Below are 57,671 nucleotides of genomic sequence, written 5' to 3' on the forward strand. Positions count from 1 at the left end.
GCTGCCTGTGCACTGTGAAATCCAGTTACTCATCACACAATTGGAAAGTCTTCCAAAGTAGTAGTCTTCAACTATCCTACAGATGAGGAGACATCATGATTCATCATGTAAAAAGCGTAGAAACTTCCAATGTAATAGCCATCCAACAGCTATGATACGCTGCTGGATGGCTATTTTTTCTGTTTCTCCATTCATCCAATGACGGTGCAGTAGGAATTGTATCCAGCTCCTGATTCTTCCGGTCTTTCACATCCCAGATCGCAGTCAGTGAGATGCATGTGGTGAAGATGATATAGAGAGCAACGGGTACATAGGAATCATTGAATTTTAACAGCAGTGTGGCGGCGATTAGGGGTGCCGAGCCTCCGGCTAAGGCTGCACCGAACTGATAGCCGAGGAAGATTCCTGTATTTTAAATTGGGGTCTTAGGTATAGTAAATCTGAAACAGACAGGGACAGCTGATGCTGACTCTTTCTATTATTTGGTAATTTCCTACCTAACTTACACCAGCTATCTCGTTACGGTTCTGCTTAGCAATTTAGAGCTATAACCGTACTTCACGAGAAGGGCATTACACTGCGTCCATGCTGAATAGTATGGTAAACTAAAGATATATTTTACGGATGAAAAAGGCATGTTATAAATCAGATGACTGTATCTTTTACAGTGTTTTTTTATGCCTGCACTTTACATGCAACCAGGTGAAAAATATACCTGAACTAACAAAACGAATCCAAAGAAAGGAGGAAAGACACGTGGCGATCATTAAGGTTTCTAAGAGTTCTGATTCAAACTATCCTACAATTGATTCTGCAATTCAGGCAGCTCTGCCAGGAGATACAGTAGAAATTGAGGATGGCATCTACCCTGAATATTTGACTATTAACAAGCCACTCGTTCTTCGAAGTTCAGGGGAGGAAGCGCGTTCAGTCTGTATAACAGGCGGTGTTCATATCTCTGCAATCGATGACGTTTGTATTGAATCGATAACCATCGGGAAAAACACTGCGGCTATTGAATATGGCCTTCATATAGAGTCAGGACAGGTAACTCTTCGTCACTGTCTTTTCTCTGAGATTCAAGGGATAGCTATGAGAGTAGATGCGACGGCAAAGGTGTCGGCAGAGCATACGATATTCAAAAATAATATTCAAGGCATTGAAGTTTCTGGACGACTATCTCTGTTCGATTGTATCGTAGAAGAAACAACCGAGAACGCACAGCTTACTGTACAGGGTGGCGGGGAACTCTTAGTAACTGATTGTGGAATTTTAAGCGGTCAGGAAGAAGGAATCAACCTAACAGGCAGCAGTCGATGCACGATTACCAAAAGTTCAATCATCGGGAATAGTGGAGCACAAATCTATATGGAGAAAGACAGCTTTTTAGATTTGGAACAGACGAATTTCTATTTTGGGAAGGCACAAGGGATATCTTGTGACCATTCTAAAGGGATCATGAAAAATTGTATCTTTAATAGGCAAGATCTCGCTCATGTAAACCTTACGAATGGGTCGCATTTTCAAATAGAGTCCAGTAGGTTCGAAAACGGTGAATGCGAGGGAATGACTATCAGCAACTCCTCTACTGAGATCAAGGACTCGCTATTCAAAGGTCAAAAAAGCGACCAATTAACCTGTATGGAACAAAGCACTGTGTCGATGAAACGAACGCGGTTGATCTCAGGGAAAGACAGAGGAATTGTATGCGTGAATTCTACGTGTACGATCATTGAATCCGCCGTGAAGTACAATCAGATGACACAATTGTCTGCATTTAACGAAAGTGTTTTAACGATTCTAGATTGTGACATTGAGAAAGGGAAAAACAAAGGAATATACGCTGCAGACAGTCAAGTGAAAATTTCCGATTCCCGAGTGAGCCATCACAAAAGCGCTCAGGTTTTTGCTTCAGAACACTCTGAACTAACGGTGTCTGCGACTGAAGTGAAAAGTGGAAAAAGCGTGGGTGTGTCAGCTAAAGAATCGACGTTGAACGTATATAACTGTATTATCTCTGATCATAAAGGGTCGAACATCTCACTAGGTTCCGATGTACATGCAGAAATTGCAGATTGCAGAATTTCAAATGGAGAAAAAAATGGGATACTCATAGGTCCAGGGACAGTTATGTCACTGGAACGGACGGTTCTGTTCAATCATAAAAGACCGCAAGTGAGCGCATCGAAGTCTGCTGCAGTTTCCTTGACAGAGTGCGAGCTTTACGAAGGCAACTCGTCTGGAGTGTCGTTCAGTCAGGTGGAACGTGTGGAAGTGACGAATACTAAAGTGCACGGGCATCGTGAAGACCAAATCATTCTGAAGGATTGCCCTTCGGCTTTCTTTAAATCAACGCATGTGATGAACGGAAAAAAGGCCGGATTACGTGTAGAAAAATCTGCTCCTCTACTAGAAGATTGTCATTTCGACAACAACCGTGCGGGAGATTTAAATAGACTAGATGACAGCAATCCGTTGCTGAAAAACACTAACTTGTCGGTACCTGCGGTTTCAGTAGCACACGGTGAACGAGTTAAAATTGGCACACTGTCAAAACTAACTAAAACAAAAGATTCCCCTGTTAATGAAGAGATGATGAATGTCTTAATGAATGCGCTGGACGAGTACATCGGACTTGAAGCGGTTAAAGATAAAATCCGAGATATGAAAAACTTAGTGGAAATCAATCAATTCAAAGCAGAACGAGGGTTGAAAATCATTGAACTGGTAGCACCTCATATGATATTTCAAGGGAATCCAGGCACAGGGAAGACAACAATTGCACGACTCATGGGTGGGGTTTTTAAGTGGCTCGGTCTATTGGAGAAAGGGCATCTTGTTGAAGTGAAGCGGGAAGACCTTATTGGAACCCATGTAGGGAAATCTGAAGAACTTACGAAGTTGAAGATTGAAGAAGCTATGGGCGGAGTGCTTTTCATCGACGAAGCCTATTCTCTTACAGGCGGAAAAGACACGAGTAACGATTACGGAAAAAAGGTAATTGAAACCTTGCTTCCCGCAATGGAGAATTATCGCGGCGAATTTGTCGTGATTGCAGCAGGATATACTAGGGATATGGACAGTTTCTTAACATCCAATCCAGGATTAAAAGATCGATTTACTGAAAAGCTTCTCTTCGAGGACTATACGCCCGATGAGTTGATGCAAATATTTTTATCGAACTGTGAAGGAAGTTATTTGGTAACAGAAGCTGCTAAGCGTGCGATCCAGAATGAGTTTATTGAACGATATCGCAAGCGCGACGAGACATTTAGTAATGCCCGAATGGTACGGACGTTTTACGATCAAATCGGACTAGCCCAGTCCTTAAGGATTTCGAAGTTCCCGCGGGATGAATGGACAGAAAAGTTATTGACGACTTTTGAAGAAAAAGACGTTCTTCAAGTAATAGAAGAACGTGATGTGAAGAGTTATGACGTTCCGATTGATGAGGAATTGCTTGAAAAGAAACGGGCAGAACTCCATCAATTTATCGGTCTAGAGACGGTGAAGGCTGAAATTAATGAAATGATTGAACTGATGAGGTATTACAAAAGAGAAAATCATTCATCCGAAAAGCTAATGAACCACACACTGCTAATCGGAAAGCCCGGGACAGGCAAAACGGAGATTGCCCGCGTGCTTGCAGGCATTTACCAGGCGCTCGGATTACTTGAAAGAGGCGAACTAATTGAAGTGGATCGCAGCGATTTAGTTGGTACGCATATTGGTGAAACGGAAAAGCGAACAGCCGACCAAATTATGCGTGCAATGGGCAGTGCGTTGTTCATCGATGAAGCGTATACACTTGCGGGTAGTGGGGAAAATGATTACGGAAAAAAAGCCATGGAAGTATTGCTGAAGCAAATGTCCGATCGACAAGGAGAGTTCTTGCTGATCGCGGCAGGTTATGAAAAAGAAATGAACAGCTTCCTCGATAGCAACGCAGGGCTACGCCGCCGCTTCGGACTCACCTTACAATTTGAAGATTATACGCCAGAAGAACTAATGGAAATTACTAATCTCTACATTCAAGGATATGGTATAACCGATGAAGCAAAAGATGCGTTGTTTCGACACTACCAAGACATTTATGATAGAAGAACAGACTCCTTCGGAAACGCAGGTTTGGCTAAAAAAATCGCTAAAGAAATGTCCCGTAAAGTCGATTACCGATTGGCAGTGGCTAGTAGTAGCCAGTTGGATAAAGCTCTGAAAAAGGAAATTACAATGGGTGATTTGGTTTTATTGGAGAGCTGATTGGAATTGGTTAAAAGGTGTATCTGTGTAATTAAATACTCATGATTGTTACTTACATCGGCATCACTTTTCAAACATGCTGTAGACATGACTGAATAAGAAAAATCCCAATCTAACTGACTAAACTCAGCAGGATTGGGATTTTTATAGTGTGGTAGTCAGGAATGTTTGTACAAACTATTAAAAATAGTTTGACTACATACCTTAAGTTAGTTATTATTAACTAACAAAATGAATACGCTTACAATGCGACTTGAAAAGGGGGAATACTAACTTGAAAAAGCTGTTTAAAAAGACGTGGGCTTATCGTTATGTAATTTTGTTTGTTGTGTGGTTACTGTACATTATCAATTACTTGGATCGTTTTGCGGTCATAGTTTTCATGCCCTATATTCAGGACGATTTGAACTTGTCGCCTGAACAGGCAGGACTTATTTTGTCTATCTTCTTTATTCCTTATGCGTTATCACAAGTCACTTCTGGATTCTTGGCAGATAAATTCGGTCCTAAAAAAGTGATGGGTGTTGCTATTACAGTATTCACAGTTGCTACTGCATTGACTGGCTTTGTGAAAGGCTTTGGACAGATGATTGCTCTCCGACTGGGATTGGCATTGGGAGAAGGACATCACTTTCCACCTGGTACAAAAGCTATCAGTAACTGGTTTCCAAGAAAAAGCAGAGGGAGTGCGTTATCCTTCTTTTCTACAACATACGTAGTTGCACCGGCTATTGCACCCATTCTTTTAACAGCAGCATCATTTTACTTTTTCGGCGGTGCATGGAGACCCGTTTTCTTCCTTCTAGTTATTCCCGGGTTAATCGGTATGTTTTTACTTTGGTACTTCGTAGCAGATACTCCTGAGCAAATGCAGAAAAAAGGTCGAGTATCTCAAGATGAGGTAGATTTTATAAATGACGATGTGGAAGAAGGGGCCGTGGAGGTAGACCCACGTTTGAAGAGTCCGAAAATCTTCCTGACAGACAAAGTATTTTACTTCGGCGTTTTCGTTTGTGTATTCCAAGTTGCCCTTTCATGGGGAATTGCCTCTTGGTTACCTACAATCTTAGTAAAACAATACGGTCTGGATATTAAGAATATGGGGATATTGGTTGCATTACCTTACATCACAGGAATTATCTCTATTTTACTTGGTGGATGGCTGATGGATAAGTTTAAGAGTATGAAAATGGTTGCGTTAATTGCATATGGCGGCTGTATTCCAATCATGTTCTTATTCTCAACAGTAGAAAAAGGAGACAATACGATGTTGGTCATCTTATTGCTTCTAGCAGGATTTTTCGTGAATCTGAATTATGGTCCTTTACTAGCATTTCTTCAGAACCGATATCCAAAGGAAGTGGCTGGTAGCGCTGTAGGGACGGGGAATGGGATTGGACAATTTGGAGCGTTCTTTGCGCCATTCATTGCTGGGTACCTAGTTAAGGTTTCCGCTACTGGCGAGTATGATTTCAGTACAGTGTTCTTGTTCTTCATGATTGTTGCGATCCTAGCATTCATAGGCGCTGTCTTGCTGAATGAGAAGCCAATTCACATTCAGTTGGAAGAAACGGAATAAATGTCTAGTTTGTTAGAACAAAATGATAAACTAGCAGTAACAATGTAAAAAGGTGGTTGGCTATTATGGCGCGTATGACGGGTGAAGAACGTAAAAAGGTATTGATTAAATCCGCGATAAAAGTATTCGCAGAAGAAAATTACCGTGCAGCAAAAGTAGCGGATATTGCGACAAATGCTGATGTGACAGAACCAATTGTCTATAAGCATTTCTCATCAAAGAAGAATCTGTATTTAGAAGTGTTGACACTAATTATGGAGAAAACGATGAAACGATTTCAAAATGTCATTGCTAAAAGTATGAATCCACTTGAAAAACTGGAACTGATCATTAAGGAATACAACTTGATGATTCATGTGTTTCGTCAAGAACTAAAGTTGGAATTCCAAGCTGTTTCAGAAATAGACGATCCCGATGTGAAAGAAATTATCGCTACAGGGTATTTATCAAGTTTTAAACTAGTCGAGAATTTACTGCAAGAAGGAATGGACCAAGGGTACTTTCGTGAAGATATAGATCCTGCATTCCAGGCAAAACTCTTTGTTGGTCATTTTATTCACGTAAGTTCTTACTATTTATCTGAAGTGTTAGAAGATGACTATTCTGAACAATTGTTTTCCTATTATTTGAATGGGATCGTACATGATTCATGAACCAAATAGACTGGGGGAATCACTTTGCTACATTTTACATTGGCACTTAATGATGCGTTCCGTGATGCATTCTACAAGTACAAAAACGATATTGCGCTTCACTTTGGTGACGCGCAGGTCACGTACGAACAATTACGACTGCGCAGTAATCGATTCGCACATGCTCTGAATGACTTGCAGTTACCGAGTAATTCAAGAGTGGCGTTGTTCATGTCGAATCGTTTGGAATTTGTCTATGCCCAAATGGGTGGCTATCAGGCGGGGGTGGCTAATATTCCGCTGAACGATATGCTAGGGGAAAATGAAATTAAGTATATTTTGAAAGACTGTCATGCAAAAGTGTTGATTGTGGAAGAACAGTTTTTTGAAAAGGTTCAACATATCCGTAGTGAACTTCCGAATCTAACAACGATTGTAGGGATTAGTGAACATCAAGTCCCTGAAGGATTTATCTCTTGGGAAGAGTTCCAAGGGAGTCAATCGGAAGAAGATTTAACTTTGACTATCCCTCAAGAAGATATTGCTCAAAGCGTTTACACGGGTGGCACGACAGGGAATCCAAAAGGGGTTTTGCATAGTTACCAGACGACGATCACGATTCTTTTTGCTGTCATATTGGAGAATGAAATTGCACCGGAAGAGAAGATTCTTCTGACGTCCCCGTTACCCCATGCAGCAGGAATTTCATTGCAAGCGGGACTGTTACGAGGATCCGAAATTTATATTGAAAAGAAATTCAGTGAAGAGCTGATTTTAAATCATGTGGAAACAAATAAGGTCACATACATTATGGCCGTTCCTACAATGATTTATCGAATCATCGACTTTATGGAAGGCAAGGAATACGATATTTCCTCTATCCGAACAATCGTATATGGAACGGCACCGATTGCGAGAGAACGCTTGAAGCAGGCACTCGATATTTTTGGACCCGTGTTCATTCAAACATATGGTTTGACGGAGTCTCCTGGTGTTGCGACAAAACTCTCTAAAAAAGATCACCATATTGAAGGGGCGAATTTAAAACACCTTACGAGCTGTGGTCGACCAACAATGTTCACACGAGTGAAAATTGTGGATGAACAAGGTGACGAATTGGAGCGTGGGATGGAAGGTGAAATCATCATCTCATCTCCTGCAAACATGGTTGGCTATTACAATTTGCCGGAAATGACGGCTGAAAGTCTGAAAGACGGCTGGATGCATACAGGAGATATTGGCTACATGGATGAGGAGAACTATGTGTATGTGCTTGATAGAAAGAAAGATATGATTATAAGTGGCGGGATGAACGTGTATTCTTCTGAAGTGGAAAATGAATTACAAAAGCATCCTGGAATTCGTCAAGTGGCGGTCATAGGGGTCCCTGATCCAGACTGGGGAGAAGCTGTAAATGCGTTTATCATTCCGAAGGATACAAGTCTGACAGCCGATCAATTAAAGGTCTGGAGTAAAGATAAGTTGTCGGCATACAAACGTCCGAAAAACTATGAGATTGTAGGAACCCTTCCGCTCACTCCATATGGAAAGATAGACAAGAAGAAATTGCGAGAGCCGTACTGGGATACGGTGGATAGAAGAATATAATTGTGTAAGGAAGGAATGTTGCATCTATGAAAACGTCATATGAAACTCTGGAAGTTGAATACGAGAAACCGACTTTAATTGTAAAGTTAAATCGACCGGACAAAGCAAATGCTATGAATTCGAAAATGTCAGCAGAACTGGATGAAGTTCTTATGGATCTGCGTCAAAGTTTAGATTGTAAATATGTTATTTTTACAGGGAACGGAAAGCATTTCTCAGCAGGGGCCGATATGGCGGAGGCTGGAGAGCAATTGAAAAATGATCCTAACTTCATTTCAACAATCCGCAATGATCAATTAGGAAGAATCGATTTCATGCGTAAGTTCGATGAGATGGACCAAGTATCCATTGCGGCCATCAACGGGCCGATGTATGGTGCTGGATTTGCTACAGCTATGGCGTGTGATTTCAGAATAATGGCAAAGACAGCTACAGCGTGTCTACCTGAAGCACAAAGAGGAATGTTTTTCACTGCTGGCTGTACGGGACGTCTTGTAAACTTAGTGGGCCCTGCGAAGACAAAAGAGTTGATCATGCTTTGTGAGGCAATCGATGCTGACGAATCCAAACACATTGGATTGGTGAACAAAGTAGCAGAAGACTCAGAGCTGATGGAAGAAGCAAATAAGATGATTCAGCAACTAGAAAAAAGTCCATTCCTTCCATTGAAAATGACGAAGAAAATTGTAAATGCCTCGACACCTATTTCAGGAAATACAGTGATGTACGAATCAGATTTACTAGAGCTTATATTTATGAAAAGTGATATGCAGCGAAGTATGGCCAGTTTTTCTAGTAAGAAATAGATAGATCAAAACCACTCAAGCCATGGACTGGAGTGGTTTTTGTGTATTTAAGATTGTCACATGGATCTTTTTAGGCATCTGCGTAATACAAAAACTAAATCTGGTAAGTTATATTGGGAGCTGTACCATAATCATTATTTACACGGCTTTTAATGTGAAAAAGTATCTGAATGTAAACTTTCTAGTCGTTTTAACATTCACAGTTGCTCAATGAATAGGTACTTACTACCTTTTTAATTTAAGTATTCTGAATCATTTATAATTCATTCCTCTTTATCTATTCATCATGTGTTATATTGCTAATTAGAACTGGTATATACCAGCTGTATATACCAGTTAATAACTACAAAAATGAAACGGGGGAATGGAGCTTGAAGAAAAGTAAAAAGTCGTTCGTAAGTTTGGCTGCAGCTTTACTTATGTTGATAAGTACAGTTGCTGGATCTATTGGTTTAACTGGGGTCCAAGTTGTCCACGCTGCTGAACCAACGGGAGAAATGAAACCGTATACAATTTATCCGAATCCACATGAAATTACGTATAGTGGACAGCAATTTGATGTGAGCGACTCAGTTAATGTTGTTTATGAAACACACGTAGATCAGTATACGAAAGATCGAGTGGAAGAACTGTTGAATTCGAAAGACCTCACTTTCACGGAATCTACAGAAATCGTTGCGGATCGAACGAACTTCTTGGTGGGTATTCATCAATCAGGTGAAATTGTCGACAGCTATTTTAAGGACAATCAGTTGACGGACGAAACGGTTTTGGCGAAGTTGGATGCTAACATTATCTCCGTTCAAGATAATATCATTGCTATTTTAGGGAAAGATGTCGACTCCGCGTTCTACGGAGTTACTACTGTGAAGCATATTTTTAAGCAAATGCAAAACCGTTCGATTGAAGAGTTAACAATAAAAGACTATGCAGATGTTAAAGGCAGAGGATTTATCGAAGGGTATTATGGTGAACCGTGGTCAAATGAAGACCGTGCTGACCTTATGACTTTTGGCGGCGACTTCAAGATGAATTCATATATCTATGCACCAAAAGATGATCCTAAACATAATGGGAAATGGAGAGAGTTGTATACACCAGAAGAGCTGGTGAAAATCAGTAAGCTTGCGGAAGCAGGGAATGCAAGTAAAACAAGATTTGTGTATACGTTACATCCATTCATGAATAATGCAATTCGTTTTAATACAGAAGAAAATTATCAACAAGATTTAGCAATCATTAAAGAGAAATTTACACAATTAATGGATTCAGGAGTAAGGAAGTTCGGTATTTTAGCCGATGACGCAGGCGTTCCTCCTCAAGGAGCGGAAACTTACGTACGACTGATGAAGGACTTGACGAATTGGCTAGTGGAGAAACAGGCTGATTATGACGGTCTGGTCACTGATATGATTTTCTGTCCAAATGATTACATGGGTTGGGGAGAAAGCGGACAAATCCAAACGCTAAGAGATTTGCCGAAGTCTGTAAGCTTGATCCAAACAGGTGGTAAGGTTTGGGGAGAGGTATCGAATAATTTCACTTCATCGTTCACTAAGAATGCCGGAAGAGGCCCCTATCTTTGGATTAACTGGCCGTGTACGGATAACTCGAAGCAACATTTAATCATGGGTGGGCAGGAAACATTCCTTCAGCCTAACGTAAATCCAGATAACATTGAAGGCATTGTGCTCAATCCAATGCAACAAGCGGAGCCAAGTAAAATCGCAATTTTTGCGAATGCAGATTATGCTTGGAACATCTGGGATAGTTCTAAACAGGCAGACCAAAACTGGAATGATTCGTTTGCATATGTGGATCATGCGAACAATAACGAAACAACGGCATCGAATGCGTTGAAAGAGTTATCGAAACATATGATCAATCAAAACATGGATACGCGTGTTGCGAAGCTAGAAGAGTCAGTTGAATTAGCACCGAAATTGAATGCTTTTAAAGCAGCACTTGGAAAAGAACCTATCGCAGGTCAAGCAACAGAGCTGATTACAGAATTTGAAACGATTCTTAATGCAGCAGAGACGTATAAAGAAAACCCTGGGAATGCAAGAACGAGAGATCAAATCATTTATTGGTTGGATAGTGCGATTGATACAGCGAATGCAGCGATCTCTTTATTGAAAGCGGAGATAGCGCATGAAGCAGGGGACAAGCCCGCGGTATGGGAAAACTACAGCCAAGGTCAGGCTGCATTTGATGCTTCAAAAAATCACCCATTCCGATACATTGACCACTATCAATATGCGGAAGTAGGCGTGCAGCATATCGTGCCGTTTGTGAAAACACTACTGAACGATGTGTCATCGAAAGTTCAATCCATTGTCAATCCAGACTTGAACAGTGCGAGTGTCATTACAAATCGTACGGACACACCAACCGGGGACTTAAAAAACCTGCTAGATAACAATACGAACACGGATGTTGTCTATAAAACACCGAGTTCAATTGCGGTTGGGACGTATATTGGTGTTCTTTATGAAAAGCCATTTACATTGAATTCAGCTCGCTTTGAACTGGGAAGGGTTGGAAACGATAACGATACATTTAACGCAAGTAAGCTGCAAGTTACCGTTGACGGGACAACATGGACTGACGTCGAAGGACAAGTGTTTGGTCACGTCACGCAAGCTGTTGCGGAAAACTTGAATTTAAAAGTTAAAGGTGTTCGATTGATTGCGACAGAAAATCGAGAAGGCACTTGGTTAGGTATCAAAGACATTGTCATTAATGAACAACAACAAGAAGAAGTTGAAGAATTAGAATCGAAGTTGATGGTGCCAGATCACTTCAAGCTCTATCAAGGAACAGAAGCGAATCTATTTGATGGAAACGACACGACGTTTGCTTGGTACAATCCGTCAGGTACAGTAAAAGATACGTCGGTTGTAGGTGATTATATTGGCGTGGATTTATTGAAAGTGAAAAATCTTGGCAAGGTTTCTTTCGCTATCGGGAGAGATAGCGTCGATAAATGGACAGATTATCAGCTGGAGTATTCCACGGATAATGTAACCTATACAAAGTTCAAAGAGTATAAAGGGAAAGCTTCAGGAATGGATAAAATCGATGAAGATTTAACAGGTGTACTAGCGCGATATGTACGCGTTAAAAATCTTAAGAACGTACCTGTTTGGCTGAAATTCAGCGAAATTAAAGTGGAATCTGCAAAGTCGAATTCAGAGTTCACGTATACGAACAATGAATTGTATAAAGGCATTGCTTCTCAACATTCACTTGAAAAGACAAGCTTGGGTAAAACAACAGACATCACACTTCAACCAACAGAATATATTGGTTTGAAATTAGAACGTATTAAGGAATTGAACGTTGTAAACGCATCTGAAACGAGTGGGAAATTGACGTTGGAAGCTTCAGCGAATGCAGTTGAATGGAAAACGCCACAAGAAGGAACGAATGCCCGTTACGTACGCTTTGTGAATCATACGAATGAAGCCATTACTTTTAACTTGGATGAATTCAGTGTTTCATCAAAGGAAGTTTACGGACCTGAGTTTGTGGAAACGACGATGGGCATTGCACCAAACTGGTCGGAAAATGACTCTAGAAAGAAAGATACACTTCTGAACTTGTTTGATAAAAAGCTTGAGACGAAGACCATTTTCGCGGACTACCAAAGAAAAGGTGAATACATTACTTATTCTGTAGGAGAGCCAAGAATCTTTAACAGTCTTCGTATTTATAACGATGAAAATGAGAGTAACTATATTCGGGATGCAGTTGTACTATTGTCGATGGATAACAAAACATGGACGGATATCGCAACATTAGGTGATGGCCAAGATAACATGGCGGGTGGCAAACCGGATTATTCCGACAAGATTAAAGATGGCTACACTCATGATTCAGTGAATCCTGGAAACTACTATTTCGGGAACGAAAAGATTGGCGGCATTGAAGCGAAATATATTCGAATTCTTTTCACAGCTAATTATCCAGCACGATTTGCTCATATGAACGAAATTCTGATTAATGGTGGAGAGTTTGTAAAGACAGAGAACAATCCAACCTTTGCAGCAGATCCAATTGAAGAAGAAGGATTTGGTCCGGGGCAGTTATTTGATGGTGATTTGACGACAGCGTTCAAGCCGAACATGAGCGACCGAATTGATGGAACTTTGACATATCGTTTATCAGAAAAAACAGATGCGACAGCGATTACAATCGTTCAAGGCTCAAAAAATATATCCAACGCTACTGTAAGTGCAAGAGTTGGTGCGGACGAGTGGGTTGAATTAGGGACATTGGATAGCAGTCTAAATACGTTCTACAATTCATCGTATGACAATATTTTTGAAATTAAATTGTCGTGGGGAGATGTCCAGCCTCTTATCTATGAAATGAATATTTCATCGAACAAAGATCTAGTTGAGAAAGTTAACAAAGCAGCACTTGTTACAGCAATCGCAGAAGCGGAGAAGAATGAGCAGGCGGACTATACTGCTGAAAGCTGGAAAGGGTTAAGTGAAGCATTGCTTAAAGCCAAAGAAGTGAATAAGAAAACATCAGCAACTCAATCAGAAGTGGATCAAGCGACAACTAACCTAACGACAGCATTGGGTAAACTAGTAGTCAATCCCATATCACTTGAATTAGAAGTTGAAAACGCAACGATTACAGCTGGAGAAGAGTTGGATTTACGATCACTAATTACACTTGCGTTGGATTCTAAGGGGAATGATGCGGCTCAATCTGTCGTAATCAATGCGGGTGGATTTGATCACAACGCACCTGGTACTTACGAAGTCACATTCACGTTGGCTGAAGATGGAGTAGAAACAATAGTGAAAACAGCAATCGTCACTGTTGAAAAAGTACCATCTCAACCAATTACGGAAATCGCCGATCTTTATACGCTAGTTGCACACTATAAAGAATCAGGTGACATTTTAGATAAGAAAGCTGTGAAAGATTTAGAAAAGCAAATCAAGAAGATAGAGAAGGAAGCAAACAAAGGAAAAGGCAAAGATAAGCTGATAGACATAGATCAGTTGAAAGACAAGAACCAAGATAAAGATAAAGCGAAACAAAAGAAAGAAGAAGAGAAACAAAAGAAAAAAGAGGAGAAGGAAAAGAAAAAAGAAGAGAAAAAAGCAGAGAAACAAAAGAAAGAAGAGGAAAAACAAAATAAGAAAGTCGTGAAGGAATTAAACAAATTCAAGTCTTTGTTGGATAAGCAATTACAAAAGAAACAAATTACTGGAGTAGCTTATCAAGGTCTTACTGAAGGTGCAAATGTACTGATTGAAAAACGTTTAAATTGAGTGAATGAAGTTGGGTTACTCATTTGTTGTAAATCTTTATCGAGCTGATGACAGTCAGCTCGATAAGGATTTTTTTCGTTCATATTACTAAAGTGATATGAAGTGTGTGTACTATATGTAGTGAACTATACATAAAACTGCTAAGAGACTGTTAACTAGTTTAAAAAGTCTCAGAAAGAATGTGAATCTATAATGTGACAATTAATAACACTTAATTTACATGAAGAGGGGTAATTTATGCTATCATATGCTAGTATAATAAAAACTTATATAGTATGAAAGACTACATAACTCAAGTTATTAAAGATTTAGAAAACACTATATTGTGAGTGTTGAATAGCTATATTTTGTTACATGTCTAAAAAGAATAGAAGGGAGAACTTAAAAATGCGATTAAACAATAAAGGGAGAGTTCTGTCTGCTATTCTATTAGTAGCAGTGGTTGTTCTAATATTTGAATTAGTTATTGCGAATAAGAGCGACAAAGCTGCAGCGACTATACATACAACTTCAGTGGAAACATTACCGGTTTCGTTTGAACCGATTAAAGGTTTTGAAGAATCTCCATTGAGGCAGTCAATTCTCTTAAAAGAGAGAGCCGAGAAAGAAGTTGCGAGAAAAGAAGCAGTTGCCAAGCAAAATAAAATCGATCAACGTGAGAAAGCGATTTATCTAACATTTGATGATGGTCCTTCAGCTGTAGCTGACCAATTGCTAGATACATTGGATGCCTATCAAATGAAAGCAACATTCTTCATGTTAGGTCCGAATATAAAGGAACATTCGAAGACCGTTATTCGCATGAAGAATGAAGGCTTTGGACTGGGCTTACATGGAGTTACGCATGAAGCAGGCAAAATCTATAGTAGTGCATCTGCACCAGCGGATGAAATGATTAAGGATCGCAAAATACTTGAAGATGTGACAGGCGTTCATTCCAACATGGTCCGACTTCCGTATGGGAGTATTCCGTACTTAACGGAAGACATGCGATATTTGCTGGACCAAAACGATTTCAATGTATGGGATTGGAATGTGGATAGTCGCGACTGGGAATTGAAAGACAGAAGGTATGTGCAGCAAACGAAGCAGGCAATTGATCGGTTTATACAAGCGGGTGTTACACCGGTCGTGTTACTGCATGATAAGCCACATACAATCCAATACTTGCCGGAGCTGCTATCTTATATTAAAAAGCAGGGCTATAAAACAAAAGTGTTGACCAATGAAACACCACCCGAAACCTTTCAATGTAACGGGCGCTGTCATTCTATCAGCTAATTTATGAGGTGGAGCAAGGAGGGATTAAGTTGAACCGAATCGTTGGTTTTGTCATGATTATAGGTTTGTTTTCACTGCTTACTGGCTGTCAATCAGATAAGAAACAAGCAGCTGAAATACATACGAAGATAGAGGAGTCGGCAACATTTGAAAAGGAATTCGTTGCGGACCAAAAGGATTTGGTTAAAAGCAGGGAAAAGGTCCAAGCAGTTTATCAAGATATAATAGCTCTAAACAGCACTGACACAAATGCCATCAAACAAACGTTAAGTGATCATGAGATGTCCACGGAAAAACAGCAACTGAACGAAGCGGAAAAGAATTTCCAAAGCGCTTATCAGAAGCTCATGTCTATTGATGAAAATATTGAGCTGATCAAAGATAAGGATCAAAAGAAAAAAGCAACAAAACTCACGACACTCATGAACACTCGCAAAAAGTCGATGGAGACCTTTTTCAACACCTATCGCGATCAAATGAAAACACAAAACACATTCTTTCAGAATCTAGAACAAGGTAATTTTGAACTGGACACACTTGAGGATGAGATCCATCATATAAACGAAGATAGTGAAAAGATGGAAAAAGTGATTAAGCAATTTAATCAGGATACGAAGCGATATAATGAGGTGGAGAATGATTATTTCGGGATGGCTGGTTTGAGTTGAGATACGAGTCAAGTAATCTTTCCTAATATAGAATGAATGAGAAAACCTTCTGGCCAATAATGCTAGAAGGTTATTTTTTACTACTTATTTCGTCTCGAAACTCTTTAGCAAAACACTTTTGCACAATGAATTGTTCAGCGTATACGTAATTTGATAATTTTCCAGACGTATATCTAACTATCCAAATGAATCGTAGTGAATGGATTTAGTATAACGCTGTTCTATAACAATATAAGGGGTTCAAAATAGACTGTAAAAACCCTCGTATATGAGTATTCTAAATACTTAATCTTGACATATGAAAATGTTGTAAATATACTACTATTAATAACTGGTCCAACCAGTATACCAGTAGAGGGGGATTAGTATGGGGATAGCTACCATCGCACTTGCTGTCTATGTGCTCTTAATTATTGCATGGGTAGTAATTGTGAAGAGAAACATTGGAGAGGCTATGATTTTAGGTTTTATTGTAACCGCTTTATTTGGGGGGGGAAATGCTTTCACACTTATGAAAGATGGGATTGTGTTTGGAGCAACGCACCAAGTGCTCTTTGCTGCGATGTCTTTTGTGTTCATGGCATTTCTAATTGAACAGACAGGGTTAATAAAGAAATTGATTAATATATTGAATTCCGTTTTTGGTAGATTGCCAGGTGGTGCGGCATATGTGGATACGATCGCTTCCGCAATATTTGGGACAATTTCAGGATCGGGTTCAGGGAATACAGCAACTGTTGGTGCTATAACGATTCCATGGATGAATAAATCAGGTTGGTCAAAAGATCAATCTGCAATGATTGCAGCCGGTAACGCTGGTATGGGAATCTCATTCCCACCAAATGGTTCAATGTTCATTCTACTAGGCGCAGCATCTGTGAGTGCTGTAGTGACGGAAGGACAGTTATATGTTTCACTATTTTTAGCAGGTGCTTATACATTAATTTATAGACTTCTGATTGTCTTTTGGTTTGTAAAGAAAAACAAAATTAAAAAGGCTGTTCAGGAAAGTGAAGATACATTTTTGACCACGTTAAAAAAAGGTTGGGCTTCTTTACTAATATTTTTAGGGATTCTAATCCCTGTATTAGTAACGATAGGACCTGTATCTGAGTTTATAGAAAAACATATTATCACGGCTGACGCTTTAAATTCTATATCCATAATTGTGTGGGTACCGATGCTGATTATTTTGATCACTTTAATTGTTGGATGGAGAACGATTCCGAAAAAGCCTAAAGATCTTATGAGCTTTTTGGAGAAATCCATTCCAAGTTTTAGTCTAATAGGAGTTATTCTATTATTTTCTTTTGCAGCTAGTGATGTATTGAAAAACATTGGTCTTGCCGACGAACTTGGTTCAATGATGGGCTCCCTGGATCTCTCAGCAGGGTTAATGGCACTTATAGTTGGAATCCTTATCATACTTGTGGCGACTCCATTAACCGCGACGGCAACGGTTACAGCTATTGGCGCGGTTGCTTTCACTGCGCTAGTTTCATCAGGTATAAATCCGGTTGTTGCTGCTGTTGCAATCTTAGTTTTTGCATCTACGGAAGGCGCTTCACCTCCGGGAGGTGCCCCTATTTTCATTGCCAGTGGAATATCAGGCGTGGATCCGGTGAAAACATTTGTTCCGCTAATTGTATATTATGTAATTCCTATAGCTGCAATTGCTTGGCTGATTGCAGTAGGGTGGTTGCCGGTTTTAGTTTGAAGACTATGTAGGGGGTGTGACTATGAAAACAGTATTTGGAGTGGTTTTGGTCTTATTTATCGGGATTGGACTATTAATGGTCGGTGGACAAGCAATTGGATTACTTACACAAAACTCCGAGTTGGTTATAAGAAGTGTCGAAGTATTGGAAGTGCCAGCATACATTTTCAGTTCAATAGCAGCAATTCTTGGGTTCGTATTCATATACACCAAGGAAAAGGTATCCTAATGAATTCTTGAATGTGTTATTTTTGATATACTATTACTAAAAATAGTACTGGAGAGAATGTCGTGCAAATTGAATACACCAGGCTCTATGAACAGGTTATTACAATTTTTAAAAAGAAAATAGAAATGGGCGAGTACGCCTTAAATGACAAATTACCTTCTGAGCGTGTATTGATCAAAGAACTTGGTATTTCCAGGGGGACATTAAGAGATGCACTAAGAATCCTGGAGTCCCAAGGAATCATTGAAACGATACCAGGCGGAGGAAGAATTCTCAGAAGGCAAATAGAAAATATCAGTTCGACTGAGAAGAACTTTCTTAGCGCTTATAAAAAGTCAAAAGTATTTGAACTGATAGAAGCACGCGAAATTGTGGAATTAGGGATCATTGATATCATTTGCAAGAATGACACGGTCCCACAACTGATTGCATTGAAAGAGAATTTAATCTTAATGAGTCAGAAAAAGATTGAGTATGATTTCCATTTGTCCTTGGCAAAAATAACGGGGAATACGGCTTTGATAACCTTTATGGAATTCAACATCGATTTGATTGATGAAGTAAGGGAACACAGCTTTAGTAAGAAAAACCAATCTACTGAAGTACACGAGGAACATCTGGAAATACTAGATGATTTAATAAAAAAGAATTGTACACATGCTAAAAAGAGCATGCAGCTACACTTTGAGAATATTAAATACAGAATAGAAAAGTAGGGATTGTATGACGACAGGACTTTATCGCTCCAGATTAGTGATTCCTATAAATGAATCTAAGTACATTGAAAAAGCACACCAAAGAAACGCGGATCTATATGTACTGGACATGGAAGATAGCGTGCCGCTATCCGAAAAGAATCATGCAAGAAAATTGGTCAAAGAATCCGTAGAAACAATGAAATTGAACAGACTCATAGTCTACATTCGTGTGAACAACGATAAGAATCTTTACGATGATTTAAGTTCGGTGATTGACTCTGATGCGGATGGTATTCTTATCCCTAAAGTTGAAAACCCTGAAGAAATTTTGGAGATCGAATCATTTCTTAGGAAGCAAATGGATAAGGAACGTTTTTCAGCGTTTAAAATCAGTATTTTAATTGAAAGTGTGAAGGGATATATGGCCCTGGAAGAAATTTTAAGTTGCTCGGACAAAATAGATACAGCATCCTATGGGATGGAAGACTTAACTAAGGAAATTGGTTTTCAGTATATCTCGGAAAATGAAAAATACTTGGACTATCTTAGATTGAAGTTAATAATGCTATGTAAATTACATGGCATTCAACCACTAGGTCTGATCGGATCCATCACAAATTACACGGATATTGAAGGATTCAAGCAAAGTGCGAAACAAGCATATAGCATTGGTTACGAAGGCAGTAGCTGCATACATCCTAATCAAGTCGCTGTTTTAAACGATTTTTTCAAACCTTCAGAAGAAGTCCTTCAAGAAATGAACGAGTTAGTTTCCGTCTTTGAGGATGCCATACGTAAGGGTAGAGCCTCTACAACTTTTCAAGGGAAAATGATTGATTATCCACATTATGAGTCTGCAAAAAAAATATTGGGGAACTTCAATTTTAGTAAGGGAAGTGAATCACATGAATGAGCAATTGCCTTTACAAGGATTGAAAATCTTGGATATTTCGACAATGTTGGCAGCCCCTTGGGTGAGTACACATCTTGCGGATTTTGGAGCTGAAGTTTTGAAAATTGAGCATCCTGAATATGGGGATCATGCTAGGAAGTATGGTGCCCAAAAAGATGGGAAATCGGTATTGTGGAAGAGCTTAAATAGGAATAAAAAATCAATTACTTTAAACTTTAGTAAAATGGAAGGTCAAGAACTACTAAAAGAAATCATTAAAGACTACGATGTAATGATTGAAAACTTCAGACCAGGAACATTGGAGAAATGGAATTTGTCATGGGAAGAGATTGAGAAAGTGAACCCTAATTTGATACTCTTGAGAGTCTCTGGATTTGGTCAAAAAGGACCTTACTCTGAAAGAAGGGGCTTTGGAACAGTTGCAGAAGGCATGAGTGGCTTCACATCTATTAATGGTGATCCAACTGGTCCACCAATTCTACCGGGTATTCCCCTTGCAGATGGTTTGAGTGGAATCGCGGGAGCGCTAATGGTGATGATAGCAACGTATTCAAAACAAAATCATCAAACCAAAGGACAAGTGATCGACCTGTCCTTATATGAACCCTTAATGAGATTACTTGAACCCCACTTGTTGGCATATGATCAATTAGGGATTATCGCAAACAGGGTAGGGAATGGGAGCTCACAAACTGCACCAAGAAATGCATACCCAACAAAAGATGGGAATTGGGTGGCATTATCTGCTAGTGCACAATCAATCTTTGAAAATCTATGTATTGCTATTGACCGAGAAGACTTGATAATAAATGAAAAGTTTAATACAAATAAAAATCGATTGAATAACGTTGCAGAACTAGATGAAATCATTTCAGGATGGATAGTCAAAAGGGATTTAGATCAAGTAGTGGAAATTCTGAACGAAAGTGGTGCAGTTGTCGGGCCGATGTATAATGTTAAGCAACTATATCAAGACCCACATTATACCTATAGAGAATCATTTGTAAGTGTTACTGATGACGAGTTTGGAGAAATGAGAGTACCTAATGTTCTAGCTAAGTTATCTAAGACACCAGGGAAAATTAGCACACTGGGCCCGAAACACTCAGAACATACAATTGAATTTTTAAAGGAAAGTTTAAAGATGGGTGACAAGGAAATTTCTGAGCTAAAACGCGGAGGAATTATTTAAAATTATTACACCACACAATTATTTAGATATAAGACGTTCAAAAAACCATCATTCAGTATGGATTAAAATCACATTTACTTGTGAGGATATGATTACAGCATATAAACTAATGTGGGGCAGCGTAATCATTGCGATGACAAGCACAAATGGAGTTTTGGTTAGTGCCAGTAAAGGGAAGAAGAGTTGGAAGGTAGCAGGATTGGTTTTAGGTGTACTCGTTATTTTATTTATTAGTTTTACTGTAGGTGCTAAGGGAGCAGAGGTTACGCTAAAAGAGAAGAAGATGAATGCAATCGAAATGGATAAGGAAATTGTATCATTGCAAAAAGAAAAGAAGGATATAATCTCAGAAGTTAAATCGGTTGAAAAAGAAAAGAACGAAGTAACGGCTTTAATAGAAAGCAAGAGTGATGTTGAAAATGAGTTGAAAACTGTTAAAGGACAACTAGAAGATACAAAAGGAACACTAGCAAAAGAATTAGAAGCGGGTCGAAAAGAAATTGATAAGAAGTTGGACCAAGCGAAAACAGAACTATCTGATGCTTAAGCAAATGTGATGGATACAAATGCGTCAATAGAAGCAAAGAACTCAGAGCTAGCCTTGCTGGAAGGAAAAGTTCAAAAAGCGAAAGGACAGCCTAAAATGCTGAATGCGGGTAAATATACTGTTGGTCGTGATCTCCCTGAGGGAAGATATATAGCAACGCCGATTGGTAGAGGTAGTAATTTCATTGTGTACAGCTCAGGAGGTTCACTGGATGTCAATACAATTCTAGGAAGCTATGGAGAAGCATCCTATACATTCTTTGCGGATGAAGGAAGCTCGATAGAGACAGAATCACAGGTTAAACTAACGCCAATAGAGTAAATTTCACTGTGTTGCCTTTACATTGAACAAATAAACCATCGTTCATATAAATTAAGAATGATTGAAAAATAGACTTTTAGCCGAACTTCTTGCTAAAAGTCTATTTTATTTCTAACATATTACGATTAGGTGGTCTTTTATTAGAAATTTTTATAGTGATCAAATTCGAGAATTGAACTAATTGGAACTTTAACCATCTAAGCAGGATTAACCAACAACACCAAACCAAGCAATACAATAAGAACAAACACATAATGTTCAAAACGATTAGCAGGAATCCGTCTATGTAAAAATGCTCCTAAAAACGTTGCAATCACAAGCAAAGGAATAGATAACCCAAACAAAACAACTAAATCCTTTGTCCATAATCCACCAACTGCTTGACCGAAAACAATCAATGCTCCAGAAATGAGGAAATGGGCTTGCAATGTCCCTCTAAATCGATCAGGCCCCCATCTCTGCATAGTTCCGTAAATAACAACAGGCACACCAGTAAAATTATAAGCGCTACCGAGTGCCCCTGCTGCAAATCCAAAGGGTAATGCCCAAGCAGGGTTATTTAACAAAGGACGTTGTGACGTTTTAAACAATAACGGCTTTGCCAAAGAATAGGAACCATAGGAAAGTAAAAAAGTTCCGAGTGCTATGGTAATAACAATAGCTGGAGCAAACTTTACTAAGATCAATCCAGCTGGAATCCCGATAAGTGATGCAATGGATAATCGAATAAGTGCAGGGCGGTCAATGTAGCGCCAACTAGTAGACACAGATAGACAAGCCACTGTAAGTCCGGATAGACCAATTAGAGAGATGGACGTATATAAATCGATTGGCAATAACGCGAGTAAAGGCATACTCACAATGGCTTCACCAAAACCGAACGTTGCACGCACGAGCGCTCCGACGAAGACTGCTAATAGTACTAGTGCAATAAGTGAGGCAGACATATATTGTTTAACACTCCAATGCTTGAAAATAAGCTTCAAGTATATCAACTGTATATGCCACAATGGTAACATACTTGCTCGAACCCTAAGGTAGGGCATTTTTTATACCTCTAATAATTACAATGATAGATTGGGATTAAGAGACAAAGGGTCTTCTACCGGTGTGGCTAGAAGACCCTTTTTAATGTGTATTCGTATTCGCTAGATATCTCGATTTTTCATAGAATTATTGACTAGTTTGCATCTATCCCATAAAGATGGGATTGAATGAACGCATTGGCCTGGGATGATCAATCCTCTTGGTCGCTTCCTGGATCCCAACTTTGTATATGCCGCCATTGAGTTTGTTCGCAATCGCAAGCCCCTCAGTAATCCCTTGTCGTATCGCCACTTTAGCCCCTTCGATTACAGTGATGTTTCCTGGGACATAGATTCCGTCCAATACTGATTCCAATCGCCCGTAATGAAAGGGGTCTCTTCAATCATTTCTTTGAAAACATATTCAATCCTTTATAAAGGAACGTATAAATATCAGTATGTTCTTCAATGAGCTTAACTGTAGGTTTCCCTAATCCGTGGCCAGCGTCTTTCTCAATTCTCAGTAATATAGGCGCTTCACCAGCTTGAGCTTCTTGTAAGGTCGCCGCATATTTTTTGGAGTGAAGCGGTACGACACGATCATCCGTATCCCCAGTCGTGATCAATGTCGAGGGATACCTTTGACCCTTCTTGATATTATGAAGTGGTGAATAGGCGTAAATCGTTTTGAAGTGCTCTGCATTCTTTTCCGCATTCCCGAACTCTGAAGTCCAAAAGCGACCTACAGTGAAGTGTTGATATCTAAGCATATCCGTTACAGGCACTTGACAAATGACGACAATGAATAAGTCAGGGCGTTGGTTCATACATGCTGAAACCAAAAGTCCACCATTACTTCCTCCCATGATTGCTAACTTAGAAGGATTTGTATAGTCATTGCTGATCAACCATTCAGCCGCAGCGATGAAATCATCGAATACTTGTTGTTTCCTCTCGAATGTCCCTGCCTGATGCCAATCTTCTCCATACTCTCCGCCACCCCTGATATTAGCCACGGCATATATACCACCATCTTCAATGAACATCGCGATGGATGCCGAGTAAGCGGTCGTCATGCTGATATTGAAACCACCATATCCGTATAGCAACACTGGATGGTCTCCCTTGAACTGTAGATCTTTTTTATGGGTGATGAACATGGGGATTTCCGTCCCGTCAGTAGAAGGATAGAAAACTTGCTTGGTTTCATAAACTGAACTGTCCAGGGCCCCGTTCGGAGATAAGACAGTCTCCAGACTACCTGTTTCGAAATCATAACGGGCAACAATAGTTGGACTCAAGAAAGAAGTGTAACTGATGAACATCTCTTTCTGTTCTTTATTTGTAGAGATATTTGTAACTGTTATTACGTCGGGGAGGTCCAGTTTCCTAATGACCGATCCGAACAATGAGTATAACTTGATATGATCTTTAACATCTTGCAAATACGTAATTGCCAATTGGTCATTTATCAGTTTAATGAATGACATAACGCCTTCCTGTTCAGGGATGACATCCCTCCAATTCTCTTCATTAGGTTGGTTGATATCGATAGCTACTATTTTTCCGTTGGCCGCGTCTTTGTTCGTATAGATATAGAAAGTGTTGTCCTTATTCCCGATGAATGAGTAATAAGCATCTACTGCAACAGCTAGGGGATTAAAATCGCCTTCGCTTTCAATAGGTCGATAATAAAGCTGGCTTTTATTTTCAGTCCCTTTCCATGATTGTAGGACAAGGTATTTATAATCATCTGAAAGTATTGCCCCGAACGCGATCTCTTTATCACCTGGATTCTCGTAAATCAGTTTATCTTCAGTTTGGGGAGTACCTAAGACATGGAAATAGAGCTTATTGTAGTTGCTTTCATCGACAGGATCTACACTTCCGAAATCCGGATAACGACTGTAATAGAAGCCAGTCCCATTTTTAATCCAAGCTAGGCTACTGAATTTACAACGTGAAATCGTTTCTGGAAATTCCACACCAGTCTTCATGTTGCGGATTTTTATATCTTGCCAGTCACTCCCATTTACTGAAAGTGCGTATGCCAGTAGGGTACCTTCCTTGTTAAAAGAAATATGTGTGATAGCTGTCGTTCCATCTGGATTCAATTTGTTTGGATCAATCACGACTTCAGGAGAGGGATCCGATAATGACTTAGCGCGATAGAAAACCGGTTGATTTTGCAAGCCGTCATTTTTTTGAAAGTAGTAATAGTCTCCAGCTTTTTGAGGGACGAAATACTTTTCAAAATTCCAATGCGTTGATAGCTTTTCTTTTATCTCTTTTCTTTCAGAGATTGTTTCCAAATAAGCTTGTGTCTTAGTGGTTTGTAGCGCATCCCATGTTTTTGTTTCGATGCTCTTATCGTCTTACAACCATCTGAAAGGATCTTCGACGATTGTTCCATGATAGTTATCCGTAACCAGTTGCTTTTCTTTTTCAATTTTCATCTTGTAAACGCTCCCTTTTGTAAATTTTTCAGGATGTGGAAACACTTAACATATGTGAATATATGCAAGTTGTATGCCGACTCTCCGAAAGGTGTAAGAAACTTTCATGGTTGTTTAATCATTCGCGTTTATTTCACACGCAGGGACCTATCTCCTTAAATTAGTAGTACTTCTTTTTGCAGTTCCTTAAAAAATTCATTACTCGCATTGGAACGAAGTGATTTTAATTTGATGAAGTGGTACCAGATTTCGCCGAGGACGTCATCCGTAATTTCTAACGGAATAATTTTACCTGTATGGATGTAAGGATCACTTTTTAAATTGATTTGAGTGAAAAAGCCTATCGCCATCCCTTCAGCAATAATATTTTTCACAGCTTCCATATGACCCGTCTTTACAAGGAAATTGGGAGTACCGAGTTTATGGAGAATGCTTCGTAATCCAGGAGATGAGCAAATGAGTGGATAGTCAAGTGCCTCAGTTAGTGAAATTCCGGTTCTATGAGCAAGCGGGGAATGGTGACCCACGCAAATCATTAGCTTCGATTGGACAATCGGTTTATACAATAAGGATGGAGGAAGGTCCAGCTCCTTACTCGCCTCCGCGATGATTCCCACATCCAATTCCCCGTTCACTATTTGTTCTTTTATATCAAACGAATCTCCCTCAGCTAATTCAAGTTGTATACCAGGATACTTTTGGGTGAAGGAAGACAGAACACGTGGTAACACACTTTGCCAAATCGCGGGAGTGGAGCTAATTGATAGCCTTCCTTTCAATAAAGTGTGATGAATATTGCCGAAACGTTTCATCTCTTCAATCGCGTTTAGGATTTCCTCGGATTTTGTAATGACGGCTTGGCCGCGTTCAGTAGGGAATGTGCCTGCTTTGGAGCGATTGAAAACTTTCAATCCAATCTCATCTTCAAAAGCCGCAAGAGCCTGGCTCATGCTAGGTTGGGAAATACTAAGTCTTTTAGATGCTACTGATATTGACTTTGTCTTAGAGACTTCAACAATGTATTCAAATTGTTCAATCCTCATGTTCATCACCATCCATAGGAATTCTCAATACTAACATTCACTATCGCTATTTTACATCATAGCACTGAATATGATGTAATGAAATTAATAATTCAGCTTAATTAGAAAATAATTTTGTGTTAGGGGGGACACTTGGAAAGGTGATGGTAGATTCACAGCTTGTGATGAAAATCTAGAGGGGGCTCATAACATGATTTATAACTTCGACAACGTCATTGATAGAAGGAACACGGGATCTGTGAAGTGGGATAAAAAAGATGAAGTGTTTCAAGAACGTGATGTACTACCGATGTGGGTTGCGGATATGGACTTCCCATCCCCCCAGCCGATTATAGAGGCCATCAAGCAACGAGCAGATCATGGGATTTTTGGCTATTCAACGATGCATGATGGGTATTATGATGCGATTATCGAATGGAATCAAAGAAGGCATCAATGGTCGATTGAAAAGGATTGGATCACCATCAGTCCCGGTGTAGTCCCAGCGTTGAATACAATCGTCAAAACGTTTACAGAACCTGGGGATAAAATTATTATACAATCTCCTGTGTATTATCCTTTCACAAATGCCATCGTAGAAAATGGTAGAGAAGTGGTGTTGAACAGACTCCAATTGGAAAATGGCCGTTATTACATGGACTTTGAAGATTTACGTAATCAGTTGGATCCAAGTGTGAAGATGATTATTTTGTGCAATCCTCATAACCCAGGCGGAAGTGTATGGACTAAAGGAGAACTCCAAGAACTTGGAGAAATCTGTTTAGCTCATAACATTTTAGTCGTATCGGATGAAATCCACTGTGATTTGGTATATACAGATTACAAATATACTCCTTTCGCTAGTATTAGTGAGGCATTTGAACAAAACACCATCTGCTGCACAGCTCCTAGTAAAACGTTCAATCTGGCGGGATTACAACTTTCAAATATTATCATTCCGAATGAAGACTTAAGACAAAAGTTCTTAGATGCGGTCTCAAGAACACCGTTGCAGCTCACGAATCCATTTGCTATAGCTGCAACTGAAAGCGGTTACAAAAGGGGAGATGAATGGCTGGAACAACTGATAGCGTATTTACAGCAAAATGTTGCCTACTTAACGGATTATATTACCACCCATCTGAAAGCGATAACCGTAATTCAACCGGAGTCAACGTATCTAGTCTGGCTGGACTGTAGGGGTCTTGGTTTGGAACCGGAACAACTGGAAGAACTGTTGATCAAAAAAGCTAAAGTAGGATTTAACCAAGGATATACGTTTGGTCCAGGGGGTGAAGGATTTGTTCGTGTAAATATTGCATGCCCACAATCCGTGCTAAAAGAAGGGTTAACTAGAATGGACAAAGCCTTTCAAGAATTGGAACACACATCTCAGAGTCTATCAGGCACACAAAATAACTGAAGGTACACCTTTTTGTGAACGGTATTCATTCTAAGGAGATGATAGAGATGGGTAGCCAAGAAGCGAAATTAAAGAAAGTACTAGGGTTAGGCGACTTGATGGGGATTGCGGTCGGGCAAGTAATTGGAGTTGGAATTATGGCATTGATGGGTGTCGCCATTGGCATGACAGGTAAAGCGGTTGTGCTAGCTTTTGTCGTCTCTTCTGTATTTACGTGTATCACGATCATTCCGTTAACTATAATGGCCACAACGATGCCGACGACAGGTGCGCAGTATCGGTATTCAAGTCTTCTGCTTTCACCAAAGATCGGTTTCTTCTGGATGCTATTATTTATCTTTTCAAAAGTTACTATTGCCGTTTATGCCATTTCTTTTGCTCAATATTTACAAGGATTAGTTCCCGGCATTCCAATCATGCCGGCAGCATTTGTTATCCTGACCGTCCTTTACATTACTAATATGATTGGCGTGAAAACTGCCGCTGTAGTGGAAAAAATAATGGTTCTTGTCCTTTTACTAGCGTTGGGGATCTTTCTCGCTTATGGCCTGCCAGCAACTAACTTTGCTGAAGTCTTTAATCCGAAAGACATGTTCCCAAGTGGATTTATCGGATTCTTCACAGCAGTGGGTCTACTAGCTTTTGCGACAGGCGGAGCTACCAGTATTGCGGAGCTCGGTGGTGAAATGAAAAACCCTGGAAGAGATATTCCGATTACCATTTTCGGGACCACTTTAGGAGTAGGGGTTCTATACGCCTTGATGGCAATTGTGGCAGTAGGTATTTTACCCATTGCTGATGTTGCGAACAAACCTTTAACGGACGTAGCGAGAACAATCTTGCCGGGACCGTTATTCCTGTTCTTCATCATTGGCGGAGCATTATTCGCACTCGCTACTACGTTGAATGCGCTGTTAACGTGGGTGACTAAAGGGATGATCATTGCGTGTGAAGATGGATGGTTACCGAAATCACTTGGTGTGGTCAATAAGAAATATGGGACACCTCATCGTTTGCTCACTCTTTTCTATATTATCGGTGTGATTCCAATCCTAGGTGGCGTATCTCTAGATACAATTTCGAAGTTAGGACTTGGTGTATTACTATTTGCAGCTATCATCCCGGTAATTGCGGTCACTCAATTGCCTAAAAAGTATCCGGAGCTCTATGCTAAGTCGAAATTCAAACTACCACCCAAAGTGCTGATGGCTGTCGTTGTTGTTTCGATTTTGTTGCTTGCTTTCCAATCCACGTTAATGATTATGACGTTGCCGGTCAAAATCATGTTAGGTGCAATCCTTTATATGATTGCGGCGGGTATCTATGTCACATTCGCTAAAAGGAAGAATCCTGTATTGGAAATGGAAGAAGTGTTAGCGGTCGTCCCACTGGCGGCTGAGGTGGAGGAATCGACCACGTTCAATTGACTAATTGAACGTGAGTGGCACTTAAAAGAATAGAGGTAGTCCATAAATTCCAGGGGACTAGTAATTTACTTGTCCCCAGTAGCGTAAAATGAATGGAAATAGAAACTAGGAGGAAGATGATAGAATGACAAAACTTCAAAATGGAGCAAAAGCCGTAGATTTTACATTTGATACACCCTGGTCAGAATCGAATGACTTGTATGAGACTTTAGAGGGTAAAAAAACGATTTTACTCTTTTTAAGATACTATGGTTGCAGTCTTTGTCAGTTGGATATTGCAGCGCTCGTATCGGAAAGCAAGACAATTGAGTCGAATGATGCACAAGTCTTGGTCGTTCTCCAAACAGAAGCTTCCTTCATTCGGGAACAGTTGACTCAAGAACAAATGCCGCTAACGCTAATCTGTGATCCAGAACATAAGCTATTTGACTTATATGGCGTAGAAGCAGGTAAAACCCAAGAGGATCTTATCTCTGAAGAAGCCATGAAAAAGCTTGCCATCGCTAAAGAAAAAGGGATTTTGAATTTAGGGAACAAAGGGGAACAGCTTGAATTCCAGTTGCCTGCGACGTTTATCATTAGTCCAGATGGAACTATCGAGTATAGCCGATACGGGACGCATGCTGCAGATATCCCATCGCCTGCTGAACTTATTGAGTTGACATTGAATGTGAGTGTGAACTAATGATAGGTCGAGTATCAGGTTGTGATGTAGTCAATAGGGTCAAAGGGGGAGTGAACATGAGGGCTGTCCGCTACGTCACGGAAGCTTTGAATCATTTAAGTGATGAGGAGATTCATCAGATCCGCGAAACGAAACTGATCAACCAGTTGAAGTACTGCTATCGAAATTCTGAGTTCTATCAAAAGAAATTCAAGGAAGTCGGCATTGTGCCACAGGATATCCGTTCGATTGAAGACTATCTCAAGCTACCTGTACTTATGGATAAAGACCAGGAAAGACTCAGTCAGCAGGAATCCATGGAACGATTCGGTCATCCGTTTGGCATGCATTTGTGCGCATCCCCCGATGACATTGCATTAACAGCAACGACAAGTGGTACAACGGGAATCCCTACGTTTACGTATACATTAGCCCAACAGGATTTGGACAAAGTCTCCGATGGAGTCGCCTCAATGTTGAATTATGCAAGAATCAGTCAAGGGGATCGGATGCTTTTCAGCCATGCATTGGGGGTCTATGCGACCTCCGCTGTATTGCCAGGAATCCGTCAAGCAGGAATATTACCAATTGATGTGGATGTACGTGCAGGTACTGAAGCCATCTTACAATATGCAAAAATGACAAACCCTCAAGCAGCGATGATGACCCCGTCGTTAGCAGAACATTTGATAGGGAAATCACTGGAACTTCATCAACAGCCGGTTGGGGATTTGAACCTCTCAGCGCTATTTACAGTCGGTGAAATCGCTATCAGTATTCCTGAAGTGAAACAGAAAATCGAAGAAGCCTACGGTTGTCGTGTATACGATTGGATTGGTCCTATTGGAGGAACCATTGCGTATTCCTGTGATTCGGATGATTACCATGGGATGCACTGCGTGACACCTGATTATGACTTATATCCTTATGATCTGGTGGATCCAGCGACCCAGCAGCCAATTGACATTGTAAATGGTGCAATTGGAGAAGTTATTTATACGTCCTTGGATCGATTGGCAGCTCCCATGTTACGGATGGCCTCCGGAGATATCGTGCAAGTATTCACGACCCCTTGCCCAGGTTGTGGCTTCAAAGGAATGCGCGTAAAAGTGGTCGGCCGATCTGATGATATGTTGATTGTAAAAGGTGTGAATGTCTACCCTGCAGCGATTAAGCAAGTCATCACCACCTACGCTCCCGATGTTACAGGTGAGATGAGAATTGTATTAGACCAAGAACCTCCACTCGTAAAGCCCCCATTGAAAGTGAAGTTGGAATTCGGTCCTGATATGGATCGGAATGCACTTCCACAATTGGAAGCACGGATCAAAGAACAGTTAAGCCGCAACGTAAGGGTGAATCCTGAAATTATTTGGTGTCCGCCTGGAACGTTGGAAAAGTCGATGGCAAAAACACCAGTTTTCGAGAAAGATTATTAATCATAGTAAGTTTCAACAGAACTTTCGGAATCCATTTAAAAGGGAGAAGTGAACAAATTGACAACTTATGAAACTATGGAACTTGAACAGGTTGAAGATGTATTGACGGTCACGTTGAATCGGAAAAATAATTTGAATGCCATGAATTTGACGATGATTAAAGAATTGATTCAGTTATGTGATTGGTTACGTGAAGAACGTTCGGTCCAGTATGTTGTATTTACAAATCAGGGCCGGATCTTCTCAGCAGGTGCAGATGTTTTCGAAATGTTTGAAGGCATGGATGATGAGGACTTCAAAAATGAAGAACTCAGACGGATGCAATTGGTTGGTCAGGAAATGATTCGCAAGCTGGAAAGCCTTGAACAGATCACCGTTGCAGCCATTAACGGTTCTGCTTACGGAGGTGCCGTAGCCATTGCACTTACTGCGGACTTCAGACTACTGACTGAAAACTCGGTACTGAACTTACCTGAAACAAATATCGGATTGTTTTTAACGTGGGGATGTACCCCAAGACTAGTGAAAACAGTGGGCGCGTTGAAAGCGAAAGAAATGATCATGTTGTGCGAGGATATATCTGCTGAGGAGAGTGTTCAGTGGGGGCTTGTCAATAAAGTGGTCGCAAAAGAACAGTTGAAACAAGAAGTAGACTCGATCATTGCGAAGCTCCGAACGAAAGGTAGCCATTCAATCCGGTTGACGAAGAAGATGATCAACGCGTCAGCAGCTCCTAACTTTGGTGAAATTGTCATGACTGAAAACGAGCTCGTGGAAAAAGTCATCGTAGCGGGTGAAACGAAGAGGAAGTTGGAAGAATTTCACCTTAGTAAACAAAAATAAAAGGAATGGGATGGTGCTGGACAATGCCGCAATACTTCACTGAACTCTTGGAAAGAAATGCAACAAGCTACCCTGAGAAAACTGCCTATCAGTTTATGGGAACGTCTGTTACTTGGAAGCACTACTACGATGAGGTTCAGCGGATGACCAATTCATTCCTAACAATGGGATTGAAGCCAGGCGATAAAGTGGCAACCATTCTACCACAAACCCCTGCATTCATGACAATCTATCTGGCGGCGGGGCAGATGGGGCTAGTGGTCGTGCCATTGGATCCTAGATTCAAGGCCACTGAAATGATCAATCTATGCAACCGGACCGAACCTAAGATGTTGGTATGTTTTGCAGGCAATGAAACGCTTAAAGAGACGACTAAGCAATTGTTGAAAGAGATAGAAATCCCACATGTCTTTTCTTATATGGGGAAACTAGACGTTCCGGGTGCCAAATTATATGAAGTCCTGTTGGATAGCCCAGTGGAATTGACTATGCCTTTTCCGCCACCCACGCTAGACGATCCGTTAATCATTATATTTACGAGCGGATCAACGGGATTGCCTAAGGGCGGTGTCTTAACGCATCGGAATACCTTTGCCATCGCTAAAGCGACTGTAGAAACATGGGGAATCACGAGTGACGATAAAATGTTGCTTAATATGCCAACCAGTCATGTTGGAGGGACTCACGATATGATTGCGGTGCAGCTATATGCTGGTGCAAGTGGTGTAATTTCACCCACTTTTGTGCCGGCGGAAATCCCTAAACTAATCCATGAGTACAAGGTAACGATCATTGGCGGGGTCCCGTCTATGTATCGTCTCATTTTTCAGCACGCAACGTTGACGGATTATGATTTGCACTCATTGAAACTTCTCATTGTATCTGGAGAACCCTCCTCACCAGAATTGATTCACAGGATACAAACAAGTTTCCCGAATGCATCCGTTGTTGCGAGCTGGGGAATGACAGAAACCTCAGGCTTTTTCACATTTACAAATGTCGGGGATCCTGTTGAAAGAATTACCAAGACTGAGGGGAAACCTGGCCCTGAGTTTGAAATGGCTATCATGCAGGCGGACGGTACTACAGCAACGCCTCATGGAGTTGGTGAGATTTGGGTGAAAGGCGATAGCGTCATTAAGAGTTACCTGGATACTAAAGACAATGCAAGTAGCTTTTCAAACGGATGGCTGAAAACAGGCGATATTGGGTATTTGGATGAAAAGAATTATTTGCATTTCATCGGTCGTTCTAAAGAAATGTACATTAGTGGCGGGTACAATGTGTATCCAATGGAAATTGAAACGGTGTTAAATGCCCATCCTGCGGTCAATGCTTCTTGCATCATCGAAGTGGAAGATGAGACATGGGGAGAAGTTGGGATTGCATTCATAGTCCCTGAAAATGAGGGGACCCTGGATCAAGACGAAATCGTTCGGTACTGCAGACAAGAACTGGCAGATTATAAATGTCCAAAAAAAGTAATCATCCAATCTGATTTACCCAAAACACTGATTGGAAAAATCGATAAACAAAAAATCAGGAAAAGTTTGCATCAATTCGTGGAAGTGGCCGGTGAATCGCTCCATACAAACAAGACCCTGGCAGCTGGAGAATAGGTAACCAGGGAGCTCTAGCTGATGAAAATCAGCTAGAGCTTTTTGCATTCATGTTAGGTTGCTTTCATTCTATTCACCCATCCGTGCGTTTTGGAAACAGATGATGCATCAGTACTTTTTTGACAATCCCAGGACGTAACAGGATTGTTTGTGGTTGGACCAGATTCATGACGTCAATGAACAATGCATAGATGTGTTCATGGGTAGCAGATAGTTGAAAAATCTTCTTGGTATACCATTGTTGGATGGGCAGTCCAATAGGTTTCTTCCCTATGACACCCGGGTACCGCAAATCTTCGGTTAGCACCATATTCCAAATCGGGGATAGGATCCGTGCGCTTTGTTTATGGAAACTAGTTTGAAGGTGATCTAAGTTTTGCGAACCCGTTTGAAACAACTTTTGCAGTGCCAGTGCTTCCATTACGGCAATACTCATGCCTTGACCAAAAACAGGATTGATTCGGCAGACGGTATCTCCGATTAGGAAAAGTCCTTTTGGAAGTTGCTTCACTTTTTCTATCCGTTTCCAGCTCATGTGTGGGATCCGATAGACATGAGTTTTGGAAAGGGGTTCCGCTTGTACTAACTCGTTATAGATATCTTCTTGGGGCAGTTTTTTTGTAAGTTCGAGGAATCCGTCTTCATCGGAATTTAATTGTTTTTCATCAATGGCATGTTGGTAGCCCATTAGTGTAACGATGTACTGATCCTGCTCGATTTTAGAAAGAGTTCCTCCTAGCTTCTCAAGTGGAGGGTTTGGATAAATGATTTTAATGGACCAATCTCGGGATGGTTCAGGGGGCAGACGGAACTTTTTGCTGACATAACTTAAACCAATCTGAGCCTTTTTAATCGGAATCTTAAGATTGAGATTCTTGAAAAATGAAGTTGTAATGCTGCTGACCCCGCTAGCATCCACAATGATATCAGCAGTGAGTGTCTGTCGGCTGCCATGAGACGTGAGGACTTTTATTCCGTGAACCCGATTTTCTTCCTGATTATATAAAAGACTTTTCACTTGATGGCGGTAGAGCATGGACACATTGGAAATCTTTCTTATGTACTGGTCGATATGCCATTCAAGATGCGGACGTGATTGTAGAGTTGTTGTGTTTTTACCTTCGTGACGGAGTTTCCAAACACCATGATAAAACCACGCTAAATCTTTTGAAGAATTAATAACCACAGCTCCGCACATATGGAACGTTTTCGTAATTCCAGGAAATAACTCTTCCAACCCATTTTCCCCAGCAAATAGCAGTGCGTGTAAGTGATCCCCTTGCCGTGCCCCTTTCCTCGCCACAGGTCCTTCTGTTTCTTCATCACTCTCTAAGATGATGACTTCCTTGAAGAAATCGGACAACACACGGGCAGCAAGCTTTCCTGAAATTCCCCCGCCAATGATAATGGCTTTTTCCCTATTGCACACTATGCCGCACATCCAGTCAATTGATTGTTTTTCTTTTAATATAGAACATTATGTTTATATTTTACTTGAATATTTGAAACTCGTTAGTCCGTTTGGCATGCATGTGTGTTACCTGCCAGTTCGGTATGACGAGTCTGTAGATAAAGCGATACTAGAATAGTCTGTATTCAGAAAAGAAGTCAATCAACAAAGGAGGTGGGGGGGTTCATGTTACGAATGCGTGCAATCCAAGCTGAAATTGACCGTCTTATTAAACGGAATAAGTCCGTGCATAACACGCGACGACCATTTCATGATGCTATGCAGGAAGACCTTGTCCAACTCGCAGAGCAGTTTGAGATGGTGGGTACTAAAGAATATCGCGTTCCTGAACCAAAGGGACGGATTGACGTTGTCTGAAGAGATTATAAAGATCAGTTATTGCTAGCAATCGAAATTGATAGCAGCCTTCGTACCAAGTACATTGCAAAGCTTTCCAATCTACCGAATCAAGTAGAACGCATTTGGGTGCTCTATTCACCGAAGCCGATTGATATATATGAAATGGAAGAGCGTATCAATGGGTTTGTCATGAAGTATGAGATTTATTTCGAAAGGGATTAATAACTGATGATCCCTCAATGTGCGCTAACGGGAATGATGAAATCTTCAAAGAAACCCGAGCTATCTGGGAAATACTCATAGTTATCTTTAAATCACTAATTTTCTTTTCCTTCCTTTCCATCACTGTAATATGCATCGCTTTATACGCTAAATTTTCGAACAATTCTTCTTCACCTTTATGAATATCGAATTTCAGCATTTTACTCAAGAGTACTTTCTGGATACCTAAAAATACTTGTGCTTTGGAATGATCCCCAGTGAATGAAAGTGAAGCTTTCATTTTTTCAAATAGCGTTGTGGAATACTTCTCTGCCGTAGGCTTAGAGGCGTCTTTATAAGATCTTTAAGACTTTTTGATTTATAAAAAGATGGTTCCTTTTAGGATTACATTTTGGAAACCGTGTTCCCATTAGTATCTTTAGGGTTCGTACCAGTGTTCATTTTTCCCTGGTCTTGAACGGGCAAAATGAGCACCAAGCCCGCTCATAACAGGACGTACGTAATGAATACGCTCAATGATTTGAAGCTACTCTAATTTACGAATTGCACGATGGACTGTCGAATTCGATAACCCTAATTTCTTCTCAATGGTTTCATGCTTCAAATGTGCTGCAAGATACTTCACGGAATATCAGCGAATCATTTCAAGAACAGCGCAATCGGTTTTGTTCATCATGTTCCAGTGAATGCCTACATGTTGTCTGGCAGCTGCGTCCATTTCTTCTTTTGAATTGAAATTCGCATAGTTATATAGGTAGTGTTTCATGTTAATTCCCCCTTTTCCCTCTATATAGAGTTGGGTAAGGGGAAAGGGGGATGAAAATAAAGTTATAGAGTAGAAGGTAATGGCGAAGGTGACATCTTCAAAACTTTGACTATTCGATGACTCATTTTTTTTTGGACTGGAAATGTGCTGACTTCATTTGGATTACGGTGGGTCATGTTGTGAATTACGTGAAGACTGAAAATAACATTGTGCCTGTAACTTTTAATAATGGCAGTCAAGTATGCTTACCAATCAGCTATTACCAATTCAACACGCTGCAATATCGAATCGAGACGAATAACTGGGACATTTTTATTAATGTTTGGAAGTTTAAGCAATTGGAGGTCATTTCTTAATAAGGAAACAGTATTCATGAACTTTGTAGGAGTATGGATCTATAGTTATATAAATGTAACCGTATTCATTATAATGAATATTGTAATAAAAAGTTATTGACAACATACATTATAATGATAGTATTGCAGTAAGATGTTTTCTGATAATTTAGAACGTGGAATTTTTAAAAGGAGACGTGAAAAGTGCAGTCCAATAAATTAGTAGCGAACGCAAAAATACCATTGTATAAGCAGTTAAAACTTTCACTAATGAAATATATTGATGAAAGTTTAATGGAAGGTGATATGTTACCAATTGAGCCTGAAATTGAGAAGACCTATGGGGTTAGTAGAATTACAGTTCGAAGGACGATTGATGAGCTAGTGGCAGATGGTATCGTAAAGAAGATTCAGGGAAAAGGAACTTTCGTTGAATCTAAAAGCATTGTTCAAACTGCTGGAACAATCACTAGTTGGACTGAGGAAATGCAACAAAAGGGAAAAAAAATTGAGACAGAAAATACGTTACTTATTGAAATGGAGCCCACGCAAAAACTTAAAAAGGAATTGCAATTATCTCCAAATGAAAAGATCCTCTGTTTAAAAAGAATTCGCTTAGCAAATGAAGAGCCAATTGCAATTATGATTAATTACATTCGTGCTAAGTACGTCCCGGGATTACTGGAAAGAGGATTACAAAGAGAGTCACTGTATGAAACATTGGAGGATGAATACGGCATACAACTTAAACAAGCAAAAGAAAAGATTCAAGCTAGGAGTGCCAGTGATTTAGAGGCGATTGAGTTAAGAATTTCACCACAAGCTGCCTTGCTTCACATAACCCGAGTTTCTTATCTTGAAGATGGTACACCTTTTGAGCTAGTTGAAATGTCGAACAGAGGAGATCGATATGCGTACCATATTGACTTGTTTGGTCGAAATAAATTGAGAAATAGTGAAGGAAAGGATTGAAGTAAATGTTGGTATTAACTGAGGGCTTGGTTGAACTGAATGTGGAAGCAAAGGATGCAGAAGATGCGATTAGAAAAGCGGGACAATTATTAGTGAATGAGGGATTAGCAGAGGCAAGATATATTGATGCGATGGTGAAAGGGTTTCAAGATATAGGACCTTATATTGTCGTGGCACCGAACATTGCATTTCCTCACGCTAGGCCTGAGGCAGGAGTGATTGAAAAAGGGGTCTCTATTATTAGACTAAGTGAACCTGTAAAATTCGGACACCCAACTAATGATCCAATTACATTAGTTTGTGCACTTTGTGGTGTAGATAGTAAAAGTCATATCGAAATGTTGCAGGCACTTGCTACTTTGTTAAGAGATGAAGATAAATTGAAGACAATCATGAATCCAGAAGCGTCAAAACAGGATGTACTTGCAATCATATAAAAGGGAGTGTTTTTGATGAAAATTGTAACGGTATGCGGAATGGGATTTGGAACAAGCTTGATGCTCTTGCTGGAAATACAGTCTATCGCAAAAGGTCATGGATTTGAAGTTAATGGTGAAGCCGTTGACCTAGGATCTGCAAAAGGAATGTCTTGTGATTTGATGGTTGCATCAAGTGAGATTTCTTCAGAATTGGTGGATGAACCTGTCGAGGTAATATCGATTAATAATCTTTTGGATCGAAACGAAATTGAACAAAAGGTTATGCCAGCAATCCAAAAACTATCTAAAAAGGGGTAATGAAGATGTTTTTAGATACAATTGTTTCGATCCTTAGTAATCCAGCGATTATATTAGGGCTAATTGCATTAGCTGGGCTTATAGCGCTTCGAAAAACAACTTCGGATGTTATTAAGGGTACATTAAAAACAATTTTTGGTTTCATCATCTTACAACAAGGTGCCAATGTCATTGTCGGTGCCCTGATCCCGTTTAGTAATATGTTCAATAAAGCTTTTGGATTAACTGGTATTGTTGCTGAAGATAATGCACTAGTCGCTTCAGTGCAAACCATATTAGGGAAAGAAACAGCATTAATACTTCTGTTTTCCTTCTTAATTAACTTATTAATAGCAAGAACTACAAAGTGGAAGTATATCTTTCTTACTGGTCATATGATGTTTTCATTTGCTGGAACGATGGCTATTGTTTTCAACCAAATGGGTCTATCAAGCGCAACAACAATTATTCTGGGTTCTATTATTCAAGGTATTTCAATGGTCTTGTTCCCAGCCATATCCCAGCCATTTGTCAGGAAAATAACAGGTAACGATAATATTGCCTTTGGTTTCTGGGGTAGTTCATGGATAAGTATGTCCGGTTGGATTGGTGGAAAGTTTGGGAACAAAGAAAAGTCATCAGAAGATGTGAAGGTTCCGAAATCACTAGATTTCTTGAAAGACATGAGTGTTCTGATGGGGATTATTATGATCGTGATCTACCTAATCACAGCACTATTTGTAGATAAAGCAACGATGGCTGAAATTTCAGGTGGAACCGGTGTATTCCAGTTTTCACTAATGAATGCGCTGACATTTGTTGCCGGTATTCTGATTCTCCTTCAAGGTGTTCGAATGTTCTTGGGTGAGATTGTTCCAGCTTTTAAAGGTGTTGCAGAAAAAATTGTGCCTGGAGCTAAACCAGCACTAGACGTACCTGTCTTCTTTTCTTTTGCCCCAATCGCTGTAACTATTGGTTTCTTATCAGCGTTAGTTGGTGGATTACTTGTAACGTTAATATCTAACCTTTTACCCGTCGTTGTATTACCATCCGTAATTGGTTTGTTCTTTATGGGCGGTGCTGCAGGTGTATTCGGGAATGCAACAGGAGGCAGACGCGGCGCAATTGTCTCTGGTCTTTTCTTAGGAATTTCATGGTCATTACTTGTAGCATTAGCATATCCTTTGGTCGATGTAACTGTCTACGGCGTCGAAGGATTATGGTTCGCATCACCAGATGCAATTATAGTAGTCGTTTTGATTAGATTGGTAGGAATGTTATTTGGCATCGGATTGTAAGGCAAATATTTTGAATGTTGGAGGAGTTTATAATGGGGAAGATTAGAACGGTTTTAGGTGATATTGAGGCAACGGAGTTAGGATTTACATATAGTCATGAGCATTTATGGACATTTCCACCTTCAATTCAAAAAGACCGTGATTTAGAACTTTCTAATTATGAAGCGTCTGTGAGTGAACTCGGCAGATTTAAAAAAGCAGGCGGAAATGCGTTAGTCGAAGCAACAACTTTGGATTATGGAAGAGATGCGTCTAAGATGAAACGAATGTCAGTCGAAACCGGTGTTCATGTTGTTGCTGTTTCGGGATTTAACAAACACATTTACTTTCCTGCGTGGGTCGATGCATTAACTATCGAAGAGATTAAAGGAAAACTGGTTAGAGATGTAACTGTCGGCATGGATGGAACAGATTCAAAAGCAGGCTTTCTAAAAGCAGGTTCATGGGATCAGATGATTCATCCATTAGAAGAGAAAGTGACGCGTGCTGTTGCACGCGCACATAAAGAGACTGGCGCGCCTATATGGCTCCATACTGAAGCGGGAACGATGGGGGAAGAGATGCTTGACATCTTAGAATCTGAACAAGTCGATTTATCAAAAGTTGGAGTAGGACACAGTGACCGCAACGCCGATCCTTACTATCATTTACAACTTGCTAAACGCGGCGCATATGTTCAATTTGATGGCGTCAGTAAAGTGAAATATTATCCCGATAGCACTCGGGTGGAGTTGATCAAAAACATGATTGATAATGGATATGTGAAACAGCTTCTCATTTCTGCAGACATGGGAAGACAGGGATACTTACAAGCGTACGGTGGTGGTCCAGGATTTGAATATATTTTAAAGAAATTCATTCCACGTTTATTGGATGAAGGAATAAGTAAAGAAGATATCCATACCATATTTGTAGAAAATCCTGCCCGTTGGTTAGGGCAATTTGAAGGGTGACGGCTAACTAATGAAATTAGAAAAAGGGACAATCATTGCGATATTAAGAGGAGTCTATCCAGAAAATGCATCCGCAATTGCAAAAACTTTAGTTGGAAATGGCATAACAAGAATTGAGGTTTCACTTAGTGACGAAGACCTTGCAATTGGTTCTATTCAAGCAATCGCTAATGATCTTAAAGATACCGTTCAATTAGGGGCAGGTACTGTCATACACAAACATCAGGCAGATCGAGCGATTGCAGCTGGTGCAACTTACATCATTACACCAGGATGGGATCGAGAACTAACTCGTTATATTAAGTCGAAGCACGTTGAGGTATACCCGGGTGTAATGACAACAGGAGAGATCATGCAAGCTGTACAAGAGGAAGTGGAAGTAGTCAAGTTGTTCCCAGCTAATGTACTAGGGGCTTCATACGTGAAAAGTCTTCAAGGTCCTTTTCCAAATGTCCAAATCATGGGTGTCGGTGGAATTGAAATAGCCAATCTAAAAGAGTATTATGATGCTGGCTGTTCCTCCTTTGCAATTGGAAGTGATCTTGTACCAAGAGGAGCGACTCAAAAAGATCTAAAGGAAATAGAAATAAAAGCTAAAAAGTACTTAGCGCTAATGCAAGAATTAGGGAGCTGATTTATGTGGCAAACGTAAAAGAACTTATCAACATGACTAGGGATGAAGTTAAGGTTGCTGTAGAAGAATACCCAGTTGCCATTCTGCCCCTAGGTGCAACAGAGCAACATGGTCATCATCTTCCGTTAGGTGTCGATATCTTTTTAGCAGAAGGTATCTCTAGAAGAATTTGTGAGAAAACAGGTGGTCTACTGTTGCCTGCAATGCCTTTCGGCTATTCGTGGGTATGGCGAGATATTCCAGGCACAGTCTCCCTTCAGCAACATCATGTTGAAGCTTTTATAAAAGATGCTGCACATAGTGTTCAAAGATATGGAGTGAAAACGTTAATCCTAGTAAATGGACATGATGCGAATAATGCGTCTATGAAATATGCGGCAAGAGAGTTGGAAGATGAACTCGATATTAAAGTGATCTATTTGTTTTATCCTGATATCCAATCCATTATGGAAGAGCACTGTGACTCAGAAATGTGGCACGGAATGATTCATGCCTGCGAATTGGAAACATCACTTATGCTTGCACTAAAACCTGAATTAGTAGATATGTCTAAAGCAACTAAAGAATACCCTGAAAAACCTGATCTCTATGGTTTCTCAACAATTTCTTTAGGCGATTTAAGTAAAAGCGGTGTTTACGGTGATGCTACGGTTGCAAGTGTGGAAAAAGGTGAGAAACTCCTGAAGAGTTTTGTTGATAAGATGGTTTTATTAATAAAATCATCTGTCAAAATAGAATGATGCTAGTCCTCTCTCTGAATTAATTCAGACAGGGGACTTTTTAACTTTTATATTTTAATTGTCACTTGAGATAATTATGCAGTTGACTGATAATTAAGCAACTATTCATTTCTTAAGGAGTGAGACGATGTTAGCCAAAATCGAAATGGATTTATACAAAGCGAATAAGCTGTTGGAGATTAATAAGATGCTGACGCAGTCTTTGCAACTGAACGAAATCTTGCGCAATGTGATTCGGGCGGCATGTGAATTAGTGGAAGTGGCGGATGTCATTATTATCTATTTGTATGATGAAGAAACGAAAACACTTCGTTTTGCGAAAGGGGAAGGAGTCCAAGAAGAGGCGTTGGCACATGTCGCATTTGCAGAAGGGGAATCAATTACGGGGAAAGTGTTCGTTCATCGACAGTCGAAGTTGTTTACAACGCGAGAGGAAATCGAAGACCATATGGAAAATATGACGGATCAGAATGCTTGTTATTACTATGAAGGCGTCCATCAGCGAAGTGTGAAGAGCACGTTCTGTGTGCCGATATTGAATAAAAATCGTTGTTTAGGTGTTGTCGTTGTTAATAATTATAAGCAAGATAGTATTTTCACTGCAGAAGATATGAATGTCATTGAAGTTGTTGCGGGTCAGAGTGCCATTGCAATTGATAATGCGAAAGTGTATGAGCACCTGCAGCAAAAAAACACATTATTGGAGAAATCGATTTCGATTCATAATACGTTTTATCAACTGATTCTTGAAGGACGTGGTATTGAAACGGTTCTCTCATTACTTGAAAAGATGATTGGTTCTGGGGTTCGCTACCACAGCTACCTTGAGGTAATGAGAGAGGAACACTTCTTCCCGATTAGAAAAGGAGTGGATACATTAGGGTATCTCTCATTCTTACAGCCGTTTAAAAAGTTTAATGAAATGGAGAAAATTACAATTGAGCAGGCGAGTTTGTCGATTGCGCTTGAACTGATCAAAGAAAATGCTTTGTATGAAAAAGAGATTCATTTCAGGGAACAGGTTTTTAACCATCTATTAGAAGGGATATCTGGCAGGGAATTAGATGCTGCACTCCAATATGTAAATTGGCGTACGGATACGCGTGTGCAGTGTTTGATAGTTGAAGGGAATCAGAAACCTTTGTGGGAAGTCGATCACTTGGTCGGAAAAGAACGATTAGTAAAGTCTATGGAACAAAGATTACGAGTCGAACTAGTGGATCCGTTACTTTTTACGCGTGCGTTTCAGCTCATCGTCATTCTGCCAACCATTTCAGAAAAACCAGTTCAGGAGCTGCTTGGAAGTATTCGTCAATTATGGCCAGATGATGCGGACAACGTGTATGGAATCGGCCGAGAAACCTCGATTCAAGAATTGTCGGTATCGTATAAAGAAGCGACGCGATCCGTTGGCTACGCAAAGCGTTATCAAATTCAGGTTGTCGAGTATTCAATGCTTGGACTGGAGCGGTTGCTTTATGAAGTGGACCAAGAGTTGTTGGAACGTTTTATGTACGACAAGTTGCATCGATTGCAAACTGCTGATCCAGCATTAATCCATACGGTGAAGCTGTTCATTCAGTCGAATAAAAATCAGAAGCAGACAGCGAAAGAATTACATGTGCATCCAAACACGCTGTACTATCGCTTAAAGAAGGCTGAAGAATTATTAGGTATTGAGTTTTCGAATGAAAAAGATTGGATGGACTTTGTCGTTGCGTTTCGAATTTATGTGGAGCTCCATGAAAAATAAACTCGATATTCGTGACCTCACACATATATCTATTCCGGAGTTTGATTTATCATAATAGATAGATAATGGGGAAGGGGATGTATATGTGAGTTCAATTTATCATAATTATATTAATGGGGAATGGGTTTCTTCGATTACGAACGAAACGTATAAGAGCCTGAATCCGGCTAATAAAGAAGTATTGGGATACTTTCAAAAGTCGAATGAAGACGATGTGGAACGAGCGATCCAAGCTGCGGAAGATGCATTTCCGGGTTGGGCGAATACAGCTGCGCCAACACGCGGGGATGTGCTGTTTAACTTAATTCAGTTACTGAGTGAGCAGCAAGAAGAGTTGGCAACGATTATAACAAAAGAAGTAGGAAAATCGTTCCGAGAAGCGAATGGGGAAGTTCGGAAAACGATTGAAGCGATGAAACAATTTAGTGGAGAAGCTACCCGAATGACAGGAGAAACGGTTCCGTCGCACGATTCGGGTATTTTTGCGTATACAATTCGTGAACCGCTTGGTGTTGTTGGAGTAATTGCACCGTACAATTTCCCGTTAGGCATTGGTATTTGGAAGATTGCCCCTGCGATTATTGCGGGGAATACCGTGATTTTTAAGCCGGCGAGTAATACGTCTTTGATCAGCATTAAGATTATGAATTTATTTGAACAAGCAGGTGTTCCGGCAGGCGTTATTAATATGGTAACAGGACCTGGCGGTGTTATCGGGAATGCAATCGGCAGTCATGAAAAGATTAAGGCGGTGTCGTTTACAGGATCTACGAAAGTCGGGCTTGCACTCGGTAAAGCGGTGAGCGAGCGGGGTGCGAAGATGCAGGCGGAAATGGGCGGAAAGAACCCATCTATTGTGTTGGAAGATGCCAATCTAGATGAAACCGTAGAGAATCTAGTCATTAGTGGATTCTTGGATAATGGCCAGCGGTGTACAGGTACGAGTCGTTTAATTGTTCTGCGTTCTGTTGCGGACGAATTGACAAAGAAACTTGTGGCGCGTGCACAGAAATTGAGGATTGCTGACGGTTTTGCCGAAGGTGTAGACAACGGACCTGTTGTCGATGACGTCCAGTTGAACACGTATTTACACTACGTGAAATCAGCGATTGATGAAGGCGCAACACTAGAATTCGGCGGAAAGCGGTTAACTGAAGATGGGTTAGATAAAGGTTATTTCGTGGCTCCAACGTTATTTAGTGGCGTGACCCAAGATATGATCATTTTTAAAGAAGAGATCTTTGGACCAGTTATGGCGATGACAATTGTCGATACGTATGAAGAAGCAATGGAAGTGGCCAATGATAGCGAATTCGGGTTGTCTTCAACGATCTATACGAATGATTTGAAAAAGGCGTTTCATTTTATCCGCAATATTGAATCGGGTGTGACGCATGTAAATATCCCATCCAATTATTTTGAGAATCAGTATCCGTTTGGAGGGAAAAAGGCGTCCAGTATCGGTCCGCGTGAGCAAGGTTCAACAACGTTGGATTTCTGGACGGATTATAAGACGGTCTATATCCGACCGTGACAACGGAGTGATTCATCAAATAGATAGAAATGATTGGAGGGGAAGTAATGCAAACGATAGGTGTTGTAGGATGTGGACTAATGGGGTATGGAATCGCAACGAACCTGGTCCATAAAGGATATGAAGTCAAAGTTTACGATACAAATCCGGAAGCGGTGAAACGAGTTGTTGCTGAAGGAGCAACTGGTGTTGATTCAGTTCCGGAGTTGGCGAAATTGAGTGATGTGTTCATCTTGTCGCTGTCATCGACCGATTTAGTGGAGAAAGTTTTGCTGGAAGGGCGTGATGGAGCTTTACAAAATTTAAAGATTGGAAGCGCCGTACTGGATATGAGTACCAATGACGTTGCGCGGACGAGAGTATTAGCGCAAGCTGCGTGTAACATAGGTATTGCGTATTTCGACTGTCCGGTGAGTGGTGGACCAGACGGCGCTAGTACAGGATCACTTACTATTATGGTTGGTGGATCTCAAGCGGAATTTCCACACGTTTCATCTGTGCTACAAGCGATGGGCGGACACGTTGAATATATGGGACCAAGTGGATCCGGGCAAATCGTTAAGTTGTGTAACAACATGGTTGTCGGAGGCATCATTTCCTTGTTGGGGGAAGCGTTGTTGACTGGTGAACGGGCTGGGATGTCTAAAGTAAAGTTGGCAGAACTGTTCCAGAAAGGGTCTGGACAAACGAAAGTGATGGACGTGTTCGGACCGACAATCATTCACGAAACGTTTTCAGATGTCACGTTTTCACTAGCCAATATGTTAAAAGATCTATCACTTTATCGTAATTTGGCTATAGCGGAAGGGGTGACTACTGCAGTGAGTGATGCTGCGTACCAATTGTTTACACGTGCGAGTGCAGAGGGTGCAGACCAGCGGGATTCAACGGTTGTAGCTGAATTGCTTGCACATGAAATAAGTACTTGATTGATTGCAATGAAGGAAGTAAAAAGGGGGGATTTGGATGGAGGGAAATGAAAGTTCGCTTGTTGGGATTTGGAAAGATTGGCGGTTGCATGCAATAGTACTCGGAATTGTCATTGTCACAGAACTGATTGGCACATTTAAAATCCCTGTTGGCCCTGGTGTTATTTTATTGCTTCCAATGTTATATGCACTCGTTATTGGTCTAGGACTTTATTTCACACCAGTTGTTAAAGAGAAGCAATCTAAAAATGCAGAGCCGATTATCGTACTTGGTGTAGCCTTATTACTTGCAAAAATCGGAGTGATTATTGGTCCATCTTTACCTGAAGTTATTGCTGCTGGACCAGCATTACTGTTACAGGAACTTGGAAACTTGGGAACGATTTTAATCGCGTTACCGGTTGCAATTTGGTTGGGGATGAAGCGTGAAGCAGTCGGAATGACGCATTCTATTGGTCGTGAACCGAACGTCGGACTCATTATGGATAAATTCGGTATCAGCTCTCCTGAAGGACGCGGTGTTATGGCAATGTACATCTTTGGTACAGTATTCGGGGCAGTGTTCCTTGGACTCATCTCTGGATTGCTAGCAACTTTAACACCGTTAAGTCCTCTATCGTTTGCGATGGCGTCTGGAGTTGGAAGTGGAAGTATGATGGCGGCAGCGAGTGGATCTCTGATTGCCGCATTCCCTGAACTTGAATCACAAATCGTTGCCTTTTCAGGAGCGAGTAATTTACTGTCACTTTCCACGGGACTATGGGTAAGTATCTTCATCGGACTCCCATTAACTGAAAAAATCTATGCGCGCATGACTCGGAATAGGGAGGGTTACTGATGCTGAAAAACATTCAAGAGTGGATACTGTTGCTTGGAATATTTGGCATCACAGCCCTAATTGGGAACTGGGCAGGGTATAATATTCTGCCACTCGCAGCTGTTCCGGGAATGATTATGCTCATTGTCATTTGTCTGGCAGGATTCATCCTAAGAGAACTAATCCCCGTGAACTTTCCAAGCATCGCGTACATCTCGATTATCGGTGTCATCGTGTCGATGCCCTGGTTCCCAGGCTCTGGGAAAGTCGTAGAGTGGACGACAGAAGTGCAACTGCTAGCGCTAGCGACTCCTATTTTAGCGTATGCTGGTATTGCAATTGGCCGTTCATGGACGGACTTTGTTAAACTAGGATGGAAGACGATTGTAGTTGCGACACTTGTTATGCTAGGCACTTTTCTAGGTTCCGCAGTCATTGCAGAAATCATTTTACGATTCCAAGGGATTATTTAACATCATTAGATACAAAAAGCCTGCTTCGCGAATCATGCGGGTAGGTTTTTCGAATGTAATTTATTAGTATGTGAGATGTAAAAGGAAATCAAACAAAGACTTCTAAGCAAAGCATATAACCAATTCATGATATAGTCAGTCTATTAATCATTATTTAAAAAGGAGTGATGTTGATGGTAGCATCGGATAATTTACTTACGAAACTAACAGCGGGGTATGATGAATCTCTATCACGTAATGGCATAAGCGGTAGAAGAGTCGCGGAACGGTTAAGTGCATTATCGGAGATTGGGAAAACTGTAGACGGAGGTGTGACTCGTCCTGGTTTCTCTAGTGAAGAAAAGCAGGCGAAACAAGAAGTTATCTCCTGGATGAAGGCTGCAGGTCTGGACGTGACGGAAGATGGCGCTGGAAATGTGATTGGTCGTTTAGATGGAATCGAAGCCGGCAAGACAATCATGTCGGGATCCCATGTGGACAGCGTTCCGCATGGCGGGAATTTCGATGGACCGCTAGGCGTGATTGCTGCGCTGGAAGTAGTAGAATCATGGAAAGAGACCGATTATCATCCGAGTCAGCCATTTGAAGTCGTGATTTTCTCGGATGAGGAAGGGACAAGGTTCGGTGCTGGATTGACAGGCAGTCATGCGATGGCCGGTCACTTGAAGAAAGGTGAAACGGACTTGTTGAAAGATATTGACGGCAAATCATTTGAAACGGTTATCGAAGAATACGGTAGTTCGTTGCAAGCTGTCTGGGACTCAAAACGGGACTTGAGAGATGTCGAACTGTTTGTTGAGTTACATATAGAGCAAGGAAAGTTGCTTGAAAAGAATGGATTGTCTGTAGGAGTTGTAAAAGGAATCGCCGGTCCTGTTTGGATGAATGTCACATTCGAAGGGGATGCCGGACATGCTGGCAATACTCCTATGGATGATCGAAGAGATTCATTGGTAGCAGCAAGCCACTTTGTTCATGCAATTTCGTCGTTACCCCGCCAATTCAGTGACACGGCGGTGGCTACAGTAGGGAAACTAAATGTCTACCCGAACGGCATTAATGTCATTCCTCAAAGAGTAGAGCTAACGGTGGATATCCGGGACATCCATGAAGACAAACGTACAGCGTTGGTTGTGGCAATTGTAGAAATGGCAAAAGAAGCAGCCGCCGCACATAACGTAAATGTGGACTGTCAACAAACATTGGCGGTTGAACCTGTGCTTATTCAAGAAAAGTTAGTGGAGGATATGAAAGACTCCATCTCTGAGTTCGGAATGGAGCCGATTGAGCTGATGAGTGGTGCAGGCCATGATTCAATGGTGATTGGAAGGGAAATCCATGCAGCAATGTTATTTGTACAAAGTAGGAAAGGGATTAGTCATAATCCAGAGGAATGGACTGATTTAAAAGACTGTATAATTGCTGTGCATGTTTTGAAAGACTTCATAGAAAAACAGATGGAAAATGGTAGATAAATCATGTAGGTTCAATTGACTTCAAGCAAAAACGACGCAACTTCAGGAGTTTTGTTCTGAAGTTGTGTCGTTTATTTGGGTGCATTATTAATTAGGAATTAGATTTGTCCTCATTATAGTTCTTAAAAATCTCCCCAGCGATCCCCATCGCATGAACCGCCTTCGGGAACCCGACATAGCCAGCGCACTGTATGATAATTTCAGTGATTTCTTGTTGGGTCATACCAATTTTAAGAGACGCATGGATATGAGGGCGGAGCTGATCGAATGCTCCTTGTGTAATGAGTGCTGTCAACGTGATGTATTCACGTTGTGCGAGTGAAAGTGTGTTGCGTGCGTACAGATCTCCAAAACCGAAGGACACGATCATGTCCCAAAGATCTGGTGAAATTTCTTGGATGTGGCGCATACCAGTTTGGATCTCTTCTGAGAAGAGCTCGTTCATGACATGAGCACCGTTATCGTAACGATTTTCGTTATTGTTTTCCATATTATTGTCTCCCCATCGTAGGTGGTATTTCGTGTTCATCGACTAATGCTTCGATGACAAATGGTTTATTCGTTTCTTGAATACGTGTGAGAGCTTTTTCGATCGACAGTGAAACTTCAACTGGTGTATGGCAAGTGATCGCTTCAAGTCCCATCGATTCTGCAAACATAGTGGCGTTAAGCGGAGTTTCATAGATACCACCAATGGATGTTCCAATCATCTTCCGCATGCCTTTTTCAACCATATCCAATCGGCCATTATTAACGACGATGAACAGCACAGGGGAGTCGTAGTTGTACGCAGTGGACAATTCCGTTCCATGCATGAACATACATCCATCTCCGACTAGGCATACAATCAGTTTTTCAGGAGCTGCAAGTTTTGCACCGATTGCATAGCCGATGCCGTTGCCCATTGCACCAAAGATATCATCAAAGAAGAACGTGCCAGGTTTGTAGATATCGAAGTGTTGAATGCCATAAAATGAGTGGCTGCCATCATCTCCGAAGACAATTGCTTCTTCAGGCAGCGCGTTTCGCATCGCTTTTAGTACTTGGATTGCAGACATCCGCTTACCAGGAGCATTTTCTTCCAGTGGTTTCATCTCGATTTCCAATAGGAATTCATCATGCTCTGTTTTGGGAATGTCTTTTAAGATTGCTGTCAAATTCGATTTGATATCCCCGAGTATCGGAGTGGTTTCAACCGGAATGGATTTTCCGATGAACGTCGGATTGTAGTCGAAGTGAAGAATGTGTTCTGGATACATCGTTTCAGATAAGCCAGCAGTTGACATATCGCTGAGTTGTGAACCTATAACAATTAGCAAATCGACTCCTGCACTAAGATATGCCGATGCACCAGGCGTTCCTCCTAATCCGAAAGCGCCTAGAGAAAGTGAGTGATTGGAAGGGAACGTCCCTTTTCCACCCGGAGTGGTAATGACAGGGATCTTCCAATGCTCAGCAAGATGCTGAACTTCATCATAAGACTTACTAGAATGAACACCTTTCCCAAGGAATAAAAGGGGGCGTTTTGCATCATTCAGCCATCCCGCCACGTTGCTAGTTATTGGTGAAATCAGCTCATGGGAGATTGGGAATTCTAGTAGAAAGGGTTCGATCTCTTCTAGTAAAATATCAAACGGAATGGATAGATGCACAGGTCCTTTCACACCAGAGACTGCTTTTTCTAGCGCGTGCTGTAAGAAAGGCTTCAGCATATCTCCACGTTCTACACGGGCACTGAATTTTGTCACCGATTGAAACATGTCTGTCAAATCAGTTCCGAAGATGCTTGAGTCTTGTCCCATCGCTTTCCCCGTATCTTTCATGGAAGGATGTCCTGTTATGAGTAAAAGTGGGAGATTGGATGCTTTCGCTTGTCCAGCAGCGGAAAGTAAGTTAGTTCCCCCAGGGCCAGACGTTCCAACTGCGACACCGATCGTTTCAGTCATCTGAGAATACCCTGCTGCTTCATACCCTGCTGCACCTTCATGTTTACTAAGTACGAATTCCATTTCATAACTTATGAGTTCAAAAAGAATGGGGGAAACTGCTTTACCAGGAATGCCGAAAACGTGTTGGATCCCCCAATGTTTAAAATTCTCAACTAAAACTGATGCAACCTTCTTCATGCTCGATTCGCTCCCTATCCTAGTTAATGAAATAAGTAAACTTTCTCGATTTCAGAAGCTGGTAATGGCTTGCTGAAGAAATACCCTTGTGTTATATCGCAGTTATGTTTTTTGAGAAAGTCCAGTTGTTCTTGTGTTTCAACGCCTTCTGCGATCACTTCCTTTTGAAGGTTGTGCGCAAGTGTAATTGTAGCAACTACAATGATAGCATCATTTTCGTTATTCATCAGTTCACTGACGAACGACTTGTCTATCTTAATGTAATCTATGGGGAAGTTTTTAAGATAGTTCAGCGAGCTATACCCTGTTCCGAAATCATCGATACTGATGCCTATGCCAAGTTTTTTTAGCTCTTTTAGCACGTGAATCGAGTATTCGTATTCCATTGCCATATTTTCAGTGATCTCGACAACGAGATATTTAGGATTTAGAGCTGTCCGTTCCAGTACTTCCTCTACAAATGAAATAAGATTACGAGTTAAAAATTGTTGAGTCGACAAGTTTACCGAAATCTTGACAGGCATCATCCCTGCATCTTGCCACTTCTTGTTTTGCAAACAGGCTTGGTTTATGACCCATTCGCCAATATGGGTGATCAGCCCATTTTCCTCAGCAAGTCTAATGAATCGTCCAGGAGGAAGTAACCCTAATCGTGGGTGCTGCCATCGGATCAGGGCTTCGAACCCGATTAACTCTTCCGAAATATTGTGAATTTGCGGTTGGTAGTGCAACACGAATTCATCATTCTCAAGTGCATTCCGTAATTCAATTTCGAGGACGGATTCTGCAATCATTTCATCCGATAGATCGCTCGTATGAACGACGAATTGGTTTTTCCCGAGAGCTTTAGCCTGATACATGGCGTTATCCGCATAGACCAAAAACTTTTCCATGGACAGTGGCTTATCAGGATAAATGGCAACACCGATGCTTGCGGTTGTATATAACTCTTTGTTAGATACGAGAAAAGGATCATGGAATACTTCGAGAATTTCTTGTGCTTTTTGTATAACGTAACTTGGACTCTCAAAGTCGGTTAGAAGGAATATGAATTCATCTCCGCCCATCCGTGCTAGCGTATCATTTGGACCAAGGCAAGTGGACAAGCGCTCGCTAACTCTATGGAGCAGTTCATCCCCGTAGGAATGACCAAAATTGTCGTTAATAACTTTAAAGCGATCCAAATCGATAAAAAGTAGGGCCAGTTGGCGGTGTTGACCATCAGTAATGTTCTGAATGATAGTTTCCATGGCATTTTGAATGTATCTCCTGTTTGGAAGCAGGGTTAAATCATCATGGTAGGCCAGATAGTTATACTCTTCCTGTAACAAATAACGATTCGAGATATCTCTGAACTGTCCAAATGCACCAACCATTTTATCTCCCTCGAAAATAGGCTGAGCGTCGAACAGACACACTACCTGGTTCCCCTCGTCATCTTTGAATTTGATTTCTTCGTTGTTAAAGATTTTTCCTTCATGCAACACCTTTTTGAAATACTCCCCAGTGAGAGGGGAATCGCAAATATTCCTACCGATGACAGATTCCTTGCTGTTATTGGATATTTTTTCAGCAAAGTCATTGAACTCTGTTGTAATCCCGTTTTCATCAGTAATGACAATCCCATTTCTCGTCCTCTTCAACATGATCTGGTTCATGATATTGAGTTTACGGTTCTGTTTCCGAAGTAGTAATTCACGCTCGATTGAATCGATCACTTGGGCAATCATTGAAAGGTAAAGGGGGTTCTGAAATTCAAGTGGCATCATAATTGAGATGCTTCCGAGTAGATTATTTTCTTCTGTGTTGTTAAAAGCGGACCCGTAGCACGCGATTCCATGGAGTGGGGAGTGATAATGTTGCGCTCCTATTATGCTAATTGGATGCATCTCCTGCAGTGAAAGACTCACCACATTTGTCCCTGTCGCTTCCAATGTGAATTGTGCGCCAAGTTTGATGCCAAATTGGTCGCTCATCGCTTTAATGGTTGCATCTCCCTCAATGGAAAGCAGATATCCATTTTCATCCGACACAACGACAAGAATGGGTGTCCCTTTTAAAGAGTTCAGCAACTTATTTGAGAAGAAACTGACGACCGATAAGATTTCGCTATACGCTTTTCTCTTTTCTTCAAACTCTAACTTGTTTAAGAAATGGTGAGGAGCTGACATTTCGTTTGAATTCATCTTAGCCTTCTCGCACATTTTATTAGCCGCTGTAATGTAATGGGGGTCTGTCATTCTCTGAATCTCCTCCTAACCTTCATAGGTATAGATTGTATGTTTTTGGGGATTAAATACATAGGTTATAGTTCGGATGTATCATTCAGGGTAATCCGTTATCAAATATTTTAACATAAAGATGAAACCTAGCATAGGTGTTCTGTACCGTATCTGAACGTATATGAAGGAAATAGAAGAATTGGGTATTCATTCATCATGAATGGTAAGTAGACAGATTCATTTAACTATATATATATGGACTAATAGAACTAATTGTATTTGATTATGTTAAAGGATTTGTGGATTTCTAAAAGGTTCGATTTTATTTTAAAGAATAGATGTAAAGAAGTAACTTCTCTCAAAAACAAAGACTCTGATTGAAACACCTGTCTCCAGTCAAAAACTGAGTGTGTTATATGGAATCATAATTAGCAGACTTAGTCTTGAAGTACATTGTTTTGTGATATAGTCTACCTAATATTAAAATCTAAAGTTGATGAAAGAGGAGTGTAATCGATGACTACATCCGAAACCTTATTTACCAAACTAACTACCGGATATGACCAATCCTTATCACGTGGAGGCATTGATGGCAGGAGAATTGCAGAACGATTGAGCGAATTATCGATGATTGGCGCATCGGCGGAAGGTGGAGTGACCCGACCTGGGTATTCATGTGAAGAAAAGCAGGCAAAACAGGTTGTGAAGTCTTGGATGGAGCAATCCGGTTTAAAAGTGACGGAAGATGGAGCCGGAAATGTTATTGGACGATTAGAAGGAACCGGAATCAGAAAGACGATTGTGTCAGGTTCTCATGTGGATAGTGTACCCAATGGCGGTAACTTTGACGGACCTCTTGGCGTGATTTCAGCGTTGGAAGTAGTGGAAGCGTGGAAAGAAACAGGCTACCTGCCTCGAAAGTCATATGAAGTCGTTATTTTTTCAGACGAAGAAGGAACAAGATTCGGAGCGGGTCTAACTGGTAGTCATGCAATGGTTGGACAGTTAACTGAAGATGCGACGAGCTTGAAGGTAGACAAAGACGGTAAGTCATTTGAAACTGTAATTGAAGAATACGGTAGTTCACTTCCCGCTGTTTGGCGTGCCAAGCGAGAAATGAACGACATCGAATTATTTGTGGAATTACATATAGAGCAAGGCAAGATTTTGGAGAAAAGTGACGTATCCGTCGGGGCTGTTAAAGGAATTGCTGGACCGGTGTGGATGAATGTGACATTCCAAGGAGAAGCAGGACACGCAGGTAATACGCCAATGGATGATCGAAGGGATTCAATGGTTGCTGCGAGTCACTTCATCCATATGGTTTCCACTTTACCCCGTCAATTCAGTGAAACAGCTGTAGCAACGATTGGAAAGTTAAATGTCTTTCCAAATGGGGTGAATGTAATTCCTCAGAAAGTCGAGCTGACTGTAGATATACGAGATATCCACGAAGACAAACGCGATTGCTTAGTGGAAGCGATCATAGAGGCGGCTGAACAGTCAGGGGTAGCCCATCATGTCGATGTCACTTGTCAAAAGACATTAGCCGTACAACCATTGTTGGTTGATGAAGAACTACTCTCTAACATGAAAGAATCCATCAGTGAATTTGGAATGGAACCGATGGAACTCATGAGCGGTGCAGGTCATGATGCCATGGTGATGGGAAGGGAAGTTCCGGCTGCTATGTTATTTGTCAAAAGTAAAAAGGGAATCAGCCATAATCCCGAAGAATGGACGGACTTGAGTGATTGTGTCATCGGTGTTCATGTAATGAAAGATTTCATTGAAAAGCAAATGGAACGGTCTTAAATGTATGTGAAAAACATAGGAGCGAGAAGTAGTTAGGTTAGAAAATATCGCTATGTTCGGTACCGGATGTTTGTATTTCACACTACCCTTCTTCTAGCATCTTAATTTGGAGAATGAGCGGCTCAATTAGCAATCGGTAATTACAGCTGTAGTTTGTCTCGCAGTCGTTCTCCTTATCCCGGCAATCTATGGTTTCTATGTGTATTCGAAAATGAATTTGTAATCCAGACTTCCGCACAAATTGCCCAACTATGAATACACTGTCATAGAGAACGCGAACTGGAGGAGATGGATTGACGAATCAGAATTGGGTGGAACCGAATCCATATTGGGCAAATCATTGGCAAAATCCTCAATATCGTTTGATTTCTATGGAAGAGGCCATGATGGTGGCTTTGCAACAAGTGCCAGGCCAAGTTGTGAAAGCAGAATTGGAATACGATCATGGAGCGGTCATCTATGAAATCGAAATCCGCACACGTGATGGACAGAAGTATCAAGTAAAAGTGGATGCGAATTCAGGTAAAGTGTTAAAAGTGAAGCTCGATTAATAAAAAGCGTGGAAATAGCTGGCTACAGGTTTTTTAACTTGTAGCCAGCTATTTTTAGGTTCTAGTTTTCCTATCAGCGAAATTCAGAGTATTGAAGTATGTAACACAAATTAACGCATTAAACCGTTTATTTTAAATTAATCGTATAAAGTTCAAAAGTAATGTTGTAATGAGATATAACGCGTTGAGAAGTATTGGGAAATACTGAATAGCGGGAGATCAGTTGCTCGACAGCTGAAAGATTAGTAGATGCATTGCGCGGTGAAAACGTAGAAAGCGGACATACCGGACACATTGCAGTGGTCGATTCAAATGGGAAATTGGTCTACAGTTGCGGAAATCCGTATCGCCACACATTTGCACGATCCTCCATGAAACCACTTCAAATTATTCCAATTATTGAAGCGATTGTGAGTGAAAAGCACAAGTTTGCGATTGGTGTTCAATGGCATCCAGAAAACACCGCCTGTGCCGGAGATGTTCCATCGAAAAAGCTGTTCGATGCGTTTATAAAAGCGTGCAATTAGATAAGAATTAATTAGGAATGAGGACAGCGACCGGAGAGAGTACGTACTCACGGGTGGCTGTCTTTTATATTGTTATCGTAGTAGGATTTAATTAGGGACTCGAAGGGTATACCTAATTGTAGCTTTTAAATACACCAACACTTGCATAAAGGAGATTTTTATAATGAAATCATTAAAAAATAGACAAATCCGATTAGCAAATCGACCTGAGGGCAAACCCAAGGCGAGTGATTTTGAATTAGTGGAAGCAGACGTTCCAGAACTGAAAGATGGGGAAATTCTTATCCAAACGCTCTACTTATCCGTTGACCCAGGAATGCGGAATATGATGAAAGACCAAAAATCGTATACGGCTCCATTCGGGTTACATGAAGTATTGACGGGGAGATCAGTGGGAAAAGTTATTGAGTCCAAAAACAAGAACTTTGCTAAAGGGGATGCAGTTTTCGAACGCCTCGGCTGGCAGGATTATTCCATATCGAATGGTCAAGCCACGAAGAAAATCGATTTGGAAATTGCGCCAGCTTCTGCATACCTTGGCGTTCTTGGTGTACCAGGATTAGTCGCTTACTTCGGATATTCAGAAATTGCATTACCGAAAAAAGGAGAGACAGTCGTAGTTTCCGGTGCATCAGGAGCAGTAGGGATGAATGCAGGGCAAATCGCAAAGATCCATGGCTGCCGTGTTGTTGGAATTGCAGGATCTGATGAAAAAAACCGTTATCTTACAGAAGAACTCGGTTTCGATGAGGCGATTAATTACAAAACGACGAAAGACATGAAAGCAGCTCTAGAAAAAGCTTGTCCCGACGGTATTGACATTTATTTTGATAATGTCGGAGGCGAGATTACGGATGCTGCATTGCAGTTGATTAACTACCATGCGCGTGTTGTCATTAGTGGACAAACATCTCAGTACAATGAAGAGAAACCAGATGAAGGGCCACGTTTCTTAAACCAATTGGTGACTAAAAGTGCCATGATCAAAGGTTTCGTCGTCTATGATTATGAAGATAAAAACGATGAAGCGATAGAGCAAATGGCGAAGTGGATCCGCGACGGGCAGTTGAAATACAAAGAAAATGTCGTCGATGGATTAGAAAATGCCCCACAAGCGTTCATTGACTTATTCGAAAGTAAAAGTTTCGGGAAACAAGTTGTTAAAGTATCTGAGTGATGAATATGCAAAAAGAGGAAGCCGACTCCGTGTGGAGAGGCTTCCTCTTTTTTAGTAAACAAACTTTCTAGTGATTAGTTCTCAGTCGAAGGATTTTTTCCTTTATTGACTAAGTACAAGATTCCTTCTACTGCAAGTACAATTAGCAACGAGATTC

50 protein-coding genes and 1 pseudogene (1 of these 51 running past the window's edge) are annotated in these 57,671 nt (G+C 40.7%); 40 read left to right on the top strand and 11 right to left on the bottom strand.

Annotated elements, in window-relative coordinates:
- Positions 1–220: 220 nt before the first annotated feature.
- Positions 221–409 (bottom strand): annotated as a pseudogene (locus DVB69_RS17775) (MFS transporter); the annotation flags it as partial.
- A 347-nt stretch (positions 410–756) separates the two neighbouring features.
- Here DVB69_RS17775 and DVB69_RS06350 point away from each other — a divergent pair.
- The 15 genes from DVB69_RS06350 to DVB69_RS06420 all read left to right on the top strand — a co-directional run bounded on the left by DVB69_RS06350 (position 757) and on the right by DVB69_RS06420 (position 21,751).
- Positions 757–4,260: a right-handed parallel beta-helix repeat-containing protein gene (locus DVB69_RS06350; RefSeq protein WP_158541045.1), complete on the top strand. Its 3,504-nt coding sequence runs from the start codon at positions 757–759 to the stop codon at positions 4,258–4,260.
- Between the two features lie 274 nt (positions 4,261–4,534).
- A complete protein-coding gene (locus DVB69_RS06355; protein WP_116017716.1) occupies positions 4,535–5,839 on the top strand; it encodes an MFS transporter in 1,305 nt (434 codons plus the stop codon).
- 65 nt (positions 5,840–5,904) lie between these two features.
- Positions 5,905–6,492, top strand: coding sequence for a TetR/AcrR family transcriptional regulator (locus DVB69_RS06360; RefSeq protein ID WP_116017718.1), 588 nt, complete (start codon positions 5,905–5,907; stop codon positions 6,490–6,492).
- A gap of 24 nt (positions 6,493–6,516) precedes the next feature.
- Positions 6,517–8,079 (top strand): class I adenylate-forming enzyme family protein, encoded by a 1,563-nt coding sequence (locus tag DVB69_RS06365; RefSeq protein WP_116017720.1) that lies wholly within the window; start codon positions 6,517–6,519, stop codon positions 8,077–8,079.
- 26 nt (positions 8,080–8,105) lie between these two features.
- On the top strand, positions 8,106–8,885 hold the full coding sequence (locus tag DVB69_RS06370) for an enoyl-CoA hydratase/isomerase family protein (protein WP_116017722.1): 780 nt from the start codon (positions 8,106–8,108) through the stop codon (positions 8,883–8,885).
- A gap of 371 nt (positions 8,886–9,256) precedes the next feature.
- Positions 9,257–14,185, top strand: coding sequence for a beta-N-acetylglucosaminidase domain-containing protein (locus DVB69_RS06375; protein WP_116017724.1), 4,929 nt, complete (start codon positions 9,257–9,259; stop codon positions 14,183–14,185).
- 387 nt (positions 14,186–14,572) lie between these two features.
- On the top strand, positions 14,573–15,466 hold the full coding sequence (locus DVB69_RS06380; protein WP_116017726.1) for a polysaccharide deacetylase family protein: 894 nt from the start codon (positions 14,573–14,575) through the stop codon (positions 15,464–15,466).
- A gap of 29 nt (positions 15,467–15,495) precedes the next feature.
- Positions 15,496–16,134 carry a YkyA family protein gene (locus tag DVB69_RS06385; RefSeq protein ID WP_116017728.1) on the top strand — a complete coding sequence of 213 codons (639 nt, stop codon included), beginning with the start codon at positions 15,496–15,498 and terminating at the stop codon, positions 16,132–16,134.
- 367 nt (positions 16,135–16,501) lie between these two features.
- Positions 16,502–17,851 (top strand): TRAP transporter large permease subunit, encoded by a 1,350-nt coding sequence (locus tag DVB69_RS06390; protein ID WP_233505340.1) that lies wholly within the window; start codon positions 16,502–16,504, stop codon positions 17,849–17,851.
- A gap of 22 nt (positions 17,852–17,873) precedes the next feature.
- A complete protein-coding gene (locus DVB69_RS06395; RefSeq protein WP_116017730.1) occupies positions 17,874–18,080 on the top strand; it encodes a hypothetical protein in 207 nt (68 codons plus the stop codon).
- 62 nt (positions 18,081–18,142) lie between these two features.
- Positions 18,143–18,796 (top strand): FadR/GntR family transcriptional regulator, encoded by a 654-nt coding sequence (locus tag DVB69_RS06400; RefSeq protein ID WP_116017732.1) that lies wholly within the window; start codon positions 18,143–18,145, stop codon positions 18,794–18,796.
- 7 nt (positions 18,797–18,803) lie between these two features.
- The gene (locus DVB69_RS06405; RefSeq protein ID WP_116017734.1) at positions 18,804–19,691 is read left to right on the top strand and encodes an HpcH/HpaI aldolase/citrate lyase family protein; all 888 of its coding nucleotides are present in this window, start codon (positions 18,804–18,806) and stop codon (positions 19,689–19,691) included.
- On the top strand, positions 19,684–20,883 hold the full coding sequence (locus DVB69_RS06410) for a CaiB/BaiF CoA transferase family protein (RefSeq protein WP_158541046.1): 1,200 nt from the start codon (positions 19,684–19,686) through the stop codon (positions 20,881–20,883). Before DVB69_RS06405 ends, DVB69_RS06410 begins: the two co-directional genes overlap by 8 nt.
- Before the next feature lie 88 nt (positions 20,884–20,971).
- On the top strand, positions 20,972–21,430 hold the full coding sequence (locus DVB69_RS17780; protein WP_233505341.1) for a coiled-coil domain-containing protein: 459 nt from the start codon (positions 20,972–20,974) through the stop codon (positions 21,428–21,430).
- Between the two features lie 9 nt (positions 21,431–21,439).
- Positions 21,440–21,751 (top strand): hypothetical protein, encoded by a 312-nt coding sequence (locus tag DVB69_RS06420; protein ID WP_233505342.1) that lies wholly within the window; start codon positions 21,440–21,442, stop codon positions 21,749–21,751.
- Between the two features lie 197 nt (positions 21,752–21,948).
- Here DVB69_RS06420 and DVB69_RS06425 read toward each other — a convergent pair whose 3' ends face one another.
- The 4 genes from DVB69_RS06425 to DVB69_RS06440 all read right to left on the bottom strand — a co-directional run bounded on the left by DVB69_RS06425 (position 21,949) and on the right by DVB69_RS06440 (position 26,275).
- Positions 21,949–22,698, bottom strand: coding sequence for a sulfite exporter TauE/SafE family protein (locus DVB69_RS06425; protein WP_116017738.1), 750 nt, complete (start codon positions 22,696–22,698; stop codon positions 21,949–21,951).
- 244 nt (positions 22,699–22,942) lie between these two features.
- The gene (locus tag DVB69_RS06430) at positions 22,943–23,140 is read right to left on the bottom strand and encodes a hypothetical protein (protein ID WP_116017740.1); all 198 of its coding nucleotides are present in this window, start codon (positions 23,138–23,140) and stop codon (positions 22,943–22,945) included.
- Between the two features lie 40 nt (positions 23,141–23,180).
- Positions 23,181–25,139: a prolyl oligopeptidase family serine peptidase gene (locus tag DVB69_RS06435; protein ID WP_255415301.1), complete on the bottom strand. Its 1,959-nt coding sequence runs from the start codon at positions 25,137–25,139 to the stop codon at positions 23,181–23,183.
- Positions 25,140–25,387: 248 nt separating this feature from the next.
- Positions 25,388–26,275: a LysR family transcriptional regulator gene (locus DVB69_RS06440; protein WP_158541047.1), complete on the bottom strand. Its 888-nt coding sequence runs from the start codon at positions 26,273–26,275 to the stop codon at positions 25,388–25,390.
- A gap of 190 nt (positions 26,276–26,465) precedes the next feature.
- Here DVB69_RS06440 and DVB69_RS06445 point away from each other — a divergent pair, with 190 nt between their 5' ends.
- The 6 genes from DVB69_RS06445 to DVB69_RS06470 all read left to right on the top strand — a co-directional run bounded on the left by DVB69_RS06445 (position 26,466) and on the right by DVB69_RS06470 (position 33,669).
- Positions 26,466–27,677, top strand: coding sequence for a MalY/PatB family protein (locus DVB69_RS06445; protein ID WP_116017746.1), 1,212 nt, complete (start codon positions 26,466–26,468; stop codon positions 27,675–27,677).
- Between the two features lie 47 nt (positions 27,678–27,724).
- Positions 27,725–29,104, top strand: a complete 1,380-nt coding sequence (locus DVB69_RS06450) for an APC family permease (RefSeq protein ID WP_116017748.1) — start codon at positions 27,725–27,727, stop codon at positions 29,102–29,104.
- 124 nt (positions 29,105–29,228) lie between these two features.
- Positions 29,229–29,789, top strand: coding sequence for a redoxin domain-containing protein (locus tag DVB69_RS06455; RefSeq protein ID WP_116017750.1), 561 nt, complete (start codon positions 29,229–29,231; stop codon positions 29,787–29,789).
- Between the two features lie 56 nt (positions 29,790–29,845).
- Positions 29,846–31,207 (top strand): phenylacetate--CoA ligase family protein, encoded by a 1,362-nt coding sequence (locus tag DVB69_RS06460; protein WP_116017752.1) that lies wholly within the window; start codon positions 29,846–29,848, stop codon positions 31,205–31,207.
- Positions 31,208–31,264: 57 nt separating this feature from the next.
- The gene (locus DVB69_RS06465) at positions 31,265–32,050 is read left to right on the top strand and encodes an enoyl-CoA hydratase/isomerase family protein (protein ID WP_116017754.1); all 786 of its coding nucleotides are present in this window, start codon (positions 31,265–31,267) and stop codon (positions 32,048–32,050) included.
- A 23-nt stretch (positions 32,051–32,073) separates the two neighbouring features.
- The gene (locus tag DVB69_RS06470; RefSeq protein WP_116017756.1) at positions 32,074–33,669 is read left to right on the top strand and encodes a class I adenylate-forming enzyme family protein; all 1,596 of its coding nucleotides are present in this window, start codon (positions 32,074–32,076) and stop codon (positions 33,667–33,669) included.
- 73 nt (positions 33,670–33,742) lie between these two features.
- On the opposite strand, the gene DVB69_RS06475 is transcribed toward DVB69_RS06470, so the two are convergent.
- On the bottom strand, positions 33,743–35,098 hold the full coding sequence (locus DVB69_RS06475; protein WP_116017758.1) for an NAD(P)/FAD-dependent oxidoreductase: 1,356 nt from the start codon (positions 35,096–35,098) through the stop codon (positions 33,743–33,745).
- A gap of 207 nt (positions 35,099–35,305) precedes the next feature.
- On the opposite strand from DVB69_RS06475, the gene DVB69_RS06480 reads away from it, so the two are divergent.
- Positions 35,306–35,497, top strand: coding sequence for a hypothetical protein (locus DVB69_RS06480; protein ID WP_116017760.1), 192 nt, complete (start codon positions 35,306–35,308; stop codon positions 35,495–35,497).
- A gap of 835 nt (positions 35,498–36,332) precedes the next feature.
- On the opposite strand, the gene DVB69_RS17880 is transcribed toward DVB69_RS06480, so the two are convergent.
- A complete protein-coding gene (locus DVB69_RS17880; RefSeq protein WP_255415299.1) occupies positions 36,333–36,467 on the bottom strand; it encodes a hypothetical protein in 135 nt (44 codons plus the stop codon).
- 116 nt (positions 36,468–36,583) lie between these two features.
- Here DVB69_RS17880 and DVB69_RS06490 point away from each other — a divergent pair, with 116 nt between their 5' ends.
- From DVB69_RS06490 to DVB69_RS06555, 14 genes are all read left to right on the top strand, one after another.
- Positions 36,584–36,823 (top strand): competence protein ComK, encoded by a 240-nt coding sequence (locus DVB69_RS06490; RefSeq protein WP_116017764.1) that lies wholly within the window; start codon positions 36,584–36,586, stop codon positions 36,821–36,823.
- Positions 36,824–37,006: 183 nt separating this feature from the next.
- Positions 37,007–37,774 (top strand): GntR family transcriptional regulator, encoded by a 768-nt coding sequence (locus DVB69_RS06495; protein ID WP_116017766.1) that lies wholly within the window; start codon positions 37,007–37,009, stop codon positions 37,772–37,774.
- Positions 37,775–37,779: 5 nt separating this feature from the next.
- Complete coding sequence (locus DVB69_RS06500) at positions 37,780–38,211, top strand: PTS sugar transporter subunit IIA (protein WP_116017768.1); 432 nt, start codon at positions 37,780–37,782, stop codon at positions 38,209–38,211.
- A gap of 15 nt (positions 38,212–38,226) precedes the next feature.
- Positions 38,227–38,511 (top strand): PTS sugar transporter subunit IIB, encoded by a 285-nt coding sequence (locus DVB69_RS06505; protein WP_116017770.1) that lies wholly within the window; start codon positions 38,227–38,229, stop codon positions 38,509–38,511.
- A complete protein-coding gene (locus tag DVB69_RS06510) occupies positions 38,511–39,788 on the top strand; it encodes a PTS ascorbate transporter subunit IIC (protein ID WP_116017772.1) in 1,278 nt (425 codons plus the stop codon). Before DVB69_RS06505 ends, DVB69_RS06510 begins: the two co-directional genes overlap by 1 nt.
- A gap of 29 nt (positions 39,789–39,817) precedes the next feature.
- Positions 39,818–40,741 carry a phosphotriesterase family protein gene (locus DVB69_RS06515; RefSeq protein WP_370452928.1) on the top strand — a complete coding sequence of 308 codons (924 nt, stop codon included), beginning with the start codon at positions 39,818–39,820 and terminating at the stop codon, positions 40,739–40,741.
- Positions 40,742–40,751: 10 nt separating this feature from the next.
- Positions 40,752–41,375, top strand: coding sequence for a bifunctional 4-hydroxy-2-oxoglutarate aldolase/2-dehydro-3-deoxy-phosphogluconate aldolase (locus tag DVB69_RS06520; protein ID WP_116017776.1), 624 nt, complete (start codon positions 40,752–40,754; stop codon positions 41,373–41,375).
- 32 nt (positions 41,376–41,407) lie between these two features.
- Complete coding sequence (locus tag DVB69_RS06525) at positions 41,408–42,115, top strand: creatininase family protein (protein ID WP_116018019.1); 708 nt, start codon at positions 41,408–41,410, stop codon at positions 42,113–42,115.
- A 127-nt stretch (positions 42,116–42,242) separates the two neighbouring features.
- Complete coding sequence (locus tag DVB69_RS06530) at positions 42,243–43,868, top strand: helix-turn-helix domain-containing protein (RefSeq protein ID WP_116017778.1); 1,626 nt, start codon at positions 42,243–42,245, stop codon at positions 43,866–43,868.
- 85 nt (positions 43,869–43,953) lie between these two features.
- Positions 43,954–45,402 carry an aldehyde dehydrogenase family protein gene (locus tag DVB69_RS06535; RefSeq protein WP_116017780.1) on the top strand — a complete coding sequence of 483 codons (1,449 nt, stop codon included), beginning with the start codon at positions 43,954–43,956 and terminating at the stop codon, positions 45,400–45,402.
- Positions 45,403–45,449: 47 nt separating this feature from the next.
- Positions 45,450–46,331: an NAD(P)-dependent oxidoreductase gene (locus tag DVB69_RS06540; protein WP_158541049.1), complete on the top strand. Its 882-nt coding sequence runs from the start codon at positions 45,450–45,452 to the stop codon at positions 46,329–46,331.
- 37 nt (positions 46,332–46,368) lie between these two features.
- Positions 46,369–47,169, top strand: a complete 801-nt coding sequence (locus DVB69_RS06545) for a DUF3100 domain-containing protein (protein ID WP_116017784.1) — start codon at positions 46,369–46,371, stop codon at positions 47,167–47,169.
- The gene (locus tag DVB69_RS06550; RefSeq protein WP_116017786.1) at positions 47,169–47,621 is read left to right on the top strand and encodes a hypothetical protein; all 453 of its coding nucleotides are present in this window, start codon (positions 47,169–47,171) and stop codon (positions 47,619–47,621) included. The genes DVB69_RS06545 and DVB69_RS06550 overlap by 1 nt, the downstream gene beginning before the upstream one ends.
- Positions 47,622–47,794: 173 nt before the next feature.
- A complete protein-coding gene (locus tag DVB69_RS06555; protein ID WP_370452925.1) occupies positions 47,795–49,096 on the top strand; it encodes a M20 family metallo-hydrolase in 1,302 nt (433 codons plus the stop codon).
- 91 nt (positions 49,097–49,187) lie between these two features.
- Here the strand turns inward: DVB69_RS06555 and DVB69_RS06560 are convergent, their stop codons facing one another.
- From DVB69_RS06560 to DVB69_RS06570, 3 genes are read right to left on the bottom strand one after another with little or no spacing between them, the layout of a single operon-like run.
- Complete coding sequence (locus DVB69_RS06560) at positions 49,188–49,586, bottom strand: carboxymuconolactone decarboxylase family protein (protein ID WP_116017790.1); 399 nt, start codon at positions 49,584–49,586, stop codon at positions 49,188–49,190.
- Position 49,587: 1 nt separating this feature from the next.
- On the bottom strand, positions 49,588–51,222 hold the full coding sequence (locus DVB69_RS06565; protein ID WP_116017792.1) for a thiamine pyrophosphate-binding protein: 1,635 nt from the start codon (positions 51,220–51,222) through the stop codon (positions 49,588–49,590).
- 23 nt (positions 51,223–51,245) lie between these two features.
- Positions 51,246–53,462 carry an EAL domain-containing protein gene (locus DVB69_RS06570; protein WP_116017794.1) on the bottom strand — a complete coding sequence of 739 codons (2,217 nt, stop codon included), beginning with the start codon at positions 53,460–53,462 and terminating at the stop codon, positions 51,246–51,248.
- 498 nt (positions 53,463–53,960) lie between these two features.
- Between DVB69_RS06570 and DVB69_RS06575 the strand changes: the two genes are divergently transcribed.
- From DVB69_RS06575 to DVB69_RS06590, 4 genes are all read left to right on the top strand, one after another.
- Positions 53,961–55,259 (top strand): M20 family metallo-hydrolase, encoded by a 1,299-nt coding sequence (locus DVB69_RS06575; RefSeq protein ID WP_116017796.1) that lies wholly within the window; start codon positions 53,961–53,963, stop codon positions 55,257–55,259.
- 293 nt (positions 55,260–55,552) lie between these two features.
- Positions 55,553–55,810: a PepSY domain-containing protein gene (locus DVB69_RS06580; protein ID WP_199562814.1), complete on the top strand. Its 258-nt coding sequence runs from the start codon at positions 55,553–55,555 to the stop codon at positions 55,808–55,810.
- 254 nt (positions 55,811–56,064) lie between these two features.
- A complete protein-coding gene (locus tag DVB69_RS06585) occupies positions 56,065–56,337 on the top strand; it encodes an asparaginase (RefSeq protein WP_116017798.1) in 273 nt (90 codons plus the stop codon).
- A gap of 163 nt (positions 56,338–56,500) precedes the next feature.
- Entirely contained in the window at positions 56,501–57,514 is a 1,014-nt protein-coding gene (locus DVB69_RS06590) for an NADP-dependent oxidoreductase (protein WP_116017800.1), read from the top strand.
- Between the two features lie 74 nt (positions 57,515–57,588).
- Here DVB69_RS06590 and DVB69_RS06595 read toward each other — a convergent pair whose 3' ends face one another.
- On the bottom strand, positions 57,589–57,671 hold the 3' end of the coding sequence (locus DVB69_RS06595) for a PepSY-associated TM helix domain-containing protein (protein WP_116017802.1). The gene runs 1,288 nt beyond the window's last position; the window shows 83 of its 1,371 coding nt (coding positions 1,289–1,371); its start codon lies off the right edge, out of view; its stop codon occupies positions 57,589–57,591.

The organism is Sporosarcina sp. BI001-red (genome assembly GCF_003384035.1).
GTDB lineage: Bacteria > Bacillota > Bacilli > Bacillales_A > Planococcaceae > Sporosarcina.

What these genes read in the sequence shown, in the direction of transcription:
- DVB69_RS06360 (WP_116017718.1), top strand. Translation starts at nt 5,905, where the DNA reads ATGGCGCGTATGACGGGTGAAGAACGTAAAAAGGTATTGATTAAATCC.
- DVB69_RS06370 (WP_116017722.1), top strand. Translation starts at nt 8,106, where the DNA reads ATGAAAACGTCATATGAAACTCTGGAAGTTGAATACGAGAAACCGACT.
- DVB69_RS06380 (WP_116017726.1), top strand. Translation starts at nt 14,573, where the DNA reads ATGCGATTAAACAATAAAGGGAGAGTTCTGTCTGCTATTCTATTAGTA.
- DVB69_RS06390 (WP_233505340.1), top strand. Translation starts at nt 16,502, where the DNA reads ATGGGGATAGCTACCATCGCACTTGCTGTCTATGTGCTCTTAATTATT.
- DVB69_RS06395 (WP_116017730.1), top strand. Translation starts at nt 17,874, where the DNA reads ATGAAAACAGTATTTGGAGTGGTTTTGGTCTTATTTATCGGGATTGGA.
- DVB69_RS06405 (WP_116017734.1), top strand. Translation starts at nt 18,804, where the DNA reads ATGACGACAGGACTTTATCGCTCCAGATTAGTGATTCCTATAAATGAA.
- DVB69_RS06410 (WP_158541046.1), top strand. Translation starts at nt 19,684, where the DNA reads ATGAATGAGCAATTGCCTTTACAAGGATTGAAAATCTTGGATATTTCG.
- DVB69_RS17780 (WP_233505341.1), top strand. Translation starts at nt 20,972, where the DNA reads ATGATTACAGCATATAAACTAATGTGGGGCAGCGTAATCATTGCGATG.
- DVB69_RS06420 (WP_233505342.1), top strand. Translation starts at nt 21,440, where the DNA reads ATGGATACAAATGCGTCAATAGAAGCAAAGAACTCAGAGCTAGCCTTG.
- DVB69_RS06425 (WP_116017738.1), bottom strand. Translation starts at nt 22,698, where the DNA reads ATGTCTGCCTCACTTATTGCACTAGTACTATTAGCAGTCTTCGTCGGA.
- DVB69_RS06440 (WP_158541047.1), bottom strand. Translation starts at nt 26,275, where the DNA reads ATGAGGATTGAACAATTTGAATACATTGTTGAAGTCTCTAAGACAAAG.
- DVB69_RS06445 (WP_116017746.1), top strand. Translation starts at nt 26,466, where the DNA reads ATGATTTATAACTTCGACAACGTCATTGATAGAAGGAACACGGGATCT.
- DVB69_RS06450 (WP_116017748.1), top strand. Translation starts at nt 27,725, where the DNA reads ATGGGTAGCCAAGAAGCGAAATTAAAGAAAGTACTAGGGTTAGGCGAC.
- DVB69_RS06455 (WP_116017750.1), top strand. Translation starts at nt 29,229, where the DNA reads ATGACAAAACTTCAAAATGGAGCAAAAGCCGTAGATTTTACATTTGAT.
- DVB69_RS06460 (WP_116017752.1), top strand. Translation starts at nt 29,846, where the DNA reads ATGAGGGCTGTCCGCTACGTCACGGAAGCTTTGAATCATTTAAGTGAT.
- DVB69_RS06470 (WP_116017756.1), top strand. Translation starts at nt 32,074, where the DNA reads ATGCCGCAATACTTCACTGAACTCTTGGAAAGAAATGCAACAAGCTAC.
- DVB69_RS06480 (WP_116017760.1), top strand. Translation starts at nt 35,306, where the DNA reads ATGTTACGAATGCGTGCAATCCAAGCTGAAATTGACCGTCTTATTAAA.
- DVB69_RS17880 (WP_255415299.1), bottom strand. Translation starts at nt 36,467, where the DNA reads ATGAAACACTACCTATATAACTATGCGAATTTCAATTCAAAAGAAGAA.
- DVB69_RS06490 (WP_116017764.1), top strand. Translation starts at nt 36,584, where the DNA reads ATGACTCATTTTTTTTTGGACTGGAAATGTGCTGACTTCATTTGGATT.
- DVB69_RS06500 (WP_116017768.1), top strand. Translation starts at nt 37,780, where the DNA reads ATGTTGGTATTAACTGAGGGCTTGGTTGAACTGAATGTGGAAGCAAAG.
- DVB69_RS06505 (WP_116017770.1), top strand. Translation starts at nt 38,227, where the DNA reads ATGAAAATTGTAACGGTATGCGGAATGGGATTTGGAACAAGCTTGATG.
- DVB69_RS06510 (WP_116017772.1), top strand. Translation starts at nt 38,511, where the DNA reads ATGAAGATGTTTTTAGATACAATTGTTTCGATCCTTAGTAATCCAGCG.
- DVB69_RS06520 (WP_116017776.1), top strand. Translation starts at nt 40,752, where the DNA reads ATGAAATTAGAAAAAGGGACAATCATTGCGATATTAAGAGGAGTCTAT.
- DVB69_RS06525 (WP_116018019.1), top strand. Translation starts at nt 41,408, where the DNA reads ATGACTAGGGATGAAGTTAAGGTTGCTGTAGAAGAATACCCAGTTGCC.
- DVB69_RS06530 (WP_116017778.1), top strand. Translation starts at nt 42,243, where the DNA reads ATGTTAGCCAAAATCGAAATGGATTTATACAAAGCGAATAAGCTGTTG.
- DVB69_RS06540 (WP_158541049.1), top strand. Translation starts at nt 45,450, where the DNA reads ATGCAAACGATAGGTGTTGTAGGATGTGGACTAATGGGGTATGGAATC.
- DVB69_RS06545 (WP_116017784.1), top strand. Translation starts at nt 46,369, where the DNA reads ATGGAGGGAAATGAAAGTTCGCTTGTTGGGATTTGGAAAGATTGGCGG.
- DVB69_RS06550 (WP_116017786.1), top strand. Translation starts at nt 47,169, where the DNA reads ATGCTGAAAAACATTCAAGAGTGGATACTGTTGCTTGGAATATTTGGC.
- DVB69_RS06555 (WP_370452925.1), top strand. Translation starts at nt 47,795, where the DNA reads ATGGTAGCATCGGATAATTTACTTACGAAACTAACAGCGGGGTATGAT.
- DVB69_RS06560 (WP_116017790.1), bottom strand. Translation starts at nt 49,586, where the DNA reads ATGGAAAACAATAACGAAAATCGTTACGATAACGGTGCTCATGTCATG.
- DVB69_RS06565 (WP_116017792.1), bottom strand. Translation starts at nt 51,222, where the DNA reads ATGAAGAAGGTTGCATCAGTTTTAGTTGAGAATTTTAAACATTGGGGG.
- DVB69_RS06570 (WP_116017794.1), bottom strand. Translation starts at nt 53,462, where the DNA reads ATGACAGACCCCCATTACATTACAGCGGCTAATAAAATGTGCGAGAAG.
- DVB69_RS06575 (WP_116017796.1), top strand. Translation starts at nt 53,961, where the DNA reads ATGACTACATCCGAAACCTTATTTACCAAACTAACTACCGGATATGAC.
- DVB69_RS06590 (WP_116017800.1), top strand. Translation starts at nt 56,501, where the DNA reads ATGAAATCATTAAAAAATAGACAAATCCGATTAGCAAATCGACCTGAG.